Origin of the sequence: Mesorhizobium sp. M0074, from assembly GCF_040322975.1 — a bacterium.
Classification (GTDB): Bacteria; Pseudomonadota; Alphaproteobacteria; order Rhizobiales; family Rhizobiaceae; genus Mesorhizobium.
Genome location: NZ_JAMYUM010000029.1, coordinates 1 through 57355 on the forward strand (window position 1 = coordinate 1; position 57355 = coordinate 57355).

Consider the following 57355-nt stretch of genomic DNA (forward strand, 5'->3'; position numbering starts at 1 on the left):
GCGAGATCACAATTGTCGACCGCGTTGGAATGATACAACTCACACATGGTGCCTACGGCGACGAGGAGCAAAGTCACTTCGGCCTCGCCTCCGCCTAACTGTTCGGAATCGGACAAGCCCTTGCAGGCTGCCGAATTGGTGCCATAAATCGTGTCGGTTTGGGTTTCAGGGAGGAACTCACATGACCAACACTTTTCACACGGTCACGGTTGAAAGAGCCGCCGAAGCCTATGTGCTCTCTAGAGGCAAGGCCCACTTCCTCTCCATCGCACAGGCAATCCGCGCCATCCGAACGCTCATGCCGGCATGCAGGGCTACCGACCGCGACCTGGAGGAGCTGTTGGCGGTGGCATCCTTCACTCACGGTGTGCCCGTCGCTTTCGATGCAAAAACAGCCGATGTCGTAGAGCCACGGCCCCATTCGTAGGCCATATATGCCTGCGCTCGCGCAGACGCCCACCCTGTCGGACGTTTGTCCATTATCCGATCGACAATGTCGGCAGGCCGTGCATTTCGATATCCGAGGTTAGCCACGCTTTAAGGGGAATATTTCCGCTTTGCGACCTCACGGATTGGGAACTTGGCGATCTCATTGCGCGAAGCGCGATCGACGCGGGATTTGCGATTGAATTCGACGCCGCGGGTGCCTAGGACGCCTGTCAAGACTCAATAGCGGAACAGCTGCTTTAGCCATGTGGCTCCCAATCACGGACGGTCAGGTTGCGGCCCCGATCAGGTCGTTCGGTGCATTGCCGCCAAATGTCCGCAGTTGGCGCGTCCCGCTGGTTCAAACATCCGTTCTCGAGAACGCCCTAAATGAGCGTCGAACGACTTGGTTGGGTGGAATGTTGCCATTCTTCTCGTCGATCGCAACGAGCAGGTAGCGCCAAAAGCCGAAAATAACTTCGCAGCTTTGGATTGCCCGTTCGCGGCAGCGAAACAGCTGTTCGCAGCGCCAAAGATCGCTCCGCGGGATTGCAGTTGACTGAGCTTGCCGGCCCTTGAAGAAAATGCATCACGATTCCGACACCTGGATGCCGAACCAACGCCGACCGACACAGGGCACCCTTGACCTGCAAGACGCAACTCGGCACACGAGGGACAACCTTGCCGCTGCGGAAAACAACTTGAAGAAACGCTTCGCTACCCATAGCATGTTATGCCCTGGTGAAATCTGATCAGGAGGTCGGTGGGATGGGTCGGGTTTTTAAGCCAGTGCAAAGTAGGGAGGATAACTATGGCTTCCGAAGTACAGGCAAACAATGGCGTTAACGTCGAGGCGCTGCTCGGCGCACGCGAAGCGCTTACCAACGCCCCGGAGGCCGCGCAGTTCAAGTGGCGCGCGGCCTGCGAATGGAAGGATGGCACCCACAGCCACTCGACGGTCGAGAGTTTCTACGGTCTCGGCCAGGACCAGCATCGCAAGACCACCTTCGCATTCGATGCCGACCATCCGGAGGTCTTTGCTTCCTTGGATCAGGGCGCCACGCCTGTCGAATACGTGCTGGTCGGGCTGGCGAGTTGCCTGACAGCCGGCATCGCCGCGGTTGCCCAGAACCGGAACATCCAGTTGAAGTCGGTGAAGGCGACCATCGAAGGCGACATGGATATTGCGGGCATACTCGGCATCGACAGCGACGTCCGCAACGGCTTCAGCGGGATCACGGTGAAGTACAACATCGACGCCGACGCCAAGCGCGAGGACATCGAGGCTCTCGTCGCTCAGTCACAGAAGCGGTCGGCTGTCTATGACATTGTAACCAATCCGACGAACGTCACGGTCGTGGTGAATTGAAAGGCGCTTCGAGCCGTAGACTCTCCTGATGAGAGGGCGCGATTAGTTCCGTCACCACAGTTATCGTCGGCGCAGGGCACGCGGGGCTCGCGATGAGCCGCTGCCTCGCGGAGCGCTCTATCGACCATGTGCTGCTGGAGCGCGGCGAGATCGCCCATACCTGGCGCACCGAGCGATGGGATTCGCTGCGGCTGCTCACCCCGAACTGGCAGAGCCGGCTGCCGGGCTTCCGCTATGATGGTGACGACCCCGACGGCTACCGGACGATGCCTGAAGTGATCGACTTCCTCGGGAACTATGCCAAGGCCATCGCGGCTCCAGTCAGAACACACACGACCGTTACCTCGGTTCGCAGCGACGGGGCGCGATATCTCGTGCGCACGAACCACGGCGAGTGGCGCTGCCGAACTGTCGTGCTGGCGTCGGGCGCGTGCAATATCGCACGCCTGCCCGATTTGGCCGTCCGCGTGCCGCCGTCGGTCGCCATGCTGACGGCACAGTCCTACCGCAATCCGGCTCAGGTCGCCGACGGCGGCGTGATGGTGGTGGGCGCCTCGTCGAGCGGCACCCAGATCGCACAGGAGCTGCAGCGTTCGGGGCGTCAAGTGACCCTGTCGGTAGGCGAGCACATCCGGGCGCCGCGCGTCTATCGCGGCAAGGACCTGGAGTGGTGGATGGACGCCGCCGGCGTGCTCGACGAGCGCTACGACGAGGTAGACGACATCAGGCGGGCGCGACGGGTTCCTTCGCTGCAGCTTGCCGGCACCCCCGATCGCACCACCCTCGACCTCAATGCGCTGGTCGACCTCGGCGTCAGGCTCGTTGGCCGTCTCGCTGGCATCACCGAAGACGGCAAGGCCCAGTTTGCGGGGTCGTTGCGCAACATGTGCGCGCTTTCCGATCTCAAGATGGCCCGGCTGCTCGACCTCATCGACGAATGGGCGCGCGCCAACGGCCTTGACGCTACGGTCGGGCCGCCGGATCGCCTGCCGCCGACCCGTGTCGAGGACAACCCGCCGCTCGGCCTCGACCTTACCGGAGGCGCGATCAGGACGATCATCTGGGCCACTGGCTACAGGCCGGACTACTCCTGGCTGGAGCTGCCGCTCCTCGACCGCAAGGGCCACCTCCGTCACGACGGCGGCGTTGCGGAACATCCGGGCATGTACCTGATAGGGATGCAGTTTCTGCGCCGCCGCAAGTCTGCGCTGATCGACGGCGCCGGCGACGACGCGCGTGATCTCAGCGACCATCTGGCATCTTACCTCAGGCAAAAATCAATCAACGTCTAAGGCCAAGGAAACAGGTCAGCTACCGTGACAACGCCGAAATTCCGTGACTGTGCAATCATATTCCCAAGTGCAACTTCGGCTTCCAGAAGGGGCGGAACAACTCAATCTTGGGACAGCGGTTCATCACAACTTTCAAGCCCGCTTCCTCCGCCAACAGGGCAGCAGTGTCGTCGCGCACCCCAATCTGACTCCACAGAACCTTGGCACCAATTGCGATGGCTTGCTGTGCAACTTCCAACAGATCCTCGGAGCGGCGAAAAACCTCGACCATATCCACAGGCCGGTCGATGGCCTCCAGTGACGCGTACACCTTGAGCCCTCGAATTTCATCCAGACCGGGAGTGGGATTGACCGGGATCATATCATAGCCGGTTTCGTGCAGAACCCTGAGTACGCCATAGGAAAACTTGGTCTTGTCGGGGCTGGCCCCCACCATCGCGATGGTTTTGACCGATTTCAGAATTGTTTGCAGATAAGCCTCCGAATAGGGCTCATCATGATTCATATGGGTCATTTCTTTGCTTCCAACGGGGTCGCAATATCGGCTTTCAATTCATGAGCGGCCAGCGGGTCAAGGAAGGGGTTGCGATAGAGCTTGTCGTGGCTCTCAACGCCGACCTCCAGCGTGCAGTCGCTCATAGGGCGGGCGACGCAGAGGATTATATAGCCATTGTTGATCTGGCGGTTGTTCAGCGCCCGCTGCGCTTTTTGATCGACTTTGCCGCTGATTATCTTGGCCGCACAGGTTATGCAGCCGCCATACTTGCACCCATACGGCAGATCCACGCCCTGCTCGCGCAAGCTTTGCAAGAGGGGCTTGCGGTGATCGACGTCAAAGGCCGCACCGCCTTGATTGGCGAGAATGATGGTGAAGCAGGTCATACCCAGATGTCACTCGTGCAATCACCCCCGGGATAACGGGTTTCGTGGCAGCGGCTTGGTCCATTTGGTTCCTTGCCAAAATCGACGACAAATCGCGGATCAATTTCCATGCCGCCGTTTTCCGTATCGCAATTGACCATCAGCATGCATCCGCCATTGGTGCGGATTTCCGGATAGAACTGATTGTCCCAGGTCGAGAAGAGCGAGGTCGTCACATAAAGGCGCTTGCCGTCGAGGCTGAGCTGTATCATCTGCGGCCCGCCGGTGACTTTCACGCCATTCACCTCGGGCGCACGTCCGAGAAGTCCGCCCATCCACACTTGTCCGGTAAGCTTGGCGTTGTGGGGGTCCGAGATATCATACTGACGAATGTCGCCATGCAACCAGTTGCACAGATAGAGGTATCGATCGTCCATGCTGAGCAGAATGACTGAGATAACGCCGGGTATTGGAATGGGCCATTCGGGATGCGGCTCATTTTCGACATCCACGATTTTTTCCCATTGCCAAGCACCCGCCGCATCCTTCCACCAGTGAATGATGTTTGCGGAAAGGGCCGCGCCAACAAAGCCGTGACTGCTGTCGGGATTATGATGGAATCGCACTTCCAGCGGGATCAAGCCATCTTCACCGAGATAGAATGTTTGCTTTGGTTCCTTCTTTTCAAAGTCCCAGAAGTGAATCTCCCGGCCATATTTCAGGTGGCCAACCTCTTCCAGGTCGAAACCAGGCATGAAAGTGTTAGGCGCGGCCCACTCCGAGCTGACCATTACGTTGTGTCGCGGCTGGTACCAGAAATCATAACCAAACTTGATCCTGCCCATGGAGTTTTCCCAACGGCCGACAATCTCGAACTCCTTACTGAGTTTCAAATAACCGCCTGGCGCGTTGCCTTGAGCGTCGCCAAGCATTGAAATGATGATCTCCGAACCAAGGCAATGCACTGTGTGCGGTGCCGACAGGTTGGTTCTGGCTTTGATTTCGGCGCCCTCTATCACCTTGAACAGTGTCGGATTGCGGGGATCGGTACCGCAATCAACAATATGGAGATTGGTCGAGCGCACACCGGGCACGATCATATAATTCCGCTCCATGCTCGCATCGCCATGGCACGACGAGCAGGCATTCCAGCCCATATGGTGAAGTTCATCGCCGATACCCGGCATCTGCAAACGTGAAATCACCTGGCTGTAGGTTGCACTCTGCGGGTCGGCATCAATGGTACACAGATAGTCCGGCTTCTGAATGCCTGTGCCGGTGTAAATAGCTATCGTGTAGAGCAACTTTTCGCGGGGTGCCCTCATGGCCTCGGCGGGAGAAGCATAGCCCGGTCCACAGCAATGTTCGGTCATGGGTACTTCCCTAATTTGAACAGATCACTGGCCAGCCCAGGGGGCTGAGACATTAGTGCATGCGTGGCGTTGGCGCTACCGCCGGGGTAAGCGTCGCCGGGTTGGGTGGCGGGAGACAGGACTGCGAGGCGGCTGGACTATAGGAAGCGGCATAAGATCAATTTGCGGTCGTTCCGAGTGATGGACACAAAGGTCTGCAATGGATCATTCCTTCGCCTCCAGCAGGATTCGGTACTCGGGCGGCGCCTTCAGCAAGGAGTCGATAGCGCCATAAATCGCCGCTTGCTGGCCCACGGCTGAACAGGCGAAGTCGGATCCAAACCGGAGATTCGCCAAGGGCAAGCCGAATGACCAACCTTGGCACCCGGGCTTGCGACTGTCGGCGTGCCCCTCAGGCGAACGCTCGCGATGTTCGCCGCCAATCGAGAAGACTCCATCAATCTGCATCACCTAACCAGGTGGATGGAAATTTCAGCGTCTTGCCCCAAAGTCTCCAGAAGTGTTCTGGCTGCCCGCAGGTCGGCTGTGTCGACGTCTTCCGCAAACCAGGAATGGACCGGTACGAGGACACCGAGCGCGTCAGAATGACGTCCTCGGTCAGCATACAGACGGGCAAGGCTTGTGGCGGCGCGAAGCTCCCACGACCTGGCCTTCTGGGCCTGCGCGATTTCGACCGCTCTGCGAAATTCATTCTCCGACTCTTCGATTTCCCCGCTTCGCAGGAGCAACTCGCCGCGCAGGCGATTAAGTTCAGCTTCGCAGAGTCTCTCGCCGCTTTCCCCCGCTGTGCGGAGTGCCCCTGACAGTACCTCCAACGCCTCTTTGAGCTCGCCGGCTGATGCGAGCGCTTCTGCGAAATGCCCGAAACGGGCCGTCTGAAGGATTCGCGGGTTGATCTTGTCCGTGCCGGCAATCCCGCTGCGCATGAGGTCGAGGCCGTCGCGTTGCCCCATACGTCGAAATAGAGCCAGACCGCGGTAGAAGCGTCCCCATGATATGTAAGACCGCAGGTCGTGCTCCACGCAGAAGTTGAGGGCCTCTTCCACGTCGGCGCCTCCCTCGGGTCGCCCTTCCGGGAAGAAGCTGTCAAACGGCTTGCAAAACTGACGCCCGATTGGAGTGCGCCCCTCGGACCGGACAGGGTCAAGCCGCAGTTTTGACCATCTGCCGGGCGTGTTGGTCCTCGAACGTTTGCGGGCTGAGATAGCCGAGCGCTGAGTGCAATCGGCGGGTGTTGTAAACCTCATCAATGAAGCGGGGAAGGTCCTCAGCGACGTCGGCGAAGGTTTCGTAGGCCATCGGATAGACGGCTTCGACCTTCATCGTCTTCATGAAGCTTCCCGCTTTCGCATTATCGTAGGGATTGCCGCGCCGGCCCATCGATCCAATAAGATCGTGCTCGGCGAGAACGTTGCGGTAGAGGAGTGCGGCATATTGCGACCCTCGGTCCGAGTGATGGACGCAGCCCGGCGGGGGTTTTCGTCGTTCGATTGCCGCCTTCAATGCTGCAACGGTCAAGCGCGCGTCGATCGACCGACCGATGGCGTAACCAAGACCTTGCGTGACCAGGCATCCAAAATGACCGCGACGTAGACGAAGCCCGCCGCAATCGTCACGTATGTTATGTCGCTCACCCAGAGCTGGTTCGGGCCGTCGGGTGTCACGTTCTTCGCCAGGTTCGGGAAGATCGGCAACTCGTGATCGCTCTCCGTAGTGGCGATGAAGCGCCGCCTGATCCTGGGCTGCAAATCGTGCTCGCGCATCAACCGTCTGACCTTTTTGTGGTTGACGAGGATGCCGCGCTGCCGCAGCGCCGCCTGCATGCGGCGATAGCCGTAAGCTTCGAAGCTGTCGGAGATCTCACCCATCGTCTCGACGAGCGCTGTGTCATCCACGGCGGTTTCGGGCTGATCGTAGTAGGTTGATCGCGCGATCCCCATCAGCCGGCATCCTTCAGCGATGGAGACACCGCCGGGCCGGTGATCACGGATGTAGTCCCGCTTCTCGGACGTGGTGCGCTTTTCAGAGCCCCCTTTAGAAACTCAATTTCCAAGGCTTGCCGGCCTACCAGCCGCTCCAGCGCTGCGATCCGCGCCTCATAGGTCTGCATCGTGTCGGCCGCCGCCACGTCTTCGTCGAAGGAGCCGGCCTCGTATTTCTGAACCCAGATGCGGATCAGGTTACGCGGCAGTTCGTGCCGCTTGGCGAGACCATGCAGCGTCTCGCCGGACAGGAACTCCTGCACTACCTGACGTTTGAACTCGATGCTGTGCGTGCGATAAGTCACCATGGGCTTCCATCCTTCGAAAGCCCGGCTTCCAAGTCAATTCTGCTTGTTCATCCTGTCCGGTCCGAGGGGCGCACTCCAGATCGCCGTCCAATTTTGACCCCCGTTATGTAATGCGCGGCGGTCAGCGTTCGCCCGGGCGGAGCTGGTTTGGGTTGCGCAGCCCGGGCGAGTGCGGATAGCGCTTGGCAGCTTGATGGGGTGATCAGGCGCGGTTCTTGAAGCGCCAGGACTCGTTTCCGGTCTCGATGATCTCGCAATGATGAGTGAGACGGTCGAGCAGCGCTGTCGTCATCTTGGCGTCGCCGAAGACGGCGGGCCATTCGCCGACCGCCAGATTGGTGGTGACGATGATCGAGGTCCGTTCATAGAGCCTGCTGATCAGGTGGAAGAGCAATTGCCCGCCGGCCTGGGCAAAGGGCAGATAGCCGAGTTCATCGAGCACGACGAAGTCGAGCCGGGTGAGGTAGTCGGCGATACGGCCCTGCTTGCCGCCGCGGTGCTCGGTCTCGAGCCGGTTGACGAGATTGACGTCGTTGAAGAAGCGGCCACGTGAGCCGTTGCGGATCAGGGCGCGGGCAATGGCGATTGCCAGATGCGACTTGCCGGTTCCGGTGCCGCCGATGAGCACGGCGTTGCGCTGGTTGGCGACGAAGGTGCCGTTGGCAAGATCCCGGACCAGCACTTCGTTGACCGGCGTGCCGTCGAAGTCGAACTCATCGATGTCCTTGGCGATCGGCAGCTTGCCGACAGTGAGCTGGTATTTGATGGAGCGGGCCTGCTTCTCGGCGATCTCGGCCGACAGCAGATCGCCGACGATCCTCGGCGGCTCGTGCTGGCGCTTGATGCCTGTCGCCATGACCTCGTCATAGGCGCCGCGCATCCCGTAGAGCTTCAGCGTCCCCATCAGTTCCAGAACCTGCGTGCGTTCCATCAGCTTGCCCTCCTGAGACTGTCGTAGCGGGCGCAGTCGGCTTGCGGCTCGTGTTGCAGGGGAAGAGCGTTCGGGGTGAGAATGGTAACGGCCGGCGCCGGATCGCGCCGCCGCGCCAGGATGTTGATGATGACGGCGGATGAGCAGACATTCTGATCGAGCGCTTCCTGGCAGGCAGCCTCCACGGCATCGATGCCGTCGATCAACACCGTGGCCAGGATCGATACCATCTGCCGATCGCCGTCATGCGCCGCCTTCAATCTGCGTCGGATATGCTCCATCGCCGAGGGCAGAACCCAGCAGATCACAGGTTCGAATCCTGTCGGGTGCGCCAAGGTTTTCAATCACTTACGTCCTTTTCACGGGCTGCCTTTGGTCCGTCCCACACTGCCTTGCCACACAAGCGGCTTTTGGCAAGTTGGAAACGTCAGGGGCGTGGCTCCGGCGAGCGGAGATCGGCACCTGCGGGAACGGGAACCAAAGAGGTGACGGTCGGTGCTATATCCGTTGAACACAGGGAAGACGACCATGACAACGCTGCTCGAACGACCGATATTGCCTTCGGCCGACGACGCCGAATTGGCTGCGCAGGCCAGCCGCCACCTTTCTAGAGCCAAACACGAGGGCGCTGAATTGCGCGTTCAAGTGGATGGAGGAGAGATGCTGCGCCTTCCTAAGGCAGTGAATGATCTTCTCTATCATTTACTGACCGAAATGGCGCAGGGTAACGCCGTTACCCTCTTCCCAATCCATGCCGAACTGACGACACAGGAAGCCGCTGACTATCTGAACGTGTCACGTCCTTATCTTGTTCGACTTCTCGAGGAGGGCAAGGTGAAGTTCCACATGGTAGGAACTCATCGTCGAGTTAAGTTCCGTGATTTAGATGCTTTCCGCAAGTCAACTGAGGAAGAGCGTCAGCGTGTAATGGACGAACTAGCTGCCCAATCGCAAGACTTGGGGATGGGCTATTAGGAAGGCAGTTACACCGTCATTCCTGACGCCTGCGCACTGTACCCAGCCCCGCTGCGAGACTTCCTCATGGAGTTCGCAGCGGGAGGGCTGTTCCGTGCGAAATGGACCGAGCGCATTCATGACGAATGGATTCGTAACGTCCTTAAGGACCGCAAGGACCTTAAGCCAGAGCAGTTGTTGCGGACGAAGCAGCTGATGAATCAGGCTGTACCTGACTGCTCGGTCGCCATCCACGCGGCTTGCGACGCCATCATCACTTAACACAGCGTCTCGCATGCCACGCCGTCGCCATCACGATCCAGCTTCCGGCCCCACGAGCAGTTGCTGAGATACCATTGGGCTTCGTCGCAGGAACTGATCTGCGAACAGGTTCGCCGCGACTCGCATGAAAAGCCGCTCTGCGCGATCAACTTGCGGCTGACGAGGCCAAGCGGCTGGCTGGGCGTCGCGCCATCGGCGTGCGCCGCACGCCATTCCCAGGGCGCCTGAAACGTTCCGACCCACAGACCGACCTTGGCCGCCTCTGCCTTTGCTTGCTGCTCCGCGTACGCGCCGTGGCTGTAGCGCGGCCAATCCAGCGCCTGGCCGTGCTTGACCATCAATGACGCGACACTGGAGCCGTCCGCCCGCCGGCAGTCGCCCACAAAGCGGACGTAGCGATCCCAAGTTACGAAGGTGCATTGAATCGGCCTCGAGACCGCCAAGAAGCTGTCGAGCGCTTCGGCGGCACGGCGCCCGCACGGATACTCAGAACCCTTCCCGTCGTTGCAGTACTGCCGGCTTTCTGGTGCATCGATGCCGTTAAACCGGATGCGCTGGCCGTGGATCTCGATCGTATCGCCATCCATGACAGACGCGACGCCGGCGATCGGCGCCGGCTTTGATCCGGTCCGGTTTGATACCTTGAGCTCGGGCACAGCGATCGCTATGTTGCATGACGAGCGGCGTCGCATAGGCCGCCATCGCGGCCAAGGTCACGAACACGAGCCGCTTCGGAACGCCAGCCAGTTGGCGCACGCGCCCCAGCTTACGACACTGGTCGGTTCGACCATTATAGCGAGACTTGCCCAACCCCTGTCTCCTCTTGAGGGGCAGAGTGCTTCTAATAGAGGGCCAAGTCCAGAGCCGACGGCGGTCGGGCCTCTTGGGCCGCGGCGCACCGCACTCACCCAGGAACGCGCCGGCCTCTCCGATCGTTAACTGCTTTTGATCGAGCCGCCGTCATGCCGTCCACCTCCATACGCAAAACGGAATACGACCCGGATAGCAAAACTCTCTCGGTATGGTTCGTCGCCAGTAGCAAACGGTACGAATTCGAGGATGTGCCACCGGACACTTACGCCGAATTCCGAGCCGCCTTCGCGAAGGGTCGCTACTTCAACGACCACATCCGCAACAACTTTCGCTTCCGTCTGGTTGGGAGCGATTAGCTGCCCGGGACGCCTGGTCTGTCGGCGGCCGAATTCCGTCCTTCGCCGCGCCAACCGGCGGTTGGTAGAGGCTTTGCCACTGTTGCTTCTAAAGTTGCCTTACGGTCCGCCCCGCACCGGGCAAGCCCGACCCCGCCCACCCCACCTGGTGCAAAGGCGCTTGATCGGTCCCGCCGCCCTGGCAAGTGCGGCGGGATTTTTTTGTGGTCAGTTGGAACACCGGCGCGCGGGGAAGGTTCGGTGCACGCAGCAAATCCTTCCCCTCACACAATATTGCTGCACGATCGGTAATGGCATCCGATCTGCCGGCGTCTCCTCCCTCCAGAGACGCGGGCTTTGAGCTTCGCGGAACCGAACGTTCAAAGGTTATTGAATCGGGTTGGTGTGGCGTGGAGTTTGTATGAACGGGGCGAGGCTCGCGTTAATCCGTCCGATGGAGCCCAAGCTGGTCGCAAAGCCACCCGAGGGTGAACACTGGATTCACGAGATCAAGCTCGATGGCTACCGAACCCAGATCGTCGTCAACAGCCCTGACGATATTCGCGCCTTCAGCAGCAGCGGAGCGGATTGGACGAGGAAATACACCGGCATCATCGAGGCGGCGCGGGATCTCGACGTCAAGAGCGCGATCTTTGAGGGCGAGGCGGTCGTCACGGGCGTGAATGGCCTGCCCGATTTCGACGTACTACAGAAAGCCGTCCACAGCGATCCCTACGCCACGAACCTCGGCGCCTTCGACATCATGCATCTTGACGGCCACGATCTGCGCGACGTTGGCTGCAAGGCGCGCCGGGAAATTCTATTTGGCATTATCAGGCCGAACAGCCGCGTCCAGTTCAGCGAGTCCATACCTGGCGATCCCAAGGCGCTGTTCTATCTCGCGGATCAGTCCGGCCTGGAGGGGATCGTCTCAAAGCGGGCCGACAGCAAATATCGCAGCGGCCCGACCAGCGACCGGCTGAAGACCAAGAGTTTCGTCGTCAACGAATATGAGCTGATGGGCGTCGAGCGTGAGCCGGGCAAGGCGGCATTCGCCTTGCTGGCGGCGAAGCCCGGTACCGGAAAATATGTCGGTTCGGCCTTCATCAGCATGGGGCGCGACATGAAGGAACGGGTCTGGAAGCGGGTCCATGAACATGCCGGACCACCTCCGGAGGGCGTCAAAAAGCGACCGGCAACGCAGTGGGTTGGGCCAGGCGTGAAGCTGCGGATCAAGCACCTTCGTGGCAAGCACAAGTGTATACGGCACGCTTCGCTGCTTGGCTTCGGCGACGATCCGGAGCGTCCCGGAAAATAATGACGAGCCGCTTCGCTGCGGGTCAATCAAGTAACCGATACAATCCGCTGATTGATTTAATTCGTTGTCACGACGAGGCCAAGCGTTGCCTTCGATATCGGCTCTCAGTCCAACACGGAAGCAAGCGAACCTCAAACGCAGTCTGTCTCACAACACTGCTCGGGCTACAGCCAAGTTCAATTCATCAGTCTCGTTGCAGAATTCGTTGTCAATAAGTCACTTGCGCCAGCAAGATAAATTGAGCCATTGCCGTTCATCTCGATCCGGTTGACCACAAAGATGCGAGGCTTACTGTCGGTCGACAATGCACCGCCACCTGTAAGAAAAAGCTTTTGTGACGGCAGATAGACTATACCGCCTAGATCTGTATCGCCACCGCCAATGAGCGTGGAGGTTCTCTCCACGCCTTGGGGTTTTTGAGCTAGCGCGATCCCCATCCACGGGCCGCTGGTCGGCGCCGTCAGGCGTAGCTTGGCGCCGGCCTGCATTGTGATGGTGGCCTGATCGTCGAGTAGAACGATGGTGGTACCTTCAGCTGCATCGAGAACCGCGCCGGAGGAGAGCGAAAGCCCTCCCGTCCTGATAACATACGTTCCCGCGGCAAGATTGACCACCGCTCCGACCGATAGAGTGAGCCCTCCACAAAAAGTGCCGGGAACGAGATTTGCGGTGGCGTTTTTGATCACCAGGTTATTGTAGGTGCAGACATTGTCTGTTGGCCAGACCAGTCGGGAGATAATGGGATCTGCCAGCTCTTTCTGATTGAAAAGCGGTTGAGGGTTGAAGCCGGCAGACGGCCCGGAGGGGCCGACGACTGACGTCACCAATGTCCTGATGGACGATGCGCCATTCGTGGCTAGCGCAGTCCCCGATCTTGAATTCACCTGCGCAACGCATTTCTGGCCATTTATCGACGAAGACCCCGAATTCGACCACGCGTTCGAGGCGGACCGATCCAACACGAGAAGACAGACTGGGTATCGCGGATAGGCAATCGCGGTTGCGCTTCGGCTAATATCAAGTTTATCGACGCCAAGGATTGCCGAGAAGGCCAATTCCTGCGGTTGGTGCAATACAACCGTCACGATTGTGGGATTGGTTGATCCAACCATCTGGTGGGCGTCACCACTATAGGGACTTCGCGTGGCCACAAAGGTGGGGCTGGCGAAACTATCAACGTTCTCCTGACGCTGCTCCGACGTCATATCGCTGCTGTTCGCGCTTGCCACGGCCAACTGAAGGGCCGTGGAGTCGGCTCCCTCCTGCAACTGTTGGGCAGTTCGGCTCACGCGCGCAAAGTCTATCGCCACTCCGACGCCCAAAAGCACGACTGGCAAGACCAACGCAAACACCACGGCGAGGTTGCCGCGTTCTGAACGCCAAAATCGTTCGGTCACACGCATGGAAGCCCCCTTCATTTAGCTGGGACTAACCTAGAGGCAGCATATGGAGGGTCCGTTTCGCGAGCCGGTAAAGTTGTCTCGATCCCACAATCAGCTTGCGGGGAGCAGCTGAATCAGCGTCTCAAATTCACCACGATGACGCCGCCGAGCGCCAGTGCGCCGCCGTCTGGCGCCGGTCTGGCGATCGTCAAGGCCGGCCCGCACGCATCATCGCGCGGGCGCGATGGCGAGCTGCGCTTCGACCTTGGCATTTTCCTTGCGTCATGTTGTCGGTTGCGATCAGGCGACGGAGCGACCGCATCACCTCGCCGTGCCGCCAACCGGCTTCCATGGATGCAGGTCAATTCACGATTTACTGAAACGCGCTGTTTCCGCCCGGGTGGAGCTAGCCTGTCAGTTTAGTGAAGTCGTGGCGCCGCGCGCGAACATGTGCCAGCAAATTCGTTTCGTTTACGACCCCTGATTGAAAGAGATTCAGCGTGGTCGAGGCCAGAATCTGACCGTCTATCGGGGTGCTGTACCATTTGGCGTCGGCGGTTACCTGGTCGACAACCCGCTGGCAGATCGCCCGATCTTTAGGTCTAAGGAACTGACTTTTCAGTGCTCGTAGCATCTCTATGCCTTTATAGGGGAGTCACTTATCTCCCACGCGACACCCATGCGTTGGTCTCCGGAGAATGGATACTAAACGCATCCAGACAGAAAATTGCCATTCGTTTGAGCGGTACCGATGCGGGGTATTGGCATCGGTGACGTGGTTGCGGCGGTACGGAGGCGGGTCACCAACGACAGCATCAGCGATACACGCACTTCCTTAGCGGGCGGCCCAGCAGCTTGGGTTAGGGGGGCCGCTGGGCCTGACCAGCGAGCGTTCGGGAATGCTCGACTGGCTGGTTAGTATATTAGATAAATCTAATATAATCGAACCATGCGAACGAAGTACGCGGCGGTAAGAAAGTGGCTGGCACGATTCACTTACCGCGCGCTTTTGCCTTGGGTTCTGGCGAGCTTTCGGACGGGTTTGCAGCCAATTTTGCAGATCGCCGATCTGTTACCCACAGGGACGTTTTCCTCGCCACCAAATCGTCACGATCGCCCTCAGCGGTCGCTCGGCTATGCATCACAGCTATGGCGTAGTCGGCTCTGTTGGTTCGATAGTCTTCTTTTTGGATAGTCATCGTTTGCTCCCAGTTTCATAGCCCCTCTTTTGCCCTGGCGGGGAGATTAACTGCCGGTGCATTACGCGAGTCAATCGATTAAACGACCACTCCGCAGTCGCGAGGGCGGGAAGCAAGCCGACAATTTCAACGTTGGAACGGCTTACAGAGTGCCGGCAACACAGCCGCCCTTTCGTCGGGCTGCGTTGATCGCGTCCATGTTGCCCTTCAGCTCGCCGATCGTGGCTTCACGTGCCTTGATGTCTGTGTTGTCCATCATGCTGCCAACCGGCAAGCCAAGCCAAAACACGCCATCCACGTCATGGCGGGCCGTCCTGTGTTGTACGGCCATTATCGGCACCAGGTCGGAACTCGTTCGGTAAAGTTCGGCTTCCAACTGGCTGCAGGACTTGCCCGCGTATACGCTGGACGAAACCAGCGTGGGCTTGATGTCGGCTGGGCGAGTAGCGCAGCCCGACAAAACGCTGATGGCTACAAACGCACATAACTTGATTTTCATGCTTCGCCAAAATGCGCGCGGCGAGCAGGCGCTGAGGGCAGGACGAAGTCTATGTGCCTTGACGGCATGCGGAATATATTCCTATTCTGCGGGATGCCGCACCCTCGCCGCCATGGACGATTTCCGAGTATCATCTTGCCAAGATCGAGCGGCAGGCTTGGCTTTTGACGGTAGAACTGCGTGATGCACAGTTGGCGCTAAAGCCATTTCATGAGCATATGGGACGTGATCGACCGGCTGCACGGGGATATAAAGCGGGCGATCAATCTGCTGAACGGCCGACCGGCGAATTATGAGGAGCCGCACGCGGCGCCGATGTCGAAGGGGTAGCGCATTGCTGCTCGGGTTGCCTAGTGCCGCGTCAGCTCGAAGACCCGATACCAGAAGTCGTAATCGTCTTTGCGGCCGTCAGCACGCGCGGAGAGAGCGCACCAGGCCGCCGCCAGCGCGATTTATTGTGATCAGTGGTCGGCTGGGCGTAGTTGTGATCCGTTAAGGCGGGTTCGTCTCGTTTCGCCATTGCTGTTTCTCCCAAAACACAGGGGGTGGCGAGGATCTGCGTGCTGGTCTCTCCGCCGTGCCGATCTGGATGCAGGAGTTCCTCCGCGAAATCCTGAGGGCGGACCCGCACGAGGCGAAGCCATGAGTACCGATGCTTACCGCCAGATCATCGCGGCACCCCGCGCCGTTCACACTGTGGACCGACCCATCATACCATCCAAACCAGGAAACTACGAAGCACGGGCGCCAAAATGGGGAACTCATGTAACTCGCGCATTGGAATTCCTCTTCGCTGTGTTCACCCGACAACTAAGGTCGCGTTCCCGCAGTCGGCTCCATGCCGTGCCGCGTTCCCTGCCCTATTCGGCATGACCTCCATTTTTTATCGCACCAACAAACCGAGGGGCATTCAACCTGACGCGACTACTGTGTAATCTCGCTTCATTCGCGGCAATCAGGCTTCAAAGTAGAGGCATATTGCTGCAACGCTAAGCGCAAAGCGCAGCTGGAGAACCGCGATGAACCAACAGGCGAACCTGGCAGATAATCTCAAAACTCTATGCGAACAGCACGGCACTGTATCGGAAGCATGCCGAAAGTTGGGCATCAATCGTCAGCAATTCAACAAGTATCTCGCCGGAACTCACGCACCGTCGCAGAAGAACCTCCGCTTGATCGCGAATTTCTTTGGGTTGAGCGTCGATGTCATGACCTACAACCCGTATGACTTCCAATCACTTGTCGAGGGAAATCACTTCCACCTGTTCAAACGGATTCAGAAATCGCCAAAGATGATGATGTTCATCACGGAAATCCTGTCGGCGAACGCGACAGACGCGGCCGATTTCCTTGGGGCCTACGAACGCTACCACTACTCCTCGATCTACAAAGGTCAGATACTAAGGTCGATATTTTACCTCTATTCGAAAGATGGGATATTGATGCATAGTTACGTTGAGCGTTTTCCAAACCTCGATGGCTCCAATAAGATTGACTATATTTTCAAATACCACGGATTCAGTTTCTATATTTCCAATCGCCTGTTCTCGATCGATTTCGAGACCATCCAACGCAACGAGATGACATTCAGCAATCTCGCCTCGATCGACAGGAACTCAAAGAAGTTCATGTTCGGGGTAACCAGCGGAATCGCGGCGAGCATGGTGCGACAGCCGGTTGCGCAAAAGGTGGCCATGCATTTTGTAGGAGACCGCAAGGCTCGCAAGAGCGACCTGCGCCGCGCCACGGTCCTTTCACCAAGCGAGGCTTCGATACCGAAGGAAGTGATCACCTATCTTACCTCCGGAACGTCGACAATCGACTCCATTTGAGACTGACTGACCGCCACCGCTCAAGCGAAGTGCGTCAGAGTGCTCAAGCGTCCAACCGCCTGCGAAATTGCGCAGAACGCTGCTTGCGAATTAAGTCAGCTGCCGTCGATGCGTGCCAGCCGCGAGTGTCTACGATGATGGTGGGTGCAGATGGTATGCACTATCGCAGACGTGCCGGAGGCTCATATGTCGAGTACCGTCAATTCCTATATGATGCCGTTCTCGAACATAGCGCATCTGTCTCTAACGGACAAATTCCGGGCGACGCAACTTGCCGGCTTCGAGGAGCTGTCGCTCATGCCGCGTTATGTCGAGAGACTGATCGAGGGCGGCAAACCGGCATCCGACATCGTCGCGGAAGCCGCGGATCATGGTGTGCGAATCACCCGGCTCGATCCGTTGAACACCTGGCCGCGGGTCTGGCGCCCGGACAATATGGACGAAGCTTACATCGCCACAGTCAACACGCCACCGGACCAATTCTTCCGCCTGACCGACGCGCTCGGCTGCACCCATGCGAGCCTGAATGCCACTTTTCCGTTGAATGCAATGTCGACAGACGAGATCACGGAGCACTATGCGGCGATCTGCGGCCTCGCGGCAGTGCATGGGCTAAAGTGTGATCTCGAATTCATCCCGCTGTGGGGCGTTCCAACGCTGGAAATGGCATGGAATGTCGTCCGTGATTCCGGCGCGTCGAATGGCGGGCTGGTGTTCGACGTATGGCATTTCGTGCGCGGAGGTTCGGATGTTGAGCTCCTCAAGACGATCCCCGGCGACATGATCCATTGCGTGCAGGTCAATGATGGCCCTCTGGCGCTGCCGAAGGGGGTGACGATCAAAGACAATTGCTACGACCGCCAGTTTCCGGGGGACGGTGAATTCCCGAATGCTGAAATCCTGCGAATCCTAGCGGAAACAGGCGGCCTCAACCAGGTCGGACCCGAGGTGTTTTCGCCTACGCTCACGTTGATGAGCGTCGAGGCCGTGGCGCGCAAGTCCGCAGAATCGACGCGAAACGTGCTTCTGGCCGCAGGTCTGGCGGTCTGAGATCGAGGAGAGGCTCGACGGGTTCGACCCGACACCACGCCCCACTCACTGACCCGGACGAGGCATTTCGTCGAAACGGCATAACGACGTCAATCAGGCTCCAATCGGGCATTCCTTAATAGCGACACAAGCGATGGCGACGAAAACTCGGCCATCTGGAAGGAGGATTTGTGACAATTCAAATTTGCGTTGTAGGCCTGGGCAAGATCGCACAAGATCAGCATCTGCCGGTAGCTGCCAAGAACGCGGACTTCAACCTCGCAGCGGTAGTAAGTTCGCGCGGCTCTTACGGAAATGTGAGAACCTTCAAGACTTTTTCGGAACTCGTGGCAAGCGGGATCAAACTTGATGCGGTCACGCTGTGTATGCCTCCGAAACCGCGCTTCGATTTCGCGCACAGAGCAATCGACGCCGGGTTTCACCTGCTTCTCGAGAGGCCGCCGACATCCACAATCGGCGAACTGGAGGCACTGCTGGCCCATGCTGCCGCCCACAAACGCATTGTCTTCACAGCATGGCATTCGCAACACAACGCGGCGGTCGACGAGGCAAAACGCCTACTTGCTGGCTTGACCGTCCGCCGTCTGCATGTGTCGTGGAAGGAGGACGTCCGCTACTGGCACCCGGGTCAAGAATGGATCTGGGAGCCAGGCGGGTTCGGCGTGTTCGATCCTGGCATTAACGCATTCTCCATCATCTCGAAAATCATGCCGGTTCCGATCCTTGTAGCCGATGCCCGCCTGATGATCCCGTCGAACAAGGCAACACCCATTGCCGCCTCCATTCGCTTCAAGTCGCCCATTGGGATTGACGCCGATTTGACCGCCGAACTCGACTGGCAACAAACCGGTGAACCATCCTGGGACATAGACGTCGAAACGAACGAAGGCACGACTCTTCAGCTGAGCAATGGCGGGACGCAACTCCGTGTCAATGGCGAGGTTACTCTCGCCGGTTCATCGTCCCAGGAATACGAAGGCATCTATGCCCATTTCGCCGAGCTGTTGAAGTCCGGGAAATCGGATGTAGATTCAACGCCGCTACAACTGGTCTCGGACTGCTTTATGCTGGGGCGACGGGTCGATGCGGACCCGTTTGTCTGAAGGCGACACTTGCTCGGGTGCGCCCAAATCCAAGGCACCTGACTGACTGCTTCCGCGATTGGATCGTGGAGCAGTCGCTTTGTGGACAATCTGTGTCAAATCGGAGGGGGCACTCGTCGCCGCTCAGTTCTTCTGCGCGCCCATGTGCACACACAAATGCGCCCCGCAACCGGACAGTCCGGACTACGGAGCGCACTTCGCCTTGGGAGGCAACCGAACCCGATTAGGATTGGGGGGCGGATAGGATCGGGGTGGCGGATAACTAGCGGCGGACCTACTGGCTAGATTGTGTTGGGTTCCACAGCCGCATTCCTGCATTTGCCTCATAGGCCTTGCCCGATGGATAGCTGATAAGTTCCATTTGAAGGCCCCAAGGCGCTTCGAAATAGACCCACGACTCGCCCGCGCCGGGACCGTGTTTTTCGAACTCCGGTTTGTCGTAGACTTTAACCCCATGGCTGCGGAGATGTTCGCTGGCTGCGTTGATATCATCGACGTAAAAGCACAGATGATAGCCGCCAATGTCGCTATTTCGGGGGAATACTGTCTTCTGACCAGGAGCCTCGAAATCGAAAAGTTCAATGTTGCTCCCATTGCCACTGCGCATGAAGACGACCTCCTTCATGTGTGCGCGAGGGTGGATATTCATTTTGTCTTGCATGAAATTCCCGGTGTCGTCCTTCAACGACCCGCCGGAGTAGATGAATTCGCATCCGATGATGTCGCGAAAGAAGGCGATCGCCTCTTGCATGTTTGGCACCACCAAACCGGCGTGATCGATCCCTGCCAGCCCAGGGAGGCCTTTCGTCTGATTGTTCATGTCTGTCTCCTTTTTTGAATCCGAAAGATCAAGTTTTTCTGCGCGGATCGTCCATCGAATAGCGGCGGAAAGGCGCAGAACCGGCGCGTCATCTCGGCGAGCGCAAAATGAAATCCGCCCCCCGCTCCCCGATCATTATTGTCGGAGCATTTGTGTTGCCTGACACCACGGACGGCATCGCTGAAGCGTCGATGACGCGAAGGCCGTCGAGGCCGCGGACGCGCAGTTCCGGATCCAGGACGGCGAGCTCGTCGGTCCCCATTCTGCAGGTACCGCTGGGATGCAAGGACGACTGAGCGTACCGCCGTATGTACTGCTCGTAGTCGGCTTTCGTCGCGAGCTTGCCCGGCATATGCTCACGTTCGATGTATTTCGAGAGCGCCTTCTGGGACATGATCTCTTGGCCGTGTTGGACAGCCTCGACCAGGCAACCGAGATCGGAAGGCTCGGAAAGATAGTTGGGCACAATATGCGGAGACTGCGCGGGGTCGGTACTTCGTAGACCCAACCATCCTCTGGATTTCGGTCGAATGTGGGTCGCATTCAAGGTGCATCCGAACCCGCCAGGTACCGGGGCACCGGATTCTATGCCACTGCCGCACAGGAAAATGTACTGAATATCCGGCCGATCAGTGGATTGGCTCGAACTCCAGAATGCTCCCGAATCCATGACGTTCGACGTAACCGGCCCGCGTCGGAAAAGCAGATACTCCAGGCCTGCCCAAGACTGCCACAGAAGGCTTTTGTAGCGATCGTAGCTGTAGGGTCCCGACAGCTGATACGTCATATAGATGTCGACATGATCACAGAGATTTTGCCCGACACCAGGCAAATCGTGCACCACTTCCACACCGCAGGATTGCAAATGCGCCGCGGGACCAACGCCGGAAAGCATCAGCAGATGGGGTGAGTTGATCGCTCCTGCGGATATGATGACTTCGCGATCGGCATAGATTGTCGACTTCCGTTGTCCGTCGGCTATCTCTACCCCTACGGCTAGCCCCCGTTTGAAAACAATGCGCAAGACGCGACAATCTGTTCGCACCTTCAGATTTGATCGCCTCTGCGCTGGCTTCAGAAAAGCTACGGCTGCACTCGACCGCCGGGCATTGCGAATTGTCAGCTGATAGAAACCACATCCAGCTTGCTCCCCGGAGTTGAAATCCGAATTGAAGGCAAGGCCAGCCTCCTGACAGGCTTTCAGCCATGAACGGCTCAGTGGATGGACATAGCAGGGATCCGAGACGCCCAGCGGGCCGCCCTCACCATGAGCTTCGTTGGACAAGCGGTCGTTGTCCTCGGAGCGTTTGAAAAACGGCAAGACCTCCTTGTAGGACCAACCCTTGGCTCCTTGCTCCACCCAGCGTTCGTAGTCGTCCGGCGCGCCTCGAATGTAGAGCATGGCATTGACGGAGCTGCCTCCGCCAAGAACCCTGGGCTGGACCATTGTTTGAGCGTCGAGATGCTTGTCCGCCTCGCTGCGGACCTGCTCAAAGCGCTGCAGCAAATTGCCCTGTGCGGTCTTGTAGTAGGTGACCGGCATATGGATGTAGGGGCTGCTGTCTCGGGGGCCTTGTTCGATCAAGAGCACCGAAACATCGGGATTCTCGCTGAGCCTGGAAGCCACCACGCAACCAGCAGACCCTCCTCCAACCACGATGAAATCGACCATACTCCCTCCAAACTGTAGGAACGCCACGCGTGAGACAGGATTTCCTCTCCGAATTAGGCGTAGCGCCGGGCACCGGTCCCATAGGGTAAATTCAAGCCGCCATAGCGGCGAAGACGGATATTGGCCTGTTCCGCGTGACCAACGAAGCCTTCGAGCATGCACAGACGCGAGCAATAGGCTCCGACTTCCGCGGAAGCAGCGTCTGTGTCGATGCGCTGGAATGTGCAGGTCTTGAGGAACTTGCCCACCCACAGCCCACCGGTGTAGCGCGCCGCAAGCTTCGTAGGCAGCGTGTGGTTGGTGCCGATCACCTTGTCGCCATAGGCGACCGTTGTGCGCGGTCCGACAAACAGCGCGCCATAGTTGGTGAGATTCTCCTGGAAATAGCGGTCATCCCTTGTCATCACCTGCACGTGCTCACTGGCGATCCTGTCGGCCACCTGGAGCATTTCCGCTGCGTCCTCACACAGAATGATCTCCCCATGATTGGCCCACGCCTTGGCCGCGACCGCCGCCGTCGGCAGGATGGTCAGCAACCGATCGATCTCGTTGAGCGTGTCTCGTGCGAGTTTTTCGGAATCCGTGATCAAGATGGCCGGCGTATCGACGCCATGTTCGGCTTGACCAAGCAGATCGGTCGCGCAGAGCTCGCCATCCACGGTATCGTCGGCGATCAAAAGCGTCTCGGTCGGACCGGCGAAGAGATCGATGCCGACCCGCCCGAAGAGTTGCCGCTTGGCCTCTGCGACAAAGGCATTGCCAGGGCCCACGATCATATCGACGGATGCGATCGTCTCGGTGCCGAGGGCCATCGCCGCAACGGCTTGCACGCCACCCAGACAATAAATGACGTCAGCGCCCGCCAGATGCTGTGCGGCCACGATCGCCGGCGCCGGCTTGCCTCGAAAGGGCGGCGCGCAACTGATCACCCGCGGACATCCCGCCACCTTTGCCGTGATGATCGACATCTGTGCGGAAGCGAGCAATGGGTAACGGCCTCCCGGTACATAGCAGCCAACATTCTCGATCGGTATGTTCTTGTGACCGAGGAAAACACCCGGCAGCGTTTCGACCTCAAGGTCGAGCAGACACGTCCTTTGTTTCTGCGCAAAATTGCGCACCTGTGCTTGAGCAAAACGGATATCGCTGAGCTCGCCCATCGAAAGTTGGGACAGGCAATCCTCGATCTCCTGCTCGCTGAGGCGGAAATGTTCACGATCCCAGCCGTCGAATTTCGCCGAGAGCGCGCGCACTGCCGCGTCGCCATGCTCTGCGACGTCGGTGATGATGGCCTCGACCGTCGCGCGCAGTTCGCTTTCGAACACAGCGGGGCGCAAGTTCTCGTCTGCTCGCTTCAAATGGCGTGCCATGGTCATCTCGTCTTTCCAGTTGGCAGGACGCGACGCCGCCGGTTTTCGCACCGGCGGCGTCCGAGGAGGGTCAGAGGGAATTCAACCCTTCGATAAGCTTGTCGATTGCCTGCTGTGAGGTCATGTCGGGCGTATTTGCGAACTGCGTGATGACGTCCATATACGGAGCACGAATGTCACGCGGTAGCGCATTGTTTTCGACGAACGAGGGAATCAGCGTTCCGTCTTTCATGCCTTCCTCACGGTCAACAAAGGCCTGTTTGGAGCAGTCATTAAATCTGTCGCGCGGTACATCGAGGCGTGCCGGAATAGAACCACCTTTGAGATTCAAGTTCTCCTGAACTTCGATCGACATCGCCGCGCTGGCGAGAATACCCTGCTTCCTCTGCGCTTCGGGATTCGGCTGCTTGAACATGCCAAAGAAGTCCGTGAGGAAGACGTAGGTGTGGTCGTGTCCGGGCGCAGCCGTGCAGAGATAGTCAACTCCAGGCTTCATGTTGACGGCGACGAACTCACCATTTGCCCAGTCACCCTGGAACTGCATTGCGGCTTCGCCCTTGATCACCTTCCCCGTCTCGATCGCCCAGTCGGTTCCGGCTCGGTTTGGGTCGGCATAGGCGACCACCTTGCGGAAGGTGTCGAACACTTTGACCATAGTGTCACTCTTGATGGCTGCGCGGTCGGTCGCCATCACCGCTTTCTTGTAGAAGTCGACACCGGCCTGGCCGATCAGGACGTCTGTCCAGATTTCGCCCTCCTGCCAGTCGTCACCACCTAGTGCCAGCGGTATTATCCCACCCGCCTTGATCCTTTCGGCAAGCGTCAGGAACTCGTCCCAGCTTTCCGGTATCTTTCCGCCGAACTGGTCGAGAACCTTCTTGTTGATCCAAAGCATGTTCTCGCGCCGCTGGTTGAGCGGCACTGCGACGATCTTTCCATCGACCTTCATGTAGTCGAGGAGAGCGGGAGCGACGAGCTTTTCCCATCCTTCCTTCTCAGCGGTTGCCGATAGATCGCCGAGAGAACCGGCTTGCGCGTATTCCAATACGAACTGACCTGGCATCTGCGATGCGGCGGGCGGATTGCCGGCCGCGAAGCGCGCCTGCAGCGCCTGTGTCATGTTCTTGCCGCCAGCGCCGGCGATCGGCGAGTCCACCCACTTGAGACCCTGCGCGTCGACAGCGTCCTTCAACACCTTCATTGCCGCAGCTTCGCCCGCGGCGGTCCATTGATGGACGACCTCGATTTCGTTTTCGGCGGAGTAGGCTGGTATGCTGATTGCCATTGACGCGACGGCCGCTGCACTCAGCAGAACTGGCCCGAGGTATTTCCGCTTCCCCTTGATGCTCATTATGGTTGCTCCTTGTTCGGCAGACATTGGTGCACGAAGGCTCAGACGCGCCGAAACGTCTGCCGCCTTTTTCATTGTCGGTTGTGCGTGTTGCCTCGAAGGCCTTGGGGTGATTTACCCGCTCGCGAACCGCGTCACGTCGATCGGTGGCATGCCCAAATCCTCTCCGGCCTGCTCGATGCGCATGCCTGTATTGACGTCGAATATCTGGATGCCGTCGATGTCGACCAGGAAGGTCTCGCGGCCCGCCCTCAGGGCCGATTTCGGATGGCACCGCGCAATGACTTTGTTGCCGCCCAGATTCAGCGTGACGAACGTGTCGGAGCCCGTTGGCTCGACAAGGTCGACCACCGCATCGACTTTCCGCGTGTGTTCATGATTTTTCTCGTGCGGTAGAAAGATCGCCTCGGGGCGGATGCCCGCTATGACCACCGTCCCCTCGAGAGCGACAGATGCATTGGCAGGACCCGAGATCGCAAGGTGGAGCGGTTTGTCGCTAGCGCCCTCAATTTCAAGCAGCACACGGCCATCTTTTCGACGCATGCGGGCCGGGATCAGGTTCATTGGCGGCGAGCCGATGAAGCCCGCGACATAGGTGTTGGCGGGGCGGCCGTAGATCTCGTCGGGTGAGCCGACCTGCTGTATCACCCCCGATTTCATCACCACGATCTTGGTCGCAAGCGTCATCGCTTCGACCTGGTCGTGCGTCACGTAGACGATTGTCGCCGAGAGACGCTGGTAGAGTTTCTTGATTTCGGCGCGCATTTCGACGCGAAGCTTTGCGTCCAGATTCGATAGCGGCTCATCAAACAGGAAGACCTTGGGCGAGCGCACGAGCGCGCGGCCCATCGCGACACGCTGCCGCTGACCGCCCGACAGTTGACCCGGCTTTCGGTCAAGCAGAGCGCCGATCTGCAGCGTCTCCGCAACACGGGCGATCGCCTTGTCGCGCTCTGGCTTTGCCACGCCGCGCACTTTCATCCCAAAGGCGATATTATCGCGAACCGTCATCGTCGGATAAAGCGCATAGGATTGGAACACCATGGCGATGTCGCGATCCTTTGGCTCAAGTCTGGCGACCGAGCGCCCGTCAATCAGAATCTCGCCGCTGCTGATTGGTTCGAGACCTGCGATGGCGCCGAGCAGGGTCGACTTGCCGCAGCCCGACGGGCCGAGCAGTACGACGAATTCGCCATCCCTTGCATCGATGTCGATGTTCTCGAGCACCGAGAAGTTGCCGTAAGACTTGTGAAGACTGCGGATGTTGAGTTGTGCCACGGCCCTACCCCTTTACAGATCCGGCCATCAGACCGCGGACGAAATGCTTCCCGGCGAACACATAGACGAGGAGCGTCGGCAACGCGGCGAGCATGGCCGAAGCCATGTCGACGTTGTACGGACGCTCTCCGGTGCTGCTCGAGACGATGTTGTTGAGCGCCACCATAATCGGGACATTTCGTCCCGAGGTGAAAGCCACGCCAAACAGGAAGTCATTCCAGATGCTGGTGAACTGCCAGATGATCACCACCACCATGATCGGCAGCGACATCGGCAGCATCACGTGGCGAAATGTCTGAAAGAAACCCGCGCCGTCGATTCTGGCGGCCTTGGCGAGATCGCTTGGCACAGAGATGAAGAAGTTTCGGAAAAACATCGTCGTGAACGGCAGACCATAGACGACGTGTGCAAGGATCAGGCCATTGATCGTGCCGGCGAGGCCGAGTTTGCCGAGTGTTTGGGCAAGCGGAATCAGAATTGCCTGGTAGGGTGCAAAGCAGCCAAACAAGATGATCGCATAGACGATGTTCTGTCCGCGAAAATTGACCTGCGTGAGGGCATAGCCATTGAGTGCGCCGATTGCCGTCGGGATGAGCGTTGCCGGAACGACCAGGTAGATGGTGTTCAGAAAGAATGGGCTCAGGCCGGTGCATTCGACTCCCACGCACGCATTCGACCACGCATCGATCCAGGGCTGAATGGTTGGGTGGCGCGGGATGCCGACCAGAGTGCCGAGACGTATCTCCTCCATCGATTTCAACGACGTGGTGATCATCACGAACAATGGTCCGACAAAGAAGAGAACGAAGATGAGGAGGGTGAAGTAGACCGCGGCCCATCCCAGGACTCGTCCGAGATCGGTACGCACCGCCGAACGCGGCACCGGGCTAGCGAGCGTTGCGGCGTTCATGGCGTATTTCCGAATAGAGGTACGGGACAATGATGGCGATCACCGTCATCGTGATCATCACCGCGCTTGCGGCGCCTTGAGCCAGCTGGCCACGTCCAAAAGTGTATTGGTACATGAAGGTCGTCGGCAGATCGCTGGAGAACCCCGGACCGCCATTCGTCAGGGATACGATAAGGTCGAAGGAGCGCAGCGCCTGGTAGAGCAGGATGACGATGACGCTGAAGAAGACCGGGCGCAGCATTGGCAGAACGATCGACCAGTAGATTCTCGGCAGGCCAGCGCCGTCAATGCGGGCTGCCTTGAAGAGCTCCGCGTCGACACCTCTCAAGCCCGCCAGGAAAATCGCCATGACGAAACCACAGGACTGCCAGAAGGCGGCAAGCACTATGGTGTAGATGGCCATCTTCGGGTCGATCAGCCAGTCGAACTTGAAATCGACATAACCCATATCGCGCACGAGTTTCTGGATGCCGAGGCCAGGGTTGAGCATCCATTTCCAGGCGATGCCGGTGACGATGAAGGAGATCGCCATCGGGTAGAGGTATATGCTGCGAATGACGCTCTCGAGCCGCACTTTCTGGTCAAGGAAGATCGCAAGAACCAGGCCGGCGATAACTGAAAGGCCGATGAAGAGCGATGCGAAGATCCAAAGATTGTCGACCGCGATCTGCCAGCGATCAGCCTTCCACAATTTTGTGTATTGCTCGATGCCGACGAAATCGTACTTGGGGAAGAAACGCGACGAGGTCAGGGAAACGACGACCGTCCACAGGATGTAGCCGTAGACGACCAGCAGCGTGACCAGCAAAGTTGGCAGCAACACCAGCCAGGATTGCGAGGGCCAGCGGGTCAAAATTTCTCTGATCGTTGCTCGGGGGCTATTCGTCGTCACGTGGCTCTTACGCCTCTCAGGTTTGGTGGCGGTATTGTCGCTGCCTCCCTTGACCATGCGGTCAAAGATGCTGCTCTTGCGCGCGTTCTCGCCAATAGTCGTCCTGGCCTTCGTCGTGATAGGCCGGGATCGGGAAGTCCCACCAGCCCGGGACGAAAGCGCCTGCCGCATCGCGCGCCGTCGGCACTTCGACGAGCGCTGGGCCGCCGCAGGAAAATGCAGCGTCGAGGGCCGGCTTCAGCTTGTCGGCGCTCTCGACGCGCCAGGAATCGATGCCGAAGCTCTTGGCAATTTCAGCGAATTGCGGCGAGTAGGGGCCGCCATTGCCCGTATTGAATTCGCTGGCGACATGGCGGCCGAGGATCTTTCGCTGTCCGCCGCGGATCGACATGTAGCCGGAATTGTTTTGCACGACGACGACGATCGGGATGTTGTGCATCGCTGCCACCGCCATCTCTTGCATCGACATCATGAAGTCGCCGTCACCGAGGATGACGCAGACCTTTCGGTCCGGGCAGGCGAGCTTGGCGCCGAGGGCAGCCGGCAGCGCCCAACCCATCGAGGAGTAGCTGCCGGAGGTGATGTGCGTGCGTGGCTCGTAAACCGGATAGGTCTGTTTGACGACGCCTTGCGTGTTGCCCGAGCCGACCAGAAGAATGTCCTCGCGACCCATGATTTCGCGAAGTTCCTTCAGCGGACGCTGCGTCGTGAAAGGGAACTGGTTGCTGTCGCGACGTGCGGCGAGCTGCGTTTCCCAATCAGCCTTCTCACGAGCGACCGCGTTGTGAAATACTTCCCGCCGGGCAAGTGCCTTCTTTGACTGCTCCGACGAAATCGCATCGATGATATCCGCAAGCGCCATCTTGGCGTCGGCAACAAGTCCGATCGCCGTCGGGTAGTTCTTGCCAATCTCCTGATGGTCGATGTCGATGTGGACAAGCTTCGCCGGCGGGATAGAGAAACTGACGCCTTTGCGCCAACTGGACGCCGACCAATCGGTGAAGCGGCAGCCGACGGAAACAACGAGGTCCGCCCCGGCAGCGATATTGTTGCCGGCCGAAGTTCCCGTCTGGCCTACCGCTCCTGCGTAAAGGACATGATCTTCCGGGAAGGCACTCTTGCCGTTCCAGGTCGTGACAACCACGGCGCCGGTCTTTTCGGCCAGCTTTCTCACTTCCGGTGCTGCTTCCGCCGTGATGGCGCCGCCGCCAACCACGATCACCGGACGCTCGGCCGAAATCAACGCCGCGGCGGCAGCCTCGACTGCCCGCTGGTCAGGTCGGGCGCGGCCCATCGCCATCCTGAGATCAAGGTCGTGGATGTCCACCTCGGCTGCTTCCGACTGGATATCCATCGGCACCTCGACATGCACCGGACCCGGACGACCGCTGAGCATGGCGTTGAAGGCTCGATGCATGATAAAGGGCAACTCATCGACGCGACCAGCCTCGAAGGATCGCTTGACGGCGCCGCTGGCGATCTGCGGGAAGAAATTGGTGCGGTGACGATCGAGCTCCTGCATGACCCCGTGGCCTCGCATATGCGTCGCAGGCCCGCCGGTGAAGAGCGGCACCGCTGTCGAGTCGGCGTAGGCTGTTGCGAGGCCGATGATAGTGTTGGCGGCGCCGGGTCCAATCGAAGTCATCGCCGCCATCGGCTTGCCCGAGGCGCGCCAGTATCCATCGGCCATATGCACCGCGCATTGCTCGTGCATCACTTGGATAACCGGGATTTCGCCGCCCTTCTGCAGGAAGGCGTCGAGCATCGCCCAGCATCCGTGCCCGGGGATGGCTGCCACGTATTTGATGCCGTACATCTTCAATGCAGTCGCGATGACCTGGCCGCCAGTAAGCTTCATGCCTGCAGAACTCCCCTCGTCAGCGGTCTGCCGTCGCACCTCTTCGCGCGCCGGCACGCATTTGCTCCGCTCTTTTCTGGTTTGCCTTCGGTATGCACGACCATTGCTCTGGTAGGTCGGCCCGGATCGGCTGAATGCCCTGCGATATGACTTCGCCGACAGGCAACTCGCAATTTCTCAATGATCTCTAATGTGACGCAACCTGACGCGCACAGTGCGTAAGATGCTGTCAGTGCATGCTGACCCGCGTTCGGCGACGGTGCCCGGTTTCCGCAACGAAATCGGATCGGCTTGAATTTCGACGCCAGACCCTCTGTCCGCTGTTGGATCGACGGCTCAGCCGGTGCCGCGGATGGTGCAATATCGGCCGGCGACGCGAGTATTGCGTCAGATCGCGCTGATCGAAGCGCGCCTGCGAAATTGCTGAAGCCCCCTTGTTCTGTCCTTTTGACCGTCAGTCGATGTGCCTTCATGGCGACAGCCTTCGCAGGACGGCATCGCCCTGTGGTCCCGAGAGATGGAGGAATCATATGAGTATTCATCGGGGTACCGGTCTGCTGCAGCATCGACCTCTGAATTTCACGGACGATTTTGTCGCCGCCGATTTCTTCGAAAATGGCTCCGGCCTGCACGTCGAAAGCGGCATAGTCGTCTACCGTCGAGCACCTGGCTTATCCTCGATAATGCGATCAAGATTTCAATTGCGCCGTGGCGCTCGGCCATGCTGTCGAAGGCCACGATCGAACAGAGCGGCCGGATCGCTGTCCTGAAAGTTTGCAAGACAGTCGACCTGGGCGGCGTCATGTTCCGCGGCTGGGACTGGCTCGGCAGCCGGATCCGGTCTTTCCCGCGCCAGACCCCGCTCTTCATCTCACCGCAGGACACGGTCGCCGAAGTCGAACTCGACCCGCTGTTCTTTTCCGGTGAGGCCGCCGTGGAACGGCAATTGCAGCGCTTCGTGCTCAAACTGACCCTCCGGTGGGGCTGAAACCGACTGCTTCATTCACGACAACCATCCTTTGCTCGAGGTCCACACGCAGATATTCGGAACCGGCCGCATGCAGAAATTCCGGGAGAACGACCAGGCAACACTTTGTCAAGATTTCCTCATGGTGCCGGGCTTTACCCATGAGGCGTTTTGCCGGGTCAGCGGAACGAACCAGTGGAAATATCCGTGGCATCGCTATTTCGCCGACACCGATGCGGTTTGGTTGGCCATCGAACTGCACCCAATCAGCTAAGTTGATCGTTGCGTGGTGGAGCGACTGTGGGCGGTTTTTGCCGTAGGCTCGAAGCGTCCAATCAATGGTAGAAAATGTCCAACCGCATCAGATCGTTTACTGACTCGGCAACGGCCCTCAGGATCGCCCCGCGCCTCCCCGACGCTCTGGCAGCGGCCCGTTTTGTAAGATCCGACGCACGGCTCGCCCCATGTTTGCGAACAAGGCGACGAGCGAAATCGTGAACCCTGGCCAAATATCGCCACCTTTGAGATACGCATTCGACTAGTGAGCCGATGTCAAAATGCTGAATTGCCAAGCTGTGCAGCGCTTTGATTTGCATTTTCGATCTCCATCGATGGAATTTTTCAGAATTGACCTGAAGTCTGTTTGCTTGCGGTACTTCCCTGCTTTGGTGAGTTTTATCTCAACGGCTTTTTATCGCATCTTTTTTGGAATAGACGCCCTTCGAGCGCGGGCTCGATCTAGGAGCGCTTCTGCCGATTCCGGTAGATATCAATGGTCACGGCGGTGACGATGATCAGGCCCTTGACGATTTCCTGATAGTAGGCGTCGACCCGCAAAAACGTGAATCCTGACGACATCACGCCCAGGATCACCACGCCGATTACGGTGCCCGCTATCCGGCCCACCCCGCCGGCAAGCGACGTTCCGCCGATCACGGCTGCGGCAATCGCATCGAGCTCATACATGTATCCCATGCCGGATTGAGCCGTCTGCGCGCGCGCTGCGGTGACGATGCCGGCGAGCCCGGCAAGCATTCCGGCGATCGCGTAGACCTTAACCAGATGCCTTTCGACATCTATGCCGGAGACCCGCGCTGCCTGGACGTTCGCGCCGATGGCATAGGTGTACTTGCCGTACCGGGTGTAGCGAAGCGCAACATGGAAGATCATTGCGACGACTATGAAGACAAACACCGGCCATGCAGCCGAGCCGATGGCGGTGAATTGATCGGTCAGCCCCGAAATGGGCTGGCCTTTTGTATACCATTTCGAAATACCCCGAGCCGAAACCATCATTCCGAGCGTTGCGATGAACGGCGGAATTCGGGCATAGGCAACAAAAACGCCGTTGGTTATGCCTGCAGTCAAACCGATCAAGACACCAACGGCGATCGGGACGATCGCCGGCAAACCGGTCAGTGATGGATAGAGAGCTTTCGACCATTCCGCGGATTGCGCAAACCCAGCCGCCATCATCGCACTTGCCGCCACGACGGACCCCGAAGAAAGGTCGATGCCGCCGGTGATGATGACCTGCGTCACGCCGATTGCGATGATCCCCACCACGGACACCTGGAGGATGGTGATCGTGAGGCGTTGCGGATTCCAGACGAAACTCTGCCCGATCAAAAGCCAGCCGCACACCTCGCAGAGAAGAACGATCCCCACCAGGACCAGGAAGATATTGAGCTCCTGAGGTTTTCGCCAACCGCCAAAGCTGCCACGGTACTCAGGAATGGCGGCGGCTGTTGTGTCTTTTCCCATCGTGCAGTTCCTCTATTCCTCGCTTATTTCGAAGCGAGTTCCATTATTTTGACCTGCGTCGCCTCATCTCGGTCCAGAACGCCGGTGATCTTTCCTTCATGCATCACCATGATCCGATCGCTCATTCCAAGGATCTCCGGCATCTCCGAGGAGATCAGAATGACGCCCGCGCCCGCGCTGGCGAGTGATGAGACAAGGGCGTGAATCTCGGCTTTGGCAGCAACGTCAATGCCGCGTGTCGGCTCGTCCAGGATGAGGATGCCCGGTTTGGTCAAAAGCCAGCGTCCGATCAGCACCTTCTGCTGATTGCCGCCCGATAGGTTTTCGACCGTGGTGTGGATTCCGGAGCTCTTGACGCGCAACGCCTTGCTCATCTCGTTGCATGCCGCGGCAATCACCTTGGCTTGGACGAAACCGCCTTTGACGAATTGGCTTTGAAGAGCCGCAATCTGCATGTTCTCGAGAATGTCGAGGACGAGAAAACAGCCACTTTGTTTTCTGTCTTCTGTCAGGAAGGCCATTCCATTGGCGATCGCATCGCGTGGCGATTTCAAACCGACGCGTTGCCCCCTTATCCGTGTCTCGCCGCTGGTGGCGGGCGTCACCCCGAAGATCGTCTCGGCAACGTTGGACCGCCCCGACCCGATCAAGCCGGCGAGGCCCAGTATCTCGCCCGCCCGCAGATCGAAAGAGACACCCGAGAAGACGCCGCGCAAAGTGAGGTCCCGAACCGAAAGTAAAACATCATCGGTCGGAACATTCTTCTTCGGAAACAGTGTTGAGATGTCTCTGCCAACCATCATGTGGATGATCTCATCCCGGCTGGTGGCCGCCGCGGCGTGGGTGCCGATATATTTGCCGTCACGAAAAACGGAGATGTCGTCTGATATTTCGAAGATCTCGTACATCTTGTGCGAAATATAGACGATGCCGATGCCCTGGTTTCTCAGGTCGCCTATTATCTGGAAGAGGTGGGCCGACTCGCGCTCTGTCAGTGCTGAGGTTGGCTCGTCCATAATCAGGACGCGCGAGCGATAGGAAACGGCTTTCGCGATTTCCACCATCTGCCTGTTGGCAATCGACAGATGGCGAACTTCCGCCTCTGGATTCAGGCTGATTTTCAACTCCGCGAGAAGATCATAAGACAGACGATTCATGCGCCGATGGTCGACGATCCCAAATCGGTTGCGCGGCTCTCGGCCGATCCAGATGTTCTCCGCGACCGTCATCGAGGGCATCAGGTTCAACTCCTGATGGATCATCCCGACACCCTGCGCCAGCGCATCGAGCGGCGTCTTGAACTGAGCGGAAACGCCGTCGAGGAAGATTTCTCCTGCATCGGGTTGATATATTCCCGCCAGGATTTTCATCAGCGTGGATTTGCCCGCGCCGTTCTCGCCCATCAGTGCATGGACGGTACCCCGCCTGAGTTGAAAGCTCACATCGTCAAGTGCCACCACGCCCGGAAACGACTTGCTGATCCCGCTCACGCTCAGCAGGCAAGACTTACGCTTGTCCTCAATACCAGGCGGGGTACGCGTAGCGGCGACTGTGGTCTGCATCGAAGTCGTCCCAAATCCAAATCGAACGGATCAGTCCGCACGCCGGTCGACGACTGGCGCGCGAAGTTGGTGGTCAGTTCCTTTTCAGGTACTTGTCCATGTTGTCTTTGGTGACGAGTTCGAGCGTGGTGAAGACCTTCCTGTCGGTCTTCTCGCCTCGGGCCAACTGCAGCACCGTGTCGAGCGCGCCTTTTCCCTGGCTGATCGCGTCCTGGAAAACGGTCACCCTTAGGTCGCCCGACTTCATGGCTGTCAAGGCGTCCTGCGTCGCGTCGATGCCGGCAACGACATAGTCGCCGGTTGATCCACCACTTGCCTTGATGGCCTGAAGCGCACCCAGTGCCATCTCGTCGTTGTTTGCGATAACAGCGTTGAAGTTCAGGCCTGCCGACAGCCAGTTTGTGGTCAGGTCGAGCGCCTGCGTGCGCGACCAGGTCGCCGTCTGCTCTTCGACGATCTTGATACCCTTGCATTCATCGGACTTGAACACCTCCTGCACTGCCTCGGTGCGGCCACGCGCAACCAGGGTTCCAAGCTCTCCCATCAGAATGACGGCGTTGCCCTTGCCGCCCAGCAGGCGACAGACCTCTCGCGCCTCCAGGCTGCCTGCCTGGATCTGGTCAGAGCCGACGAAAGCCTGCTTCTCCGGCAGCTGATCGACGTTGGAAGGCTGATTGTTGGCGAAGACCAGAGGAATTCCGGCTTTATCGGCAGTCTTGGACATTGCGACGCCGGCATCGGCCTCTACCGGGATCACGATCATGCCGTCGACCTTGGCGGCAATGAAGTTTTCGATCTGGCTTTGCTGCCGGGCGATGTCGCCCTGCGCATCCTCGATCAGCAACGTCACGTTCCCAAGGTCTTTGGCGTGTGCCTCCAGGCCACTGCGAAGAATCGCAAGAAAATTGTCGTCGAACCTCTGCATGCTGAAGCCAATTGTTTCGGCCTGAGCAGGGACGCCGAACAGCGTTAGACATGCGGCGGCCAGCAAAATCTTTTTCATGTTCCGTCTCCGTCGGTTTTTTGATGATGGAAAGCTTTGTCTTTGCCGACTTCGCCCCGGTACCCGTCGGACTAGCGGCAGCATCGCAAGAAAACGATCGTGCAAGTTTCAGGCGTGGCGTTGCCCTGTGCGAAACATGTTCGGCGCCGTTAAGCCTGCTGCGAAGCTCTTCGGCTTGCTACAGTTGGTAAAACGATACACCTGTTTTTTTTCACCTGTCAACTCCCATTAACGCGTTTGCCTCTCATCAAAGTCGAGCTATGCCGCCAAACTTGCGATACCGGTGGCATGATCGGTGAACATCGTCAGATCGGCGAGAGATTGACAGGGAGGATTTTTAGTGTACCGTTTTACTTACTTGATTGTCCGCACAACGGCGGAGCCGGACTCGCGACCATCGAGGTTTTGTTCTCCTGCGGGAGTTGTAGAATGAGGGTCTCTGGGACCTTGGGAGATTGAACGACATGCCGCCGAAGAGTGGATCGCCCACAGATGCTGCGGACCGCGCCACCATTCAGGATGTCGCGAAAGCGGCGAGCGTATCCGTGAGCAGCGTCTCGAATTACATGAACAATCGATTCCACCGGCTCGGGACGGAGACCAGGACGCGCATTGCGATGGCAATTGCCGAGCTTGATTTCCGACCGAACCAGGCAGCGCGCCAGCTAAAGACCGGCAAGGCCCGGGTTATCGCGCTTGTCGTGCCCAGCATCGTCAATCCCTTCAACGGGCAGATGGTGTTTTCGATAGAACAGGCCGCGGTGAAGGCGGGCTACCGGGTCCACCTGTGCAACACCATGCGCGATCCGAAGCTTGAGAAGGAGTTTCTGGACAATCTGGCCGCCGTAGGCGTTGCCGATCTCATCACGATCGCGCCCCTGAACACCAGGCGGGGTTACTACTCGGCGTGGAGCGACCTTTCGATCGTTGCCGTGGACGCCAACAGGCTCGATTTGAAGCTTGCTCGACTCGATACGGTCAATCTCGATCATGAGGCGGCAATCGGGATGGCTGTGGAGCATCTGTTTGCTCTTGGTCATCGGCGGATAGCCTATGTGACCGATCCCCTCATCACCCACAGCCGGGTGATGCGGTTGTCCGGTTTCAAGAAAGCAATGAAGGACCACGAACTCGACGACAGTCAGGCTGTGGTGCTCGAGCGTCACCAGAGCGCACTTGATATCGCAGACGCCCAGATGGTCGAGGTCGGTCGTGATGCCGCTTCCGATGTGGCGGCACTGTCTCCCAGGCCCACGGCCATTATCGCATTCAACGACATGATCGCGCTGGGGTTACTGGCGACTTTCCGTTCCGCCGGCATTGCCGTTCCAAAGGACATGTCGATTATTGGCGTGGACGATGCCTGGATCAGCCAGCTGTCATTTCCTGCACTGACGACCATACGTCAGCCTATCGAGGCGATGGCCAGCGCTGCCGTCGAGCGTGTTCTCAAACCGAATGCGGCGTCGGCCAACGCCGGCTCCGACACGATTTTTCTACCCGAACTCGTCATTCGAGACACATGTGCGAAGCCACAGGAAGATGCTGCCACGCATCTCCGCAAACGACACCTAGAATAGTAGCGCCAAACAGCGCCCTTCTTCCGACAACCCCAGGATATCCGGCCGGATACATCCGCGCTGGCACGAAAGAGGCTTGCCTTATGAATACCCACGCCACCCAGATCAAACCAAGCGCAAATCATATCAGGATGGCGTGCGACACCGGTGGTACTTTCACCGACCTTGTCGTTGAAGATGGCAACGAGATCAGGCTGTTCAAAGCGTCGACGACGCCTGATGACCCGGTGCGCGGCGTGCTCGATGCCTTGGATCTCGCAGCCAGGCACTATCGACTAGAACTCGGAGATTTCCTGAGCCGCGGCGCCATGTTCGTGCACGGCACCACCCGGGCCATCAACGCGATCATCACCGGGAAGACGGCGAAAACAGCCTTTATCACGACCAAAGGTCATCGTGATATCCTGGTCATGCGCGAGGGCGGGCGCATTGAGCCGTTCAACTTCACGGTCGCCTACCCTGAACCCTACGTGCCTCGGCGGTATACGTTCGAAGCGGATGAGCGCGTCGATGCTCGCGGCAATATCGTCGAGGAACTGGACGAAACCGACTTCATCGCGACAATCAAAAAACTGCAGTCGCTGAAAATAGAAGCCGTTGGCGTTTGCCTTCTGTGGTCCGTCGTCAACTCGGCCCACGAGCGACATATCGGAGAACTTCTGAACGAGCATCTGCCGAATGTTCCATACACGCTCTCGCACCAGCTCAATCCAACCCTGCGCGAATACCGTCGAGCTTCCGCGACCGTCATCGACGCCTCGCTGAAACCGCTGATGTTCAAGTATCTTGATGGCTTGACCAACAGGCTGCAGGACGCTGGTTTCAACGGCCGCACACTGATGGTTACTTCAAGTGGCGGCATCATGGATGCGTCGGCAGTTGCACGCGCTCCGATCCACTCGATCAATTCGGGACCGGCGATGGCGCCCGTCGCCGGCCGCTACTACGCAGAGCGCGATTTTGGCAACGCCATCGCGATTGTCGCGGACACTGGTGGAACCACCTTTGATGTCAGCCTGGTGCGTGACGGGCGCATCCCCTGGAGCCGCGAAACATGGATTGGCCAGCGCACGCGCGGCCATATGACCGGCTTTCCATCTGTCGATATCAAGAGCATCGGCGCCGGAGGCGGCTCGATCGCATGGGTCGACAATGGCGGAATTTTGCAGGTCGGTCCGCAGAGCGCGGGCTCGACGCCGGGGCCGGTCGCTTACGGCCGCGGAGGAATCGAGCCCACTGTCACGGACTGCGCCTTAATCCTCGGCTATATCGATCCGGACTTCTTCTTGGGCGGCGCCATGATCCTCGACCGGGAGGGCGCGACCCTGCAATTGCGCCTGAAAGTCGCCGAACCGCTCGGCATCAAGGTTGAGGAAGCCGCTGCCGCTGTGTTGAGGCTTTCAACCGAAAAGATGGTCGGAGCGATCGAGGAGATCACGGTCAACCAGGGCATTGATCCCACCTCGGCCGTGATGATCGGCGGCGGCGGCGCCGCCGGACTTAATGCAGTCGCAGTTGCCAGGCGCCTTCAATGCGCTGGAGTGCTGATCCCCGAAGCAGGTGCCGTGATGAGCGCGGCCGGGGCCCTAATGTCGGAGCTTTCGTCGGACTATGCGCAACTGCAGTTTACAACCAGCGACAGATTTGCGGGCGACAAGATCAACGAGGTTCTGGCAGAGCTGAGGAAGCGATGCCTTGAGTTCGCGGAAGGGCCCGGCGCCGGAGCTCTCGACTGCCACATCGAGTATTCCGTAGAGGCGCGGTATCCGCATCAGATCTGGGAAATCGACGTTCCTCTCCCGCTTGATCAGGTGACGAGCGAAGGCGATTTGAAGCAGGTCACGGATGCCTTCCATGACACCCACCAGCGTATTTTCGAGATCAGCGACCGCAATTCCAATGTCGAATTCGTGACGTGGCGCGCCAAGGTCAGATGCAGACTGACCGATCGGGCCACCGGCACGCTCCCTCCTGAAGGCGATTTTGCCGGCGGTCGCGCAAGACGACCGGTCTACTTCTCTGAACTCGGCTGGAGCGACGTCTCGGTTCATCGCTACGAAGCCATGCAGCCGGGCGAACCAGTTGCCGGGCCCGCCATCATCGAATCATCATTCACGACCGTCGTGGTCGATCCGGGCACAGTCACAGAACGCACGGCCAGCGGTGGCCTGCGTGTGACGTTCTAAGGAGGCGCGTACCCATGTCTGAGCAGATTTTAAAGAAGGCGCCGGACGGCGTTCAGACGGCGATGATTTCCAGCCGTATGGAGACCATTGCCCGCAAGATGCAGAATACTCTTTTCCGAACCGCCCGCTCCGGAATCCTCAACACGGCCCATGATTTCTCATGTGTTGTTCTGACTGCTGACTGCAAGCTGCTGGCGGCGGCTGAAAGTCTGCCGAACCACACGCTCATCGGCCCTGACTTGATGTGCCAGGCGGTGCTCAAACACCATCCGGTGCTCAAGCGTGGCGACTGCTTCCTCCACAACAGCCCCTATGAGGGAAACTCCCACGCGGCCGACCACTGCATGATCGTCCCGGTTATCGATGATGAAGGCATCCTGCGCTTCTTCGTCCTGGCCAAGGCACATCAGGCGGACTGCGGCAATTCCCGTCCTTCCAGCTATCTCGCCGATGTGAAGGATTTGTACGAAGAGGGCGCCCTGATCTTTTCGGCGACGAAGATTCAGGAACACTACGAGACCAACCACGACATCGTGCGCATGTGCCAGGCCCGTATCCGGGTTCCGGACCAATGGTGGGGTGATTTTCTCGCAAGCCTGGGATCTGTCCGCATCGGCGAACGCGAACTGCTCAACCTCGGCCGAGAGATCGGCTGGCACATGCTTGAAGGCTACGCCGACCGCTGGTTCGACTATTCCGAACAAAAGATGATTGAGGCAATCAGGAGGTTGTCTTCAGGACGTATCGTTCTGGAGTCCGCTCACGACCCGTTCCCCGGCATCCCGGACGGCATTCCGGTCAAGGTTGACGTTGAAGTCGATGCGGCCCAGGCCAGGATCATCGTCGATCTGCGCCACAACCCCGATTGCCAGCCCTGTGGCCTCAATCTTACGGAGGCAACCGCCAAAAGCGCGGCGATGATCGGGATTTTCAACGGCATCCTCGATCACCATGTTACTGCCAATGCGGGCAGCTTTCGGCGCATTGAGATTCGGCTTCGCGAAAACTGCTGCGTCGGCATTCCGAGGCACCCGGCCTCGTGCTCGGTGGCGACGACCAATCTCGCCGACCACGTCACCAATCCGGTGCAGCGCGCGATAGCGGAGCTTTCGCCCGGCTTTGGGCAAGCAGCGACCGGGCCGATCCAGCCTCCAGGAATGGGTGTCATCTCCGGGCGCGATCCCTACAACAATGACGAGCCCTTCATCAATCAGGTCCACATCGGCATCAGTGGTGGCGCCGGCACGCCGGTCACCGACGGCTTCCTCACCATGATCCATGCCGGCAATGCGGGGATGTGCCATATCGACAGCGTTGAAGTCGACGAGCTCCATCATCCAATCATCGTCCACGATCGCCATATCCTCGACGATACCGAGGGGGCAGGCACGTTTCGCGGCGCGCCGTCGGTCTATAGCGAGTACGGGCCGTGGGGCGGAAACTCCCTGACCGTCCTCTACACCGCCGATGGTACCATCACGCCTGCCGCAGGCGCTCGCGGCGGTGGCGCCGGCGGTGTGTCCAGGGCGGCAATGCGTAAGGCCGATGGCTCGGTCGTCGATCTTCCCCCCTGCTACGGGGCCACTCTGCAGCCAGGCGAGCACATGATCTCTCACTCGGCAGGCGGCGGTGGATATGGTTCACCCGGCGAACGCGATCCGGCACGGGTGCTGCACGACCTTGCCGAAGGGTGGATCAGCGTGCAGCGCGCAAGAGACGTCTACGGAGTTGTGGTCAAGGGGTCTCCTGCAGACGACAATCTTGAATTGGACATCGTCCAAACACGCATCCTGCGCGCCGGCCGGAGCGAACTGGCGGCGGCCGTTTAGCCCGGCCAATACGCGGATGTTTTGTCAGGTTGCCCGACAGCGGGCACGATTCAGATCAAGGAGAACTACGATGACAGACGTCGATTGGTCCGCTGGCGCGGCCTACATTGATGGTGAATTCATGCCTCTCAAGGATGCCAAGCTCGGTATCACCGAATGGGGCTACCGCCGGTCCGACGTTACCTACGATGTCGCGGGCGTCTACTACGGCGCATTCTTCCGGCTTGACGACCATGTCAAACGCTTTCGCAGCTCGATGACGAAATTGCGGATGAACCCGAAGGAAAGCGACGAAGAGATCAAAAATATTCTCGGCGAACTGGTGCGGCGCACCGGCTTGCGCGAAGCCTATGTGGCGATGGACTGTGTCCGCTCCCGCCCACCGCGCGGCGTGCCGCTTCATCCCATAAACGGCCGCAGTTATTTGATTTGCCATGTCATGCCTTGGGTGTGGGTGTTCACCCCCGAGCAGCAGGAGCGCGGCGTGCACGCAATGATCGCGTCCCCTCAACGGATTGCGCCGGAATCACTCGACCCGACGATCAAGAATTTCCACTGGGGCGACCTGACGCGCGGGAATTTCGAGGCGCACGATCAAGGCGCCGAAACCTGCATTTTGCTGGATCGCGATGGAAACGTGACGGAAGGACCGGGCTTCAATGTCTTCGCCGTCATCGATGGCAAGGTCATCACGCCGAAACGCGGTGCGCTCGAAGGTATGACCCGAAGAACAGTGCTGGAACTCTGCGACGAGTTTGGAATTCGCTGTGAGGTCCGGGATATCTCCCGCGACGAATTCGAAGCGGCCGACGAAATCTTTTTCTCGACTACGGCTGGCGGCATTATGCCGGTAAGCCGTCTTGGAAAAAGGATCTTGGGGAACGACCGACCGGGTCCGATTTCCGCGCGGCTGAGAACAGCCTTTTGGGAGAAGCGGAAGGACGGCTGGCATGCGACGCCAGTGTCTTACGCTTCCTAATCGAAATGCAGATGCGATGGCTTTTCGACCTCAGCGGTAAGGTTGCGCTGGTTACGGGCTCGGGCCAGGGCATTGGCCTGGCGCTTGCCCGTGGTCTGGCCGAGTGTGGTGCCCTGGTTGTCCTGAACGGTCGCCGTGAACAGCTGTTGAAGGAAGCCGCCACCGATCTGGTCAAAAAAGGTCTGTCGGTAAAGGTCGCAGCCTTCGACGTCACAGACGCCCTGTCGGCGCAACGAGGGGTCGAGTGGGTTGAGACCTCGATCGGTCCGATCGACATTCTTATCAACAATGCCGGTATGCAGCATCGATCAGCATTGGAGAATTTTCCGGAACACAAGTGGGACGATCTTCTTCGAACCAATCTCTCCAGCATTTTCTATATGAGCAAAGCCGTGGCCAAAGGCATGATTAGCCGCGGCCGCGGGAAGATCATCAACATCGGCTCTGTTCAGAGCGAATTGGCTCGTCCGGGCATCGCGCCCTACACGGCGACAAAAGGGGCGGTTAGAAACCTGACCAGAGGCATGTGTGCGGATTGGGCAAAGCATGGTTTGCAGGTCAATGCCATCGCGCCAGGCTATTTCAAGACGCCGCTCAACGAGGCACTCGTTCGGGACCGCGAGTTCTCCACGTGGCTGGAACGGCGCACGCCGGCCGGTCGATGGGGCAATGTTGAAGAACTCATCGGGGCTGCAGTGTTTCTTGCCAGCGACGCCTCTTCATTCGTCAACGGCCACACGCTCTACGTGGACGGCGGCATCACAGTGACGGTGTGAACGCCTGGCGCTGCCCCAGCGCGAGCATGTTTTTTCCTTCGCTTCTCCATCATCCATGTGGACGCGGATTCTCATGCAGGAAACACTCTCGACGGAACTCAGTGTGCTATCCTTCGTGAGGGTCATTGTTATCACATGAGGCTGCTCTGGCGACCTACAGCCGCGACGTTCAAAGCGGGCGTGTCGCAGCGACAGCAAGCACTTTCCAGGCTCCAGCGACGACGACTGGCGATCAATCAATCCCCTTGCCTATCATGCCATTGCCAAGGCAGAAAATTCACTCTCCCACCTCCAAACCCGAGCGACGTTGCCTTTTCGCAGACCGCGTGGACTTCAGGCGCCGAACCTGTCCACCGCAAAGGGAGCTATGCGCGCGAGATCGCCACGTCCGGCAATGAGGTCGGCGATCAGGCGCGCCGTGATCGGCGCCAGCGTCAGGCCGAGATGGCCGTGGCCGAAGGCATGAATCACTCTTGCGCTGCCGCGCGAGCGGCCGATGACCGGCCGCGAATCGGGCAGTGAGGGCCGGAAGCCGAGCCATTCGGAAGAAGGCTTGCCGAGTTTGGGAAAGAACTGCCTGACACCGCGATCAAGCAGCGCCAGCCGGCGCGGATTGGGCGGCGCGGCAAGGCCGCCGAGTTCGACGGTTCCGGCGACACGCAGCCGGCCGGCCATCGGCGTCATGTAGAAACCGAGATCGACGGGACAGACTGGCCGGTTGAGCAGCGGCGCGTCGGTCGGGAATTCCAGGTGATAGCCGCGCTCGGTCTCAAGCGGAATCCGGTCGCCGGCCTGTGCGGCCAGTGGCCGCGACCTTGCGCCTGTGGCGATCACCACCGTGCCCGCCTTGATCTGAAAACCCGAGCCACTGAGCCGAACACTGCCGGTCTCAACCTGCAGCCCGGTAACATCAGCTTGCCGCGCCGACGCGCCACGGGCGATTGCCGCACCGAGCAGCAGCCGCATCACCGTTGCCGGATCGGTGACGTTAATCGAGTTTGGAAAATACAAGCCACACGTCCCGGTCGCCGCCAGGCCCGGCTCAAGTGCTGCTACCTCTTGCGGCGTCAGCACCTCCTGATGGACACCAAACCCGGCGCGCAGCGCCCTGCCTCCGGCGGCGGCGGCAAAATCGCTTTCGCCGCGATAGAGGTACAGACAGCCATTGCGGCGCAGCAGGTCGGCCATGTCGGCTTCTTTTGCCATTTCCTCCCAGGCCGGCAAGGCGTCAGCCAGCAGTCCGGCCAGCGCCAGCGCATTGGCACGAGTGGCCGCCGGCAACGATTGTCTGACAAAGCTGACCAGCCACGGCGCCAACTGGAACAGGGCCGGCCAGCGCAGCGAAAACGGGCTGTCGGGATCGAGAAGCAGCTTTGGCAGCGCGCGCAGCAGAGCCGGATTGCCGACCGGCATGCAGGCATATTCGGCAATCGTTCCGGCATTGCCGAACGAGGCGCCGGAGCCCGGCTCGTTGGGGTCGATGAGCAGGACTTCGCAACCCTCAGCTGCGAGCCGGAGTGCAGTTGCCAGTCCGACAACGCCGGCACCGACGATGGCGATTTCGACCGTTTCGGACGCTGCCATCTTTAAATTCCTAGACGAAGCCAGGCAATTGAAGATGGCCGGCAGATAACAGTTCGGCCATCGAGTTCAGGGCCGTGCGCAGATCGTCGAGCGAGCGCGCGGCGCCGACATTGATGCGCACGCCGTGCTGTACCGGCTCGCGCCCAACGGCGAAGGCATCACCCGGGAGCACGGCAACGCCACGTTCCAGGCAGGTGCGAGCGAAACCCGCACCCCGCCACGGCTCCGGAAGGCGCAGCCAGGCGTGGGTCGAGGTTGGGTGGTTCTGGACATCGTAGCGGCCGAGGATTTCGGTGAGGATGGCCTGGCGCTGGCGCAGCTCCTGCTTCTGCGTTTCTATGATGCGCGCCGCCAGGCCCTCTTCTATCAGCCGCGCGCCGATCAGCGCCGTCAAGGGACTGATGCTCCAGCAGTTGATGCGCAACGCCGCTGCGACCTGGCCGGCTACGGCGCGTGGCGCGATCACAAAACCGAGGCGCAGCCCTGGGGCAAGGCATTTCGACATGGCGCCGATATGGATCGTCAGTTCGGGCTCGAGGCTAGCAAGCGATGGCGGCGGATTGTCTGCCAGGGGGCGGTAGACCTCATCCTCGATGATGAGGACGTTGTGGCGGCGGGCGACAGCTACCAGCTCGTGCCGGCGCTCCTCGGATAGCGTGATGGTCGTCGGGTTGTGCAGGGTCGGCACCAGGAAGACCGCGCGTGGGCGGAGCTGCGCGCAGGCCGCATCGAACCCGTCGGCCCGCATGCCGCCACGGTCCATCGCGACGCCTCTGAGGTCGAGCCCATGCACCCGGCATAGCGCGTTGATGCCCTGATAGGTCACTTCGTCGGCGAGCACGACCTCGCCCTGCCTGGTCACCGCGCCAAGCACGCAATCCAGCCCATGCTGGGCGCCCGCCGCCATCACCACGCGGCCGGGATCGCCTTCTCCCGCCACCGGCCGCATCCATTCGGCGATTGCCATCCTCGCCCAAAGCGGCCCCTCGGGCGGATGATAGTCCTGAAGCGTGGCATAGTGCCGGTCCTTCGACAGGCGCGGCAGCAGCAGCCCAAGCGCATCGAGATAGGCCGAGGTCGCAGGTCTGTTGACGGAAAGATCGATGACGCCGGTGTCGTCGCTCGGCGCTGACACGAAACCTGGCCTTTCGCCGCCATTCCGGGCCGCGACCGTTGTGCCGCGTCCGGGCCGCGCTTCGAGCAGGCCGCGCTGCTGGAGCGTCGACAGCGCGCGCGTCACCGTGGTGACATTGATGCCCAGTGCGCGGGCAATCTCGCGCTGCGGCGGCAGCCGGTCTCCAACTGCAAGTGTGCCGGCCGTGATCCGTTCGGCAATAGCGTCGGCAAGGCGCCGGTAGACCGGGCCTTCATCCGAGGCGAGTTGCAGGTCCTGAAGCATGCGGATTGGCGGATTCGATGTGTTGACGCTCTGGCTACCGGCGCATCTAGCATAATACAATGCTCCAGACAATAGCACTTGTCCGGCAGGTATTTTCAAAATCCAGCTCGAAAAATCTCACACAACTCCGGAGAAAGCTGCTTGACGGCCAAACTTGTCTGCATCTATGGTTCTTTAGCGATCGATTGTGTGAGCATACAAGTTTGGTTTGCCGCCATTGTGCGGCAGCGTCATGCGAGACCGACACATGCACGGCAAGCACCACCTGGTTTCGACAAGCAGCCTCTGCCGCGGCTCGACGGACTTGCGTCCGTGACCGCCGAAGCGACAGCCTTGTCATGCGACAGTGCCGAGCCTGCAGGGGCAGCCGATGCCGGCAGCCATGGATTTGTCGAATTCATCGATGTCGAGAAATCCTATGACGGGCGCACGTTCGCGGTATCGCGGCTGAACCTTGGCGTGGCGCGCGGCGAGTTCCTCACGCTTCTCGGCCCCTCCGGCTCGGGCAAGACGACGACGCTCAACATGCTTGCCGGTTTCGAACGGCCGACCAGCGGCGTCATCACGCTTGAAGGCCGGTCGGTCGACAGGCTGCCGCCGTATCAACGCAACATCGGCATGGTGTTCCAGAACTACGCGCTGTTTCCGCACATGAACGTCGAGGAGAACGTCGCCTTCCCGCTCTCCGTCCGCAAGATCACCAAGACGGACGTCGCAGCCCGCGTCGGCCGCGCGCTCGACATGGTGCGGCTGCGGCAGTTCGGCGACCGGCGGCCGGCACAGCTTTCCGGTGGCCAGCAGCAGCGTGTCGCGCTTGCCCGCGCGCTGGTGTTCGAGCCAAGCCTGGTGCTGATGGACGAGCCGCTCGGCGCGCTCGACAAAAAGCTGCGCGAGCACATGCAGCTCGAGATCAAGCAGCTGCACACGATGCTCGGCGTCACCATCGTCTATGTGACGCACGACCAGAGCGAGGCGCTGACGATGTCGGACCGCGTCGCCGTTTTCAACAATGGCGGGATTGCCCAGCTCGGTTCGCCGGATGATCTCTACAACGCGCCGCAAACTTCGTTCGTCGCGAGCTTCATCGGCGAGAACAACACCCTGCTCGGCAAGGTCGAGCGCGTCTCCGGCAGGGAGTGCCGCGTCGCGCTGGACGGCGGCGGTTCGGTCACGGCGCTCGCCGTCGGCGTTGCGGAGGGCGCAGCCTGCCATGTCGCCATTCGGCCGGAGCGGCTGAAGCTTGCGCCCGCCTCGAACGGAGCAAATGGGCTGGCCGCCACGGTCGAAGGCCGCATCTATCTCGGCGACCACCAGCGTCTTTTGGCCCGGCTGGAAAACGGACAGGTGCTGACCGTCAAGGTCGGGCCCGAAGCGACCATGGGCAACGGGGAACCGGTCACGGTTTCCTGCGCGCCCAACGACTGCCGCGCCTTTCCGGCAGATGCCGGAACGGGTGGTTCCATCTCGAAAACAGGGGAATAACAACAATGAAAATCACCAAAGCACGGCTGTTCGCCTTTGCGGCAGCCACAGCATTCATCACCTCAGGACATGTCGCCTTCGCCGACGAGCTTTCGATCATGGCCAGCGGCGGCGCCTGGCAGGATGCCCAGCGCAAGGCATGGTTCGAGCCGTTCAGCAAGGAGACCGGTGCCAAGATCGTCGAGCAGGAATATCTTGGCGATCTCGGCAAGGTCAAAGCCATGGTCGACACCGGCAACGTGCCGATCGACCTGGTGACGGTCGAGACCGCGACCGTGCTGCAAGGTTGCGACGCCGGCATTCTCGAGCGCCTCGACTATTCCAAGATCGCGCCGCGCGAAAAATTCCTCGAAGGCTCCGCGCTCGACTGCGGCGTCGGCCTCGACGCCTATGGCGACGTGCTCGCCTATGACCCCAACGTGCTGAAAGAGGCGCCGACGTCGGTGCTCGATATCTTCGACACGACCAGGTTTCCGGGCAAGCGCGCGATGCGCAAGTTCCCGGCGCAGAATCTGGAATGGGCGCTGATGGCCGATGGCGTCGCGCCGGCCGATGTCTACAAGGTGTTGGCAACGCCGGAAGGCGTCGACCGCGCCTTCAAGAAGCTCGACACGATCAAGAAAGACATCGTCTGGTGGGATGCCGGCGCGCAGCCGCCGCAACTCCTGGCATCCAAGGAAGTGGTGATGACCACCGCCTGGAACGGCCGTATCCAGAATGCGATCGACAAGGACGGGGCGCCATTCAAGATCGTCTGGAACAACCAGATCCTCGAATACGACATGATCGCCATTCCGAAGGGCGCCAAGAACCCAGAGCTGGCCTACAAATATCTTGCCTATATCAGCCAGCCGGAAAACAACGCCAAGCTCGCCAGCTATATCACTTACGGGCCGGTGCGCACCGATGCAGCTTCCTTTGTCGCGCCGGACGCGCTGCCCAAATTGCCGAACGCGCCCGACCATATGAGCGCTTATCTGGTCGCCGACACCGAATTCTGGGGCGACTACGGCGAGGATCTGGTCAAGCGCTTCAACGCCTGGCTAGCGCAGTAGGAAAAATGACGGCGCTTGAGCCCACGAAGCTGGACCCGCCGCGCATCGCGCGCGACCGGTCGGCCGCCGATGCCAAGGCGGCGAAATCGGTCACGGCAAAACTTCGGCGCGCCGAGTTCGGCGATCGGCTGCGGTCGCTGGCGCTGGCGGCGCCTTTGCTTGTGCTCCTGGCGCTGAGCTTCGGCATCCCAATCGTCTTGCTGCTATCGCGCGCCGTCTATGACCCGACGATTGCCGATGCCTTGCCGCAGACCAGCCAGGCGCTGCGCGGCTGGAACGGCGCGGGATTGCCAGGAGATGCCGCCTTCCTGGCCCTTGCCGCCGACCTCAGGGACAATCAGGCCATGGGCACGGCATATGAACTCGCCAAGAGCCTCAACGCCCGCCTGCCCGGTGCGCGCAGCCAGGTGCTCAAGACGGTACGCCAACTTGAGGCTGCCGACAGGCCGCCGCTGGAGGTGATGAAAGCCGTGCCGTTCTGGTCGGCGCCCGGCACGTGGCCGGTCATCGAGAGCGGCACCCATAGCGTGACGTCGTTCTACCTGCTCAGCGCGCTCGATCTGCGTTGGAACGCCGATGGAGGCATTGAAAGAGTGCCGCCGCAACAGGCGATCTTCCTGCAGGTGTTCATGCGCACATTCTTCGTCGCCGCGGCGGTGACGCTGGCCACGCTGATACTGGGCTTCCCACTCGCCTATCTCATCGCCTCGGTACCCAAGGGCCTCGCCGCCATCCTGATCGTTGCGGTGCTGCTGCCATTCTGGACGTCGATCCTGGTGCGAACCGCGGCCTGGACCGTGCTCCTGCAGAAATTCGGCCTGGTCAACGACCTGCTGTTGTGGCTCGGCATTGCCGACGACCGGCTTGATCTGATGTACAGCCGCATCGGCCTGATCATCGCCATGACCCATATCCAGCTGCCGTTCACGCTGCTGCCGATCTATAGCGTCATGCGCACGATCCCGGCCTCGCAGATGAAGGCCGCCTATTCGCTCGGCGCAAAACCCTTCACCGCGTTCCGCCGCGTCTATCTTCCACAGGTTTTTCCGGGCGTCATGGCCGGTTGCCTGCTCACCTTCATTCTGTGCCTCGGCTACTACATCACGCCGGCGCTCATCGGCGGCGCAAGCGACCAGCTGATCAGCAATTTCATCGCCAACTACGTCAATGTCGAGCTGAACTGGGAGATGGCGGCAGCGCTGAGCTTCATCCTGCTCGTCTTCACCCTCGCGCTGTTCGGCATCTTTGCCCGCATCCTCGGCCTCGACCGTCTCAAGCTGGTGTAGCCATGCTGCTGTCTCCCTATCCGACGCCAGGCGAAAGAATCCGCATCACCCTGCTCTGGCTGTGGTGCGGCATGGTGATCCTGTTCCTGCTCATGCCGATCCTCGTTCCCGTCCCCTTGTCGTTCAACAGCGGCGCCTTCTTCATCTTTCCGCTGGAGGGATTTTCGACGCGCTGGTACGCGGTCGTGCTCGGCACCCAACGCTGGCAATCGGCGATCGGCAACAGCCTGATCGTTGCGTTCGGGACGACGCTGATCGCCACGATACTCGGCACGTTGACAGCGATTGCGCTTTCCGACGAAAAGTTTCCCGGCCGCCGCATCGTCATGCCGCTGCTGTTGTCGCCGCTGATCGTGCCGGTGGTGATCACCGCCGTCGGCTCGTATCTGTTCTATGCCCGCGTCGGCCTGGCCAGCACCTATGCCGGGATCATCCTGGCGCACACCGCGCTCGCCAGCCCGTTCGTCGTCGTCACGGTGGGCGCGAGCCTCACCGGCTTCGACCGCAATCTGATGCGCGCTGCCGCCATCTCCGGAGCAAGGCCCATCACATCATTCTTCAGGGTGATGCTGCCGCTGATCTTGCCCGGCGTGCTGTCCGGGGCCGCTTTTGCTTTCGTCACCTCGTTCGACGAGGTCGTCGTTGTGCAGTTCCTGGCCAGTGCCAATCAACGCACCATGCCGCTCGAAATGTTCATCGGCTTGCGCGAAAAACTGAGCCCGGCCATCACCGCCGCCGCGACCCTGATGATGGCGCTCTCTATAGTGCTCCTGGTCGTCGCCACCCTTCTGACACGGCACAGCCAGCGTCGGCCAAGCGCGAGCGAGTAACTCATGGCCTTGCCGCCCTGGTCGGCGATCGTCGGAAGAGACGGGATGGGCACGACGCGGTCATTGAAAGGTCCGTTCGGGATCTTCGCCTTTGCAGTTGAGACTTCAATCCCACCTGCTTGAATGTCTGCCATCGCTTTGGGATGCTAGAAGCTGCAAGTCCGCTCTCGGCCCCACGACAGCCGCTGAATTGCCGGACCACCTTGGCCGCGGATAGCGCGTGCCGACGTTCTCTCCAAGTCGCAGAAGATGCAGTCAGGAACGCAAGGTGCGACAACACGATGTCGACTGACTCATTGGGTGATGGCGCCGTTGGGGGCAGAACAACGAACGATTCGATTGAGCCCGGTGCGGTCGCTGGTGCGCGGTCCATCAACTGACCGATCGCGGACTGGTGGCCCGAAGGGGTGCGCGCCAGACAACAATGATCGTCGCACTCGCCCGCAAGCTGCTCATCGCCCTTTGGCGCATGGTCACCATCGGCGAAATCCCGGCGGGCGTCGCGCTGCGGCAGACGATCTGAATACGCGACATGGTCGTCCCGCGACGGATCGACTGTCGCGACGAGTCGACGCGTAGCGATTCGAGGTGGCGGTGACCCGAACAACTCCATGGCTCCAATGCCGTCGGCAGAATGGGCGCGCCGCCTCGGAGCCTTGCTGCCGAAGCCATTGACTGCTTCATGGTCGGGATCCCCTGCGGATCCAACCGAATACAAGGTCGCGGCGCGATGCTTTGCGCCCCAAGGCAGGCTCCCCTCGAATTGCTCGCCCTGTTCCCGCGAAGTCGTGGTCGCGCCAGGAACCGACCTTCCTATGAACGCTTGGGTGCTCAAGTGCTCAGCACCGCTCGTACTCAAAAGCGTGCCGGTGCACGGCACTGGCCGAAGTAGTGCTGCCGAAGCCATCGCTAACTGAACTGTCTGAATGACGGCTTTCCGCCGTTCCGCGACGTCCATGTTAACCCGGGGAATGACCGGCTTGGGTCAACGGCGTGAGTTTCGGCAAAGGCGACGAATTTCCGCAAAGGGTCGAACTTGCGCGTTCGCCGTCACCGACGAAGCACGGAAAGACCGAAAGGCCGGCGCGATCCGCGGCTGGTTCGCGTCGCTCAGCCTATCCCCGAACTCGAAACAATGGATCGTCACCCATCACGAGGAACGTCACTCCCCGCCGGTACGAAAAGTCGGCGACCGGATCGCCGCCTTGATGCGGGCGCACCAGCCGCTGTTTCGCGGCGAAACGCCGATTCGGTAAGCCGCAGGCGTCGATCGGCCACCAGCTGAGCCGCATGCTGGCGCGTCCGTATGACAGCGTCTCGCCATCATGGCCCCTTTAATGTTCAGGGGCCTTCGTGGCGTGGGTCAGGACCTTGACCGGCTGTTATTGACCGCCGGAGGCATTTTCCGGCGGCATGCTGCACCGCAGCGCATCGGCGCCCGATGCCCATGGCTGGTGGGTAGGTCCGAACGCAAAACCTTCAAAAAGGGTGAATTCCGGCAGTTTTCGCGCATTTTGCAGCTCGCCCCTCACGCGACTGTTTCAAACGCGTTAGCATTTTGTGTTGCGGCGCACCATTTTTTTCCTATCGTCGCCTGGGGCTTTCGATTGCGTGAAGAGACTCTCCTTGGCAATTCTCGCTGGAGGCCCGGTGAAGCGTGGTGTTGACGCAAAGCGATTTGGTGAGCCCACGGGCGGGGGATGGCTGAGAGCCCTTTGGTCACCCCGGCCGACATTCCGGAGCCCGCGCGAGACGCAGCACTTCGAGCGAAAACGATCAGCACGTTGCGCAGGTGCCGTTGTCCGCGGGGTGAGCAGCGGCGAGCGCGACCAGCGGCAACAATGTCATCGGCCGCCCGTTCCGAACCATCCTGTTGCCTCTCGTCGCCCTCGGCCGAAATCGACCAATTGGCGATTTCATCGGAGACATCCCACTGGCGGACGCGGCTGATGAGACGCGACACGCAATTGGACGCGCTGCGGGCCATCGCCGTGACAATGGTGATGTATTCGCATTTCTTTGCGGCGGGAGGGTCTTCCTTCTGGGGTCACATCGGCGTGCGACTGTTCTTCGTGCTGAGCGGCTTCCTGATCACGCGCCTTCTCCTGGAAGCGCGCTCGGCCGCCGAATTCGAAGCCGGCCCCGCGCTGAAATCCTTCTGTATCAGGCGGGCGCTGCGGATATTCCCTCCCTATTTTGCCGTTCTGGGTTTCGTCTGGCTGGTTGACCTCGAGCAATCCAGGGGATCGCTGATCTGGCATGCGCTTTACCTGTCGAATTTCTGGTACGCGCTGCGCAATGAATGGACGCCCTGGGTGCTCTGCCATTTCTGGAGCCTGAGCATGGAGGAGCAGTTCTATATCGCCTGGCCGCTGATCGTTCTGTTGGTGCCACGCCGGCGCCTTGAGTCGATCTGCATCGGTGTCATTTTGCTGTCGTTGTCGTACCGCTTCTATTGGCCGATCGCCGGAACCCCAGCCCTCGCCCGCGACCTGCTTCCGCCGGCATCGATGGATGCATTGGCATCGGGTGCGCTGCTTGCCGCCTGGCCATCCAGAAGCGCCGCATTGCCGCAGTGGCTACGGCTTGGCTGGCCGGCGTTCGCGGCTGCGTTCTTCGTCTTGCAGTGGCTGTCTCCAGGGCCGGCATATTCCGTGCAGGAATGGGGCCGCTGGCTGCTGTTGCAGATCCTGCCTCTGGCGCCGCTCGTGGTCGTCGTTGCAAGCTGCTCGTCCGGCATTGGCGGCCACATCGGCAGGCTTCTCGACCTTTCGCCGCTGCTGGCCCTCGGCCGCATCAGCTATGGCGTTTACCTGTACCACCCCATAGTGCTGTCGCTCGCTGTCACGTCCCAGCCCTGGATCCCCGTCAACGTCTCGGAACAGGGGCCGTGGCGATTTCTGGTTGCGGGAGCGGCTACCATCATCCCGGCTTCGGTGTCGTGGCTGGTTTTCGAAAAGCCGCTCAACAGCCTCAAGCGCCACTTTCCCTATGTTGCCAAAGGAGCCCGCGCCGGTGTCCAGCCACGCGTCAACACAAGCGATGGCGGATGGGTCGGGCGGACGGCAGGCGCATATCCTGGCGATGGCCACAAACCACCCTTGATGCGCGATCTCCATCGAACCGATCGGATCTGACCATGGCTGCAGCGCCTTTGGTGTCCGTTCTGCTGCCGGTCTACAATGCGGGACCTTATCTGGCCGCCGCGCTGGGCAGCATTCTGCGGCAGGATTACGACCGCCTGGAGCTCATCGCGATCGACGACGGCTCGACGGACGATTCCCTGCAGATCCTGCAGACATACCGCCAGGCCGACAGTCGGGTCTTCATCATCTCGCGCGAAAACCGTGGCCTCATCGCAACGCTCAATGAGGGGCTGACCATAGCCCAGGGCGAGCTGGTCGCCCCGATGGACGCCGACGATGTCGCCTATCCTTGGCGCCTGTCGCGCCAGGTCGCACCCTTCAGCCAGCGGCCCGACCTCGCTCTGTGTGGCGCGGGCGTCGATTTCCTGCTTGGCAACCGCATCGTCAAAGGCCTGCCTGATCCGATGCTTCAGAAAAATCTGCTGCGTATATTGTCGATGTTCTTTACGGTATTCACGCATCCTCCGATCGTTTATAACAGGAAAGTTATACAGGACGATGATCTATATTACGATGAGAACTACAATCACGCCGAGGATTTCGATCTCTTCAGGCGGCTTGCCGACCGTTACCCGGCGGCGATGACCCCCGAAAACCTGATCGCCTATCGCATCCATGGCGACAGCGTGACCAACCGGCACAAGCGGGAAATGCGCAGGACGCATTTGAAGATCGTGGCCGAGAACCTCGAGCGAGAAGATCTCACGCAAGAGACGCAAGACCTCCGCGACATCGGCGATGCCATCTCAATGGACACGGTGCGCCGTGCCGCCGAATGGCTTCTGGCGCTGGAAGGGAGGATCTCCGGACTGCCGGCGGAAACGAGGCCGAGCTATGAGGCTGGCGCGCTGAACCTGTTCTATTTCCTCTACCAGCTCATAGGCGACGAGATGCAACCGCAATTGACACACGAATTCCTGATGCGGACGGCAAAATGGGGACTCATTCGACGCCGCGAGCGGTATGTGTTGCGTACCGGCGCCTACGCGCTGTGGTTCAGCCTCATCTCGATGTCGGCCACCAGGCAGGTGGACGCGCTGTCGTGGTATTTGCAGTCCGTGCCGGCCGCGGCGATTCTGGCGTCCTATCGGTCGAGCTAGAATGACGGTCAGATCCCACCAACCCCTTCAGCGCGATCGCGCGCCGGTGCCGGCGCCGGTCAGCCCCCGGCCGCAGCATCGATCGGCGCGGGAGGTCAGCTTCATCGTATGCACACGCAACCGCGTCGCCGTGCTCGAGGCCTGCATCAAGTCGATCCAGACCGCTTGCCGCTCGCATCCCGCTTTCGCTGCCGAGGTCGTCGTTGTCGACAATGGCTCGACCGACTGCACGGCGGAGCGCCTGGCCAGCATCGCCGATACCTCGGACATCCCGTTGACGGCTGTCCGCGAGCCGCGACCCGGATTGGCGGCGGCCCGCAACGCCGGGCTGGCGCGCGCCCGGGGCCGCGTGCTGGTCTTCGTCGATGATGATTGCCGGGTCGATGGTCACTACCTGCGCGATTTGCAGCGGCACTATGCGTCTGGCGAGCAATGGCTCATCCGTGGCGGCCGCGTCGAGATCGGCGATGCCAGGGATCTGCCGTTCACGATCAAGCGGTCGCTGGTCCGCGAGCGGCTTACCCCGGATGTCCATCCCGGCGGCTTTGTGCTGGGCTGCAACATGACCATGCACCGCGATGTCGCGGCCCGTATCGGGCCTTTCGACGGGCGGTTTGGCGCCGGCGGCCCGCTGCGGTCGGCGGAGGATACGGATTACCTTGTGCGCGCGATGCTGCTCGGTATTCCGGTCGAATATGTGCCCGACATGACGATTTTCCATCATCACGGCCGGCGCGACCGCAAATCCATCGACAAGCTCCACCGAGACTACAGCCTGGGCAATGGCGCGCTTTGCCTGAAGCACATTCGCCATGCGCCCTGGCTGCTTCGCCATTTCTACTGGGCCGTGAGGGAGGCTTTCCGAGAATTGGCGGCGGGCCCAGCGTTCGATCGCGACCTCAATCTGTCGCATTGGCCGATCGTCCTTATGAATTTGCTTGGCGCGGCCAGATTTGCGATTCTTTTGCTGGCGAGATCGCCGCAGGCGAGGCCGGTGCGGCAGGATCAACAGGCAAATGCCGAGGCAAGGTAACAGGCGATGCGATTGGTACCGCCAAGCCTGACGATGCTGCGCCGCGCGCTCGGCGGCAGACAGCTGCATCTGCTTCCCGCCGTGGTGGTCCTTGGCCTGGTCAGCGCCGCCCTCGAAGGGTTCGGCATCGGCTTGATCATCCCTTTGCTGGGCATAATCATGGGACATGGGGATGCCGCCGGAATGGCCGGCTTCTCCGCAGTGTTCCAGCATGTCGGATCGGGCTTGAGCGAGCGCGACCGGCTGATCGTCATTTCGGTCGCCATCCGGCTTTGGTGCACGGATTGGAGACTCGCCGAGAATTGGTCTTTGATGTTTCCGGTTATGCGGTAGCCGGCGGCGGACGGACTTCGGGCGCGCACAGCGGTTCTGTTGCAACGGCTGAATGGGGGCGCAGAGAGGCCAGCTGCCGAGCCATCAAGGCATAAGGTTGATATCAAGACCGAGATGCGTCGATCGTTCGATCGCTGCACCAAAGCCGCACGAGATCCGAAATGACATTTTCGCTCCTCACATAGTCGGCTCTAGAATTTCGATATTTCGATCGCAAATCGAGCTATGATGCCCTTGGTATTTCCCGGGACGGCTTCGCGCCCCTTGGAATGCCGGGAGGAAACGGGACGTGGCCATCGCGCTTGTACTCGTTTTGATACTGGTGGGCTCGGTGTTGTTCCACTTCCTGAGCCCATGGTGGTGGACGCCGATTGCCTCGAACTGGGACTATATCGACGACACCATCATCATCACCTTCTGGATCACCGGCGTCGTCTTCGCCGCCGTTGTCGCTTTGCACTTAACCATGAGAATCGCTCGTCAATGATTCCAGCAAGTTAGGCCTGCACTTAATTTGAGAATTAGCAGTTAATTTGGTAATCTGGCTTGGCGTATGGCACTTAATGTGAGAATCAGGTCTCGTGACCTTTTTCCCCCGTGAGCTCAGATGAGTGATCCATTTCCCGACGAAGTTGACGAACAGCTTTGGGATGAAGCGGTGGTGGATCGCAAGCCCGGGCGTCCGGAAGGGCATCGCGCCCTCGCCGCGAAAAACTCGGCCGGTTCCGTTTTAGATAGAAGCTCGCGATCGTTGTGCGGATGATCTCTTCCCGCGTCCGCAAGCAGGCGATCCGCCTCGCTCGCATATTCGCAACTGATGCGAAGTTCGTGCGCGGAATGACCTTTGCCAACGTCGCACCGATATCTCGTCGCTTGATCGCCTCCAAACCGATACAGTTTTGCCCGAAGTGCATGCGAGATGTGCAGGACGCTACGGCGTTCAGGCGAACCCAGTTCCTTGGATGGTGGCTCACTTGCTCCTCCTGCGGATCGCGGCTTCGCGATAGCGGCGAGCAAGACGCCGCCTCCCCTTTCCGCCACTATTGGAGTTCCGCCCTCCATGGCAAGAAGTTGATCGAGGATGTCTCAGACAAACGTCTTCGATCCTGGGCATTGCCGATCCATATTGCGCGGCTCCTCCTGATGCGCCGCATACCGAAGACCCTAAGTTCGGATATTTGTCTGGAACGCTTCAGGGTTCTCGGCGCCATAATCCCGGAGTTTGACGACATCGTTTCTGATAGGCGGATATCCATGCCCTCTGCGGGAACGCCAATCCTGTCCTTACGCCTGCGCCCTGCATTGCTGGCAGGAATCTCCATCGTGAACCGCCACGGTCCGAAAATACTCGAGATGCTCCACGGCCATACAGTTGGCGAGAACCGCACCCGTTTCGGCAAGCTGGTCGCCGACAGCCCATGCGCCGACTGGCTCGGTCGCGCCAACTCCTGACATTTGCGTTGGGCGCAGCGACGGTCGCGTTCAAAGCCTTCCAGGACATTACTCGTGCCGCCCGACCGGGCCACACCGACAGCCGTCACTCCTCCGGCATGCCCGCGATCCGCATGTGTTTGAGCCAGCGTTCGAGGCCTCCGGGGGCGGTGTATACCTTCTCCCATTGCTTGCGCAGTTTGTGGATGGATTCGCCCGGCGAGTCGAACGGGCTGACGGTGTCGCGGATCGTCTTGGTGGCGACATGGGTATATCGGGCGGTGGTCGGCCCAGAAGGACCTGGATGACCCGCACATCGGTGTTCGCTTCCAGCAGATGCGTGGCGAAGCTGTGCCGCAAGGTGTGCAGCGTTGCGGGCCTGGTGATCCCGGCCATGTGCTTGGCCGCCATGAACGCGCGGTTGAGCTGCCGCGGCGAGATCGGGTTGATCCTGGGTTTACCGGGAAACAGCCAACCTTGTGGCCGCGCTTCGCGCCAATAGTCGCGCAGGAGATCCAGCAGGTCGGGCGACATCATCACCTTGCGGTCCTTATGCCCCTTGCCTTGTTC

The 57355-nt window shown here is 59.8% G+C and carries 52 protein-coding genes and 4 pseudogenes (1 of these 56 cut by a window edge); 28 read left to right on the forward strand and 28 right to left on the reverse strand.

Annotated features, from left to right (window positions below):
- The first annotated feature begins 181 nt into the window (after window positions 1-181).
- The 3 genes from NKJ73_RS29575 to NKJ73_RS29585 all read left to right on the forward strand — a co-directional run bounded on the left by NKJ73_RS29575 (window position 182) and on the right by NKJ73_RS29585 (window position 3087).
- Window positions 182-427, forward strand: a complete 246-nt coding sequence (locus NKJ73_RS29575) for a hypothetical protein (RefSeq protein ID WP_352572012.1) — start codon at window positions 182-184, stop codon at window positions 425-427.
- A gap of 810 nt (window positions 428-1237) precedes the next feature.
- Window positions 1238-1795, forward strand: coding sequence for an OsmC family protein (locus NKJ73_RS29580; protein ID WP_292664767.1), 558 nt, complete (start codon window positions 1238-1240; stop codon window positions 1793-1795).
- Window positions 1796-1857: 62 nt separating this feature from the next.
- Window positions 1858-3087, forward strand: coding sequence for an NAD(P)-binding domain-containing protein (locus tag NKJ73_RS29585; protein ID WP_352456150.1), 1230 nt, complete (start codon window positions 1858-1860; stop codon window positions 3085-3087).
- 55 nt (window positions 3088-3142) lie between these two features.
- On the opposite strand, the gene NKJ73_RS29590 is transcribed toward NKJ73_RS29585, so the two are convergent.
- From NKJ73_RS29590 to NKJ73_RS29635, 10 genes and pseudogenes are all read right to left on the reverse strand, one after another.
- Window positions 3143-3592: a CoA-binding protein gene (locus NKJ73_RS29590; protein WP_502903589.1), complete on the reverse strand. Its 450-nt coding sequence runs from the start codon at window positions 3590-3592 to the stop codon at window positions 3143-3145.
- Between the two features lie 5 nt (window positions 3593-3597).
- Window positions 3598-3969 carry a 2Fe-2S iron-sulfur cluster-binding protein gene (locus NKJ73_RS29595; RefSeq protein WP_352449195.1) on the reverse strand — a complete coding sequence of 124 codons (372 nt, stop codon included), beginning with the start codon at window positions 3967-3969 and terminating at the stop codon, window positions 3598-3600.
- Window positions 3966-5321, reverse strand: a complete 1356-nt coding sequence (locus tag NKJ73_RS29600; RefSeq protein ID WP_352456109.1) for a selenium-binding family protein — start codon at window positions 5319-5321, stop codon at window positions 3966-3968. The genes NKJ73_RS29595 and NKJ73_RS29600 overlap by 4 nt, the downstream gene beginning before the upstream one ends.
- Window positions 5322-5525: 204 nt before the next feature.
- Window positions 5526-5768, reverse strand: coding sequence for a hypothetical protein (locus NKJ73_RS29605; protein WP_352572013.1), 243 nt, complete (start codon window positions 5766-5768; stop codon window positions 5526-5528).
- Window positions 5768-6367 (reverse strand): tetratricopeptide repeat protein, encoded by a 600-nt coding sequence (locus tag NKJ73_RS29610; protein WP_352456111.1) that lies wholly within the window; start codon window positions 6365-6367, stop codon window positions 5768-5770. The genes NKJ73_RS29605 and NKJ73_RS29610 overlap by 1 nt, the downstream gene beginning before the upstream one ends.
- A 97-nt stretch (window positions 6368-6464) precedes the next feature.
- Entirely contained in the window at window positions 6465-6839 is a 375-nt protein-coding gene (locus NKJ73_RS29615) for an integrase core domain-containing protein (RefSeq protein ID WP_352572014.1), read from the reverse strand.
- On the reverse strand, window positions 6836-7261 hold the full coding sequence (locus NKJ73_RS29620; protein WP_352572015.1) for an IS3 family transposase: 426 nt from the start codon (window positions 7259-7261) through the stop codon (window positions 6836-6838). Before NKJ73_RS29620 ends, NKJ73_RS29615 begins: the two co-directional genes overlap by 4 nt.
- Window positions 7261-7611, reverse strand: a complete 351-nt coding sequence (locus NKJ73_RS29625) for a transposase (RefSeq protein ID WP_023680086.1) — start codon at window positions 7609-7611, stop codon at window positions 7261-7263. The genes NKJ73_RS29620 and NKJ73_RS29625 overlap by 1 nt, the downstream gene beginning before the upstream one ends.
- A gap of 202 nt (window positions 7612-7813) precedes the next feature.
- The gene (gene istB / locus NKJ73_RS29630) at window positions 7814-8542 is read right to left on the reverse strand and encodes an IS21-like element helper ATPase IstB (protein ID WP_352456112.1); all 729 of its coding nucleotides are present in this window, start codon (window positions 8540-8542) and stop codon (window positions 7814-7816) included.
- Window positions 8542-8841: pseudogene (locus NKJ73_RS29635) on the reverse strand (IS21 family transposase); the annotation flags it as partial. The pseudogene NKJ73_RS29635 and the gene istB, both read right to left, overlap by 1 nt.
- A gap of 229 nt (window positions 8842-9070) precedes the next feature.
- On the opposite strand from NKJ73_RS29635, the gene NKJ73_RS29640 reads away from it, so the two are divergent.
- Window positions 9071-9517 (forward strand): helix-turn-helix domain-containing protein, encoded by a 447-nt coding sequence (locus tag NKJ73_RS29640; protein ID WP_352572016.1) that lies wholly within the window; start codon window positions 9071-9073, stop codon window positions 9515-9517.
- A 66-nt stretch (window positions 9518-9583) separates the two neighbouring features.
- Window positions 9584-9778, forward strand: a complete 195-nt coding sequence (locus NKJ73_RS29645) for a hypothetical protein (RefSeq protein ID WP_352572017.1) — start codon at window positions 9584-9586, stop codon at window positions 9776-9778.
- Here NKJ73_RS29645 and NKJ73_RS29650 read toward each other — a convergent pair.
- Window positions 9775-10434 (reverse strand): thermonuclease family protein, encoded by a 660-nt coding sequence (locus NKJ73_RS29650; RefSeq protein WP_352572018.1) that lies wholly within the window; start codon window positions 10432-10434, stop codon window positions 9775-9777. The two genes, NKJ73_RS29645 and NKJ73_RS29650, sit on opposite strands and share 4 nt — an antisense overlap.
- A gap of 306 nt (window positions 10435-10740) precedes the next feature.
- Here NKJ73_RS29650 and NKJ73_RS29655 point away from each other — a divergent pair, with 306 nt between their 5' ends.
- On the forward strand, window positions 10741-10947 hold the full coding sequence (locus tag NKJ73_RS29655; protein WP_352572019.1) for a KTSC domain-containing protein: 207 nt from the start codon (window positions 10741-10743) through the stop codon (window positions 10945-10947).
- Between the two features lie 400 nt (window positions 10948-11347).
- A complete protein-coding gene (locus NKJ73_RS29660; RefSeq protein WP_352572020.1) occupies window positions 11348-12244 on the forward strand; it encodes an ATP-dependent DNA ligase in 897 nt (298 codons plus the stop codon).
- A 176-nt stretch (window positions 12245-12420) separates the two neighbouring features.
- On the opposite strand, the gene NKJ73_RS29665 is transcribed toward NKJ73_RS29660, so the two are convergent.
- The 3 genes from NKJ73_RS29665 to NKJ73_RS34355 form a co-directional block, all read right to left on the reverse strand.
- Window positions 12421-13647, reverse strand: a complete 1227-nt coding sequence (locus NKJ73_RS29665) for a pilus assembly protein TadG-related protein (protein WP_352572021.1) — start codon at window positions 13645-13647, stop codon at window positions 12421-12423.
- A gap of 1320 nt (window positions 13648-14967) precedes the next feature.
- Complete coding sequence (locus NKJ73_RS29670; RefSeq protein ID WP_352572022.1) at window positions 14968-15324, reverse strand: hypothetical protein; 357 nt, start codon at window positions 15322-15324, stop codon at window positions 14968-14970.
- 350 nt (window positions 15325-15674) lie between these two features.
- Entirely contained in the window at window positions 15675-15776 is a 102-nt protein-coding gene (locus tag NKJ73_RS34355; RefSeq protein WP_502905406.1) for a Y4oE-related protein, read from the reverse strand.
- Between the two features lie 567 nt (window positions 15777-16343).
- On the opposite strand from NKJ73_RS34355, the gene NKJ73_RS29675 reads away from it, so the two are divergent.
- The 3 genes from NKJ73_RS29675 (at window position 16344) to NKJ73_RS29685 (ending at window position 19309) form a co-directional block, all read left to right on the forward strand.
- A complete protein-coding gene (locus NKJ73_RS29675; RefSeq protein WP_352572023.1) occupies window positions 16344-17156 on the forward strand; it encodes a helix-turn-helix domain-containing protein in 813 nt (270 codons plus the stop codon).
- A 186-nt stretch (window positions 17157-17342) separates the two neighbouring features.
- On the forward strand, window positions 17343-18206 hold the full coding sequence (locus NKJ73_RS29680) for a sugar phosphate isomerase/epimerase family protein (protein WP_352572024.1): 864 nt from the start codon (window positions 17343-17345) through the stop codon (window positions 18204-18206).
- A 170-nt stretch (window positions 18207-18376) separates the two neighbouring features.
- Window positions 18377-19309, forward strand: a complete 933-nt coding sequence (locus tag NKJ73_RS29685) for a Gfo/Idh/MocA family protein (RefSeq protein ID WP_352572025.1) — start codon at window positions 18377-18379, stop codon at window positions 19307-19309.
- A gap of 274 nt (window positions 19310-19583) precedes the next feature.
- Here the strand turns inward: NKJ73_RS29685 and NKJ73_RS29690 are convergent, their stop codons facing one another.
- The 8 genes from NKJ73_RS29690 to NKJ73_RS29725 form a co-directional block, all read right to left on the reverse strand.
- Entirely contained in the window at window positions 19584-20129 is a 546-nt protein-coding gene (locus tag NKJ73_RS29690; RefSeq protein ID WP_352572026.1) for a VOC family protein, read from the reverse strand.
- A gap of 88 nt (window positions 20130-20217) precedes the next feature.
- Entirely contained in the window at window positions 20218-21801 is a 1584-nt protein-coding gene (locus NKJ73_RS29695) for a GMC family oxidoreductase (protein WP_352572027.1), read from the reverse strand.
- Window positions 21802-21854: 53 nt separating this feature from the next.
- Window positions 21855-23171, reverse strand: coding sequence for a histidinol dehydrogenase (gene hisD, locus NKJ73_RS29700; RefSeq protein WP_352572059.1), 1317 nt, complete (start codon window positions 23169-23171; stop codon window positions 21855-21857).
- Window positions 23172-23241: 70 nt separating this feature from the next.
- Window positions 23242-24597 carry an ABC transporter substrate-binding protein gene (locus NKJ73_RS29705; RefSeq protein WP_352572028.1) on the reverse strand — a complete coding sequence of 452 codons (1356 nt, stop codon included), beginning with the start codon at window positions 24595-24597 and terminating at the stop codon, window positions 23242-23244.
- A 39-nt stretch (window positions 24598-24636) separates the two neighbouring features.
- Window positions 24637-25800 (reverse strand): ABC transporter ATP-binding protein, encoded by a 1164-nt coding sequence (locus NKJ73_RS29710; RefSeq protein WP_352572029.1) that lies wholly within the window; start codon window positions 25798-25800, stop codon window positions 24637-24639.
- Window positions 25801-25804: 4 nt separating this feature from the next.
- Window positions 25805-26710: a carbohydrate ABC transporter permease gene (locus NKJ73_RS29715; RefSeq protein WP_352572030.1), complete on the reverse strand. Its 906-nt coding sequence runs from the start codon at window positions 26708-26710 to the stop codon at window positions 25805-25807.
- On the reverse strand, window positions 26688-27563 hold the full coding sequence (locus tag NKJ73_RS29720; RefSeq protein WP_352572031.1) for a carbohydrate ABC transporter permease: 876 nt from the start codon (window positions 27561-27563) through the stop codon (window positions 26688-26690). The genes NKJ73_RS29715 and NKJ73_RS29720 overlap by 23 nt, the downstream gene beginning before the upstream one ends.
- A gap of 100 nt (window positions 27564-27663) precedes the next feature.
- Complete coding sequence (locus NKJ73_RS29725; protein ID WP_352572032.1) at window positions 27664-29460, reverse strand: thiamine pyrophosphate-binding protein; 1797 nt, start codon at window positions 29458-29460, stop codon at window positions 27664-27666.
- A gap of 721 nt (window positions 29461-30181) precedes the next feature.
- Here NKJ73_RS29725 and NKJ73_RS29730 point away from each other — a divergent pair.
- Both NKJ73_RS29730 and NKJ73_RS29735 read left to right on the forward strand, forming a co-directional pair.
- Window positions 30182-30448 carry a hypothetical protein gene (locus NKJ73_RS29730; protein ID WP_352572033.1) on the forward strand — a complete coding sequence of 89 codons (267 nt, stop codon included), beginning with the start codon at window positions 30182-30184 and terminating at the stop codon, window positions 30446-30448.
- A gap of 70 nt (window positions 30449-30518) precedes the next feature.
- Complete coding sequence (locus NKJ73_RS29735; RefSeq protein WP_352572034.1) at window positions 30519-30701, forward strand: hypothetical protein; 183 nt, start codon at window positions 30519-30521, stop codon at window positions 30699-30701.
- A 464-nt stretch (window positions 30702-31165) separates the two neighbouring features.
- Here the strand turns inward: NKJ73_RS29735 and NKJ73_RS29740 are convergent, their stop codons facing one another.
- The 3 genes from NKJ73_RS29740 to NKJ73_RS29750 form a co-directional block, all read right to left on the reverse strand.
- Window positions 31166-32191, reverse strand: coding sequence for an ABC transporter permease (locus NKJ73_RS29740; RefSeq protein ID WP_352572035.1), 1026 nt, complete (start codon window positions 32189-32191; stop codon window positions 31166-31168).
- Between the two features lie 23 nt (window positions 32192-32214).
- The gene (locus NKJ73_RS29745; protein ID WP_352572036.1) at window positions 32215-33753 is read right to left on the reverse strand and encodes a sugar ABC transporter ATP-binding protein; all 1539 of its coding nucleotides are present in this window, start codon (window positions 33751-33753) and stop codon (window positions 32215-32217) included.
- A gap of 73 nt (window positions 33754-33826) precedes the next feature.
- On the reverse strand, window positions 33827-34756 hold the full coding sequence (locus NKJ73_RS29750; RefSeq protein ID WP_352572060.1) for a sugar ABC transporter substrate-binding protein: 930 nt from the start codon (window positions 34754-34756) through the stop codon (window positions 33827-33829).
- Window positions 34757-35220: 464 nt separating this feature from the next.
- On the opposite strand from NKJ73_RS29750, the gene NKJ73_RS29755 reads away from it, so the two are divergent.
- The 5 genes from NKJ73_RS29755 (at window position 35221) to NKJ73_RS29775 (ending at window position 42106) form a co-directional block, all read left to right on the forward strand.
- On the forward strand, window positions 35221-36336 hold the full coding sequence (locus NKJ73_RS29755) for a LacI family DNA-binding transcriptional regulator (protein WP_352572061.1): 1116 nt from the start codon (window positions 35221-35223) through the stop codon (window positions 36334-36336).
- A gap of 83 nt (window positions 36337-36419) precedes the next feature.
- Entirely contained in the window at window positions 36420-38522 is a 2103-nt protein-coding gene (locus NKJ73_RS29760) for a hydantoinase/oxoprolinase family protein (protein ID WP_352572037.1), read from the forward strand.
- A gap of 14 nt (window positions 38523-38536) precedes the next feature.
- Window positions 38537-40351, forward strand: coding sequence for a hydantoinase B/oxoprolinase family protein (locus NKJ73_RS29765; RefSeq protein WP_352572038.1), 1815 nt, complete (start codon window positions 38537-38539; stop codon window positions 40349-40351).
- A gap of 70 nt (window positions 40352-40421) precedes the next feature.
- Entirely contained in the window at window positions 40422-41330 is a 909-nt protein-coding gene (locus tag NKJ73_RS29770; protein ID WP_352456125.1) for an aminotransferase class IV, read from the forward strand.
- 11 nt (window positions 41331-41341) lie between these two features.
- Entirely contained in the window at window positions 41342-42106 is a 765-nt protein-coding gene (locus NKJ73_RS29775; RefSeq protein ID WP_352572039.1) for an SDR family oxidoreductase, read from the forward strand.
- 333 nt (window positions 42107-42439) lie between these two features.
- On the opposite strand, the gene NKJ73_RS29780 is transcribed toward NKJ73_RS29775, so the two are convergent.
- Window positions 42440-43690 (reverse strand): NAD(P)/FAD-dependent oxidoreductase, encoded by a 1251-nt coding sequence (locus NKJ73_RS29780; protein WP_352572040.1) that lies wholly within the window; start codon window positions 43688-43690, stop codon window positions 42440-42442.
- Window positions 43691-43700: 10 nt separating this feature from the next.
- A complete protein-coding gene (locus tag NKJ73_RS29785) occupies window positions 43701-45089 on the reverse strand; it encodes an aminotransferase-like domain-containing protein (RefSeq protein ID WP_352572041.1) in 1389 nt (462 codons plus the stop codon).
- Between the two features lie 312 nt (window positions 45090-45401).
- On the opposite strand from NKJ73_RS29785, the gene NKJ73_RS29790 reads away from it, so the two are divergent.
- The 11 genes and pseudogenes from NKJ73_RS29790 (at window position 45402) to NKJ73_RS29840 (ending at window position 56806) form a co-directional block, all read left to right on the forward strand.
- The gene (locus NKJ73_RS29790) at window positions 45402-46571 is read left to right on the forward strand and encodes an ABC transporter ATP-binding protein (RefSeq protein ID WP_352572042.1); all 1170 of its coding nucleotides are present in this window, start codon (window positions 45402-45404) and stop codon (window positions 46569-46571) included.
- Window positions 46572-46576: 5 nt separating this feature from the next.
- Window positions 46577-47626 carry an ABC transporter substrate-binding protein gene (locus tag NKJ73_RS29795; RefSeq protein ID WP_352572043.1) on the forward strand — a complete coding sequence of 350 codons (1050 nt, stop codon included), beginning with the start codon at window positions 46577-46579 and terminating at the stop codon, window positions 47624-47626.
- Between the two features lie 5 nt (window positions 47627-47631).
- Window positions 47632-48912, forward strand: coding sequence for an ABC transporter permease (locus NKJ73_RS29800; RefSeq protein WP_352572044.1), 1281 nt, complete (start codon window positions 47632-47634; stop codon window positions 48910-48912).
- A 2-nt stretch (window positions 48913-48914) separates the two neighbouring features.
- Entirely contained in the window at window positions 48915-49742 is an 828-nt protein-coding gene (locus NKJ73_RS29805) for an ABC transporter permease (protein ID WP_352572045.1), read from the forward strand.
- Between the two features lie 926 nt (window positions 49743-50668).
- Window positions 50669-50998: a hypothetical protein gene (locus NKJ73_RS29810; RefSeq protein WP_352572046.1), complete on the forward strand. Its 330-nt coding sequence runs from the start codon at window positions 50669-50671 to the stop codon at window positions 50996-50998.
- Window positions 50999-51691: 693 nt separating this feature from the next.
- Window positions 51692-52879, forward strand: coding sequence for an acyltransferase family protein (locus NKJ73_RS29815; protein ID WP_352572047.1), 1188 nt, complete (start codon window positions 51692-51694; stop codon window positions 52877-52879).
- 2 nt (window positions 52880-52881) lie between these two features.
- The gene (locus NKJ73_RS29820) at window positions 52882-53988 is read left to right on the forward strand and encodes a glycosyltransferase family 2 protein (protein WP_352572048.1); all 1107 of its coding nucleotides are present in this window, start codon (window positions 52882-52884) and stop codon (window positions 53986-53988) included.
- Between the two features lies 1 nt (window position 53989).
- Entirely contained in the window at window positions 53990-55021 is a 1032-nt protein-coding gene (locus tag NKJ73_RS29825) for a glycosyltransferase family 2 protein (RefSeq protein ID WP_352572049.1), read from the forward strand.
- 6 nt (window positions 55022-55027) lie between these two features.
- Window positions 55028-55288: pseudogene (locus tag NKJ73_RS29830) on the forward strand (ABC transporter ATP-binding protein); the annotation flags it as partial.
- Between the two features lie 355 nt (window positions 55289-55643).
- Window positions 55644-55808: pseudogene (locus NKJ73_RS29835) on the forward strand (cytochrome-c oxidase); the annotation flags it as partial.
- 305 nt (window positions 55809-56113) lie between these two features.
- On the forward strand, window positions 56114-56806 hold the full coding sequence (locus tag NKJ73_RS29840) for a hypothetical protein (RefSeq protein ID WP_352572050.1): 693 nt from the start codon (window positions 56114-56116) through the stop codon (window positions 56804-56806).
- A 199-nt stretch (window positions 56807-57005) separates the two neighbouring features.
- Here the strand turns inward: NKJ73_RS29840 and NKJ73_RS29845 are convergent.
- Window positions 57006-57355: pseudogene (locus NKJ73_RS29845) on the reverse strand (tyrosine-type recombinase/integrase) (its annotated part continues 480 nt past the right edge of the window); the annotation flags it as partial.

Excerpts from the sequence above, each read along its gene's own strand:
- NKJ73_RS29575 (WP_352572012.1), top strand. The coding sequence starts at position 182 with ATGACCAACACTTTTCACACGGTCACGGTTGAAAGAGCCGCCGAAGCC.
- NKJ73_RS29580 (WP_292664767.1), top strand. The coding sequence starts at position 1,238 with ATGGCTTCCGAAGTACAGGCAAACAATGGCGTTAACGTCGAGGCGCTG.
- NKJ73_RS29590 (WP_502903589.1), bottom strand. The coding sequence starts at position 3,592 with ATGAATCATGATGAGCCCTATTCGGAGGCTTATCTGCAAACAATTCTG.
- NKJ73_RS29595 (WP_352449195.1), bottom strand. The coding sequence starts at position 3,969 with ATGACCTGCTTCACCATCATTCTCGCCAATCAAGGCGGTGCGGCCTTT.
- NKJ73_RS29600 (WP_352456109.1), bottom strand. The coding sequence starts at position 5,321 with ATGACCGAACATTGCTGTGGACCGGGCTATGCTTCTCCCGCCGAGGCC.
- NKJ73_RS29605 (WP_352572013.1), bottom strand. The coding sequence starts at position 5,768 with ATGCAGATTGATGGAGTCTTCTCGATTGGCGGCGAACATCGCGAGCGT.
- NKJ73_RS29620 (WP_352572015.1), bottom strand. The coding sequence starts at position 7,261 with ATGGGGATCGCGCGATCAACCTACTACGATCAGCCCGAAACCGCCGTG.
- NKJ73_RS29625 (WP_023680086.1), bottom strand. The coding sequence starts at position 7,611 with ATGGTGACTTATCGCACGCACAGCATCGAGTTCAAACGTCAGGTAGTG.
- istB (WP_352456112.1), bottom strand. The coding sequence starts at position 8,542 with ATGGAACGCACGCAGGTTCTGGAACTGATGGGGACGCTGAAGCTCTAC.
- NKJ73_RS29640 (WP_352572016.1), top strand. The coding sequence starts at position 9,071 with ATGACAACGCTGCTCGAACGACCGATATTGCCTTCGGCCGACGACGCC.
- NKJ73_RS29645 (WP_352572017.1), top strand. The coding sequence starts at position 9,584 with ATGGAGTTCGCAGCGGGAGGGCTGTTCCGTGCGAAATGGACCGAGCGC.
- NKJ73_RS29655 (WP_352572019.1), top strand. The coding sequence starts at position 10,741 with ATGCCGTCCACCTCCATACGCAAAACGGAATACGACCCGGATAGCAAA.
- NKJ73_RS29660 (WP_352572020.1), top strand. The coding sequence starts at position 11,348 with ATGAACGGGGCGAGGCTCGCGTTAATCCGTCCGATGGAGCCCAAGCTG.
- NKJ73_RS29665 (WP_352572021.1), bottom strand. The coding sequence starts at position 13,647 with ATGCGTGTGACCGAACGATTTTGGCGTTCAGAACGCGGCAACCTCGCC.
- NKJ73_RS29670 (WP_352572022.1), bottom strand. The coding sequence starts at position 15,324 with ATGAAAATCAAGTTATGTGCGTTTGTAGCCATCAGCGTTTTGTCGGGC.
- NKJ73_RS29675 (WP_352572023.1), top strand. The coding sequence starts at position 16,344 with ATGAACCAACAGGCGAACCTGGCAGATAATCTCAAAACTCTATGCGAA.
- NKJ73_RS29680 (WP_352572024.1), top strand. The coding sequence starts at position 17,343 with ATGTCGAGTACCGTCAATTCCTATATGATGCCGTTCTCGAACATAGCG.
- NKJ73_RS29690 (WP_352572026.1), bottom strand. The coding sequence starts at position 20,129 with ATGAACAATCAGACGAAAGGCCTCCCTGGGCTGGCAGGGATCGATCAC.
- NKJ73_RS29695 (WP_352572027.1), bottom strand. The coding sequence starts at position 21,801 with ATGGTCGATTTCATCGTGGTTGGAGGAGGGTCTGCTGGTTGCGTGGTG.
- hisD (WP_352572059.1), bottom strand. The coding sequence starts at position 23,171 with ATGGCACGCCATTTGAAGCGAGCAGACGAGAACTTGCGCCCCGCTGTG.
- NKJ73_RS29705 (WP_352572028.1), bottom strand. The coding sequence starts at position 24,597 with ATGAAAAAGGCGGCAGACGTTTCGGCGCGTCTGAGCCTTCGTGCACCA.
- NKJ73_RS29715 (WP_352572030.1), bottom strand. The coding sequence starts at position 26,710 with ATGAACGCCGCAACGCTCGCTAGCCCGGTGCCGCGTTCGGCGGTGCGT.
- NKJ73_RS29725 (WP_352572032.1), bottom strand. The coding sequence starts at position 29,460 with ATGAAGCTTACTGGCGGCCAGGTCATCGCGACTGCATTGAAGATGTAC.
- NKJ73_RS29730 (WP_352572033.1), top strand. The coding sequence starts at position 30,182 with ATGCTGTCGAAGGCCACGATCGAACAGAGCGGCCGGATCGCTGTCCTG.
- NKJ73_RS29735 (WP_352572034.1), top strand. The coding sequence starts at position 30,519 with ATGCAGAAATTCCGGGAGAACGACCAGGCAACACTTTGTCAAGATTTC.
- NKJ73_RS29740 (WP_352572035.1), bottom strand. The coding sequence starts at position 32,191 with ATGGGAAAAGACACAACAGCCGCCGCCATTCCTGAGTACCGTGGCAGC.
- NKJ73_RS29745 (WP_352572036.1), bottom strand. The coding sequence starts at position 33,753 with ATGCAGACCACAGTCGCCGCTACGCGTACCCCGCCTGGTATTGAGGAC.
- NKJ73_RS29750 (WP_352572060.1), bottom strand. The coding sequence starts at position 34,756 with ATGAAAAAGATTTTGCTGGCCGCCGCATGTCTAACGCTGTTCGGCGTC.
- NKJ73_RS29755 (WP_352572061.1), top strand. The coding sequence starts at position 35,221 with ATGCCGCCGAAGAGTGGATCGCCCACAGATGCTGCGGACCGCGCCACC.
- NKJ73_RS29760 (WP_352572037.1), top strand. The coding sequence starts at position 36,420 with ATGAATACCCACGCCACCCAGATCAAACCAAGCGCAAATCATATCAGG.
- NKJ73_RS29765 (WP_352572038.1), top strand. The coding sequence starts at position 38,537 with ATGTCTGAGCAGATTTTAAAGAAGGCGCCGGACGGCGTTCAGACGGCG.
- NKJ73_RS29770 (WP_352456125.1), top strand. The coding sequence starts at position 40,422 with ATGACAGACGTCGATTGGTCCGCTGGCGCGGCCTACATTGATGGTGAA.
- NKJ73_RS29775 (WP_352572039.1), top strand. The coding sequence starts at position 41,342 with ATGCGATGGCTTTTCGACCTCAGCGGTAAGGTTGCGCTGGTTACGGGC.
- NKJ73_RS29780 (WP_352572040.1), bottom strand. The coding sequence starts at position 43,690 with ATGGCAGCGTCCGAAACGGTCGAAATCGCCATCGTCGGTGCCGGCGTT.
- NKJ73_RS29785 (WP_352572041.1), bottom strand. The coding sequence starts at position 45,089 with ATGCTTCAGGACCTGCAACTCGCCTCGGATGAAGGCCCGGTCTACCGG.
- NKJ73_RS29795 (WP_352572043.1), top strand. The coding sequence starts at position 46,577 with ATGAAAATCACCAAAGCACGGCTGTTCGCCTTTGCGGCAGCCACAGCA.
- NKJ73_RS29800 (WP_352572044.1), top strand. The coding sequence starts at position 47,632 with ATGACGGCGCTTGAGCCCACGAAGCTGGACCCGCCGCGCATCGCGCGC.
- NKJ73_RS29805 (WP_352572045.1), top strand. The coding sequence starts at position 48,915 with ATGCTGCTGTCTCCCTATCCGACGCCAGGCGAAAGAATCCGCATCACC.
- NKJ73_RS29810 (WP_352572046.1), top strand. The coding sequence starts at position 50,669 with ATGACGGCTTTCCGCCGTTCCGCGACGTCCATGTTAACCCGGGGAATG.
- NKJ73_RS29815 (WP_352572047.1), top strand. The coding sequence starts at position 51,692 with ATGAGACGCGACACGCAATTGGACGCGCTGCGGGCCATCGCCGTGACA.
- NKJ73_RS29820 (WP_352572048.1), top strand. The coding sequence starts at position 52,882 with ATGGCTGCAGCGCCTTTGGTGTCCGTTCTGCTGCCGGTCTACAATGCG.
- NKJ73_RS29825 (WP_352572049.1), top strand. The coding sequence starts at position 53,990 with ATGACGGTCAGATCCCACCAACCCCTTCAGCGCGATCGCGCGCCGGTG.
- NKJ73_RS29840 (WP_352572050.1), top strand. The coding sequence starts at position 56,114 with ATGATCTCTTCCCGCGTCCGCAAGCAGGCGATCCGCCTCGCTCGCATA.